This window comes from Rhodococcus sp. IEGM 1351, from assembly GCF_030056875.1.
In the GTDB taxonomy this organism is placed as follows: Bacteria; Actinomycetota; Actinomycetes; order Mycobacteriales; family Mycobacteriaceae; genus Rhodococcus_F; species Rhodococcus_F opacus.
The window spans coordinates 1-56,782 of record NZ_JASHKU010000037.1; the positions used below are offsets into that span (position 1 = coordinate 1).

Genomic DNA, 56,782 nt, shown 5'->3' on the forward strand with positions numbered 1-56,782 from the left:
CGACCAGACACCGAGCCCGCAGACGACCACTCAAAAGCCAGGGATCACCAGGTATGCCGGTCGGACGTTCGGCCCGCCTGCGGACTCCCTCCGAGGCTAAATGTCGGAGGTCGGCGTTACAGTCAGGTCCTGCGAGATAAAGGGCGCCACATGTGCTGGTGGGAGGGTTGATGGATGACGTCAGGGCGGTGCCAGCATCGTTGTCCGGTCGGTTCTCTGCGCTGCGGTCGACACGGAATCACCACCGGCTGTGGGGCGGCGCCGGGACGGTGAGCATGGCGGGCGATCGCGAGTCGTCTCGGACTACAACGGTGCTCGCCGCTCATGAATTGGGCCCGGCATGACCGGGCCGGGATCGACCGTGCCGCGGCAGTTCGCGTTCACCACCCGCGCCCATGTGGCGGTCGACGCCGTGACCGGCGAGCCGATCGGCCTCGACGACGTCGACATCCGGGTGAGGTGGCTGCTCGACCTGATCGCCGCGGCGGCCCGCCTCGGCTGGAACCCAACCTATCCGGACGGGTTTATGTGCCGTCACGGGTCACGCGGGTGGTGACCGCGCAGGTGATGGCCACCTTGCGGACCCTGACGTATCGGGACACCGCGATCACGGCACTCTCTCAGCGATTCGACCCGGCCACCGGCGCTGTGGCACCGGAGACCGGGTCACCGGACTACGTGCCGCCCGGCTTTGCCCGGGGTGTGCGACGTCAGCTCGCCGCCCGCGCCCGCGGTGGTGGGGCACCGGCCGGCCGGCTGCGGATCACCGACCTGCAGGAACCACCGCAGACGAGCGCGATGGCCCGTTTGTCGGCCGCCGACCGGCAGCTCGCGCAGCTTGCCGTAATCGGTGATGAGCTGGTGCTGACGGTGAAGTTGCCGACCTGCCCCACTCCCACGGGGCGGGCGCAGTGGCGGCGGGTGCGGCTCACCGCGGCCATCCCTGAGCACCTGCACGGCCGGGCGATCACCGACTGGCACCTGCCGACCCTCGTCCTCGACCGTCGAGGTCTGTTGTGGCGATGCGCGGCGACCGAACTCGTCCCGGCAGACGACCTGGACTCGGCCGCCGTCGCGGTCGGGGTGGACTGGTCGCCGTCGACTCTGGGTGCCGCCGCCATCACCGCCGCCAACCCGGACGGGCTGGTGTCGGACTACCGGGGCTGGACCTACGACGACCGCGGCCTCGGAATCAAACTTGCCCGCCTGCAAACCGAAGGTCAACTGCTGCACCGCAAAGCCGCCCGGTTGACCCAACTGGCCGCGACCGCACCCCCCGAGGTCCGAGCACAACTCGACGCGAAGATCGCCGTCCTCGACGGGCACCGAACCGCTGTCGGCGTCAAACGGGGAAAGATCAACCGGGAACTGGCGTTCCACTTCGCCCGCCAGGCCACCGACTACGCCGCCGACGCCCAGGCGCAGCTGATTGCAGTGGAAGATCTCACCACCCTCGAGACTCGCGGACACGGACGCGTCAACAACAACCGGGCCGCGCAGTCCGCCCGCCGCCAAGCCGTCGCCGCCCTCGCCCACACCGCCGCAGGTATCGGCATCACCGTGGTCTCCGTGCCGGCCCGGGGATCGTCCGCACAGTGCCCGGGATGCGACGAACCACTTGCACGCCCCGGCGGCTACCACGCCGCATGGTGTTCACGCTGCCGGGTCGGCGGTAACCGCAACCACCTGGCGGGGGTGAACCTGGCCAAACGCGCGCTGCTCGGCAAGAACAAAACCACCCGGCGGCGTGAGCAGTTACCCGCGATCCGGGTCGCCGAACACGCGCCGGTGCGGCAGTGCCGGGACAAGAAAGGTCCCACCCCGAGCAGACCACGGCACCGCCGGGTCCGCCACAGCCTGCCCACCGTGACACCGCGGATGGGGGTGAATCCGAAACAGCATGTTCCTGCACCACAAGCGTCGGTGTGGGACACGGTCAAACCCACACCACCGCACGATGAGGCGGGTAGCCGTGACACACGTCTATCTCCCCGCCCGCCACGCAAGCGGCAAAGGACATGAGATCTACGTAGACGATGTCGTGGATGACCAGGCAGCAGGATGACCGTGACGTTGGTGGCGTGTCCGCTCACGAGGGCGATCCGTCCTCGGTGCCGAGCGGGCTGGCCAATTCGGCTTTGAGTTCGCGGTGTACCGGCTTCTCCTCGGACAGCAGCCGACTGGCCGAGCGGGAAGTGCCGTCGCGGGCGACCGTGTCCTGCACCGCCGACACGACGGCGGGGTGCCCGGACATGCCGAGGTAGTTCTAGCTGGAGAAGTTGTCGACCTCCGCGCCCCAGATGATCGACGTGTCGCGCGTGGCGCCGTCGTTGACGAGGAAGTACGGGTTGCGAGCCCCTCGGCCGTGTTCAGCCGTGCGGCGAGCGCCTGAACCTCCGGGAACCCCGCGATGCGGAACTCGGGTGCGACCGCGGTGCGTAGGGCCTCCGGTTCCTGCGGACCGACGGTTCTGGCCGTGGGGGACACGGGTGCGTGGTGCGAGGTCACGTGCGCGATGACATCGCCGAGAGTGCGGCTGTGGGCAGGTGCGGGGTCGGCGCGGCCGTGGGTGCGTCGTCAGGTATCCAGAAGCGGGCGGTAGTCGCGAACTCGTATCCGCTGAGCCGTCGGCGGACTCGGGCACCCGGCTCGTGGATGTCGCCCGGGGACGGCTAGGTGATGAGGGCACGTCCCGTTCCGCACACCGCGATCGCCCAGAGCACGCTGGTGAACGTGCCGATGATGAATTGTTCCGACGCGTGCGGTTCGCGCAGCTCGGGGTAGCGGGCCAGTCCCTTGACCGCCAGGACGACGGCGATGCCCTCCGGCCAGCCCGCGAGGATCGAGGCCGCGACGGCGGCACGCTCGAGGAGTCCGATGATCCGTCCGCCGCGCAGCGGCCCGGCGTCGGGCCGCTGGTCGGATCCGGCGTCCGGTTGGCGGCGCGCGATGCGGAACGCGGCGAGCACGAGGGGTGCCCCGCCGGTGGTGGCGGCCGCGACGCACAGTACGAGGGTCGCGGCGAGCGCGAAGCCCGTGACCGGGGTGGTGGCGGAGGCGGCGAGCGCGGCGACGGCCAGGGCGAGCGCGACCACGATCGGCGCCGCCCACTGCGACATCCAGCGGGGGCTGCGGGGCGCCGCGAGGGCCAGGGGTGCGACGGCGGCGACGCCGAGCGCGATGAGTGCGAGGGTCGTCACGTGTCCGCCTTGCGTAGGAGTCGTTCGGCCAGTCGTCGTCCGGCGGTCTCGACGTGCCAGCCGGCGGTGGAGAGTCGTTGGGAGACCGCCTGTTTGCTGATGCCCAGCGCGCGGGCCGCCTCGGTCTGGGTGGATCCGTGCCGCATCTGTTCGACGGCCTCGCGGCCCTCCTCGGTGCGGCGCGCGACGAGGACCGCGACGAGGGTGAGGGCGGTGTCGGCGTCGGCGGCGCTCTCGGGGTCGGAGCCTTCGACGGCCACCCGCCCGGGGGCGCTCTTGGCGCGGTCGACGGCGACCCGTGCGGATTCGAACGCGGGGCCGCGACCGGCCCGGGTCTCGGCGGGGAGGGGTTCTTCGACGGGTCCGGCGCCGATGCCGATGCTCCAGTGTTCGCGTCCGACGAGGTCGAGTGCGAGGTCGACGACGGTGGCCGGGTCCGCGACGACGGCCTGGACCTCGTCGCCGGCGGTCCGCTGGAACGGGCGGACGAGGTCACGGTTCGCGAATTCGGTGAGGAGTTGGGCGACGCGGTCGACGTCGCGGCGGCTTCCGCGCTGGTCGACCGTCAACACGAACATGGGTCAAGGTTAGAAACTAGATATTAATATGTCAAGACTCAAAGCTTGACTAGCTGGGTTCAAGGCTGGGCTATTGACTCGTCCTCGGCGGGGCGGTCGACGGCCACGTCCGGCATCGTGTCGCCGGAACCGTCCAGCGGCCGCCGGGAGTCCACCACCAGCCCGGCGATTCCGATGACGATGCACACCGCGGACAGCACGAGAAGTCCCGGCTTCGTCTCCCCGGTGAGGGCGTCGCCGAGAACGACGATGCCGACGGTCCCCGGCAGCACACCGACCACCGTGGCCAGCACGTACGGGACCAGCCGGATCGAGGACACCCCTGCGCAGTAGTTCACCACGGAGAACGGGACGAACGCGATCAGTCGCAGTGAACCGACGGCGAGCCAGCCGCGCCGGGCGATCCGCTCGTCCACCCGGCGGATCGTCGGATTGGAGATGCGCTGCCACACCACGTCCCGGCCGACGGCGCGCACCAGGTAGAGGGCGAGCACCGCACTCACCGTCGATGCCAGCACTGCGATCGCGATGCCCAGCCACGCACCGAACAGCAGACCGGCACTCAGCGTGAACACCGTGCGGGGGAACGGGAACACCGTCACGAGCGCGTGCACGGCGAAGAAGACGAGCGGGAAGGCTGGCCCGACCGACCGCGCCCATTCCCGCACCTGCAGCACGGACGGGTGCGGGGCCAGCAGCGCCACGACGACCAGCGCGACTGCCAGTACGGCGACGCCGATCACCCTGCGGTCTCCGAGGCGTCTCTTCACAGGGCATCAGGCTACCCGGGTGACCGGGGCGGGGCGCCGTGAGCGCCGGTCAGGACAGGCGTCGGCGCCCGGTCACGGTCGCCTCGACGCAGATCCGCCCGCCCGAGGTCCCGGCCACCCGGGCCACCGCCACCGAGCGGCCCGCCCTGACCACGTCCGCGGTGAACGTCGTGTCGCGGTCGAGGGGAATCGGGCGGAAATAGTTGATCCGCACGGACGCCGTGTCCATATCCGCGCCGGCCCGGCTCAGGGCCGCGTTCGCCGCGAGGTCCATCGCGCACCCCTGGACGCCGCCGTGCATGAACCCGAGTTTGTTCGCAACCAGCGGGTTGGCCGGCACCACGACCCGCACGTCGGGTCCGTCCTCGATCCGCCCGCCGATCCAGTCGAGCGGCGCGACCCCCGGTTCCGGGAAGTCGAGGAGGGCCGACCCGTCCGCGCCCGGCGCCGGCAGGTCCACGAAGTTGCCCCACAGGGTGCCGGTGGCGATCAGGGTGCCCGCCGAGTCGTGGACGCGGGCGGTCGAGGTGCCGCCGTCCGCGGTGAGTGCGAGGAGCCGGCTCTCGGCCTGCAGCGTCGGTCCCTGCCACCGCCGGGGTGTCACGACGTCCACCGACAGCTCGGCCGAGACCAGGCCGTCGCGTGTTCCGCGCCGGTCCCAGACGGTGAATCCCAGGAGATCGTCGAGCAGCACGGCGAGGACGCTGCCGTAGGCGGTCCGGGCGGTATTCGGGGCGAGCGCGCCGATGTCCATGCTCATACGATTGAGGGGTTCGCCGCGGTCGTCGACGTCCCGGGTCGGCGCGCCGAGACCGAACAACCGCTGCGTGGCGGTGCGATCGGTGACCACCGGTTCCTGCGCAATGCTCATGACCTGAGGTTATGCATCGTGTGGTGATCCTCACGATAGGGGGCGCCGAACTGCGGCTAGCATCACAGTCACACAATGTATTGATCGATCGCTCATCAGGGAGAGGAAGCCGACACCGTGTCATTAGCTTCAGAAGCCGAGGAAGCTGCGCGGGCGTACGCCGACTGGCAGCACTCCGTGGCCGGAGTCCTCGCGAAGTCGCGTCGGATCGACGCCGCGGAACTCGGTCCGGAACCCCAGAAGCTCCTCGAGACCGTCACCTACGACGGTGTCACCGTCGCGCCGCTGTACAGCCCGCGCGACGAGCGTCCGGAGCAGCCCCTGCCCGGCACCTTCCCCTACGTGCGTGGCGCGGACGCCACCCGGGACGTGAACGCGGGCTGGCTGGTCAGCGCCCGCTTCGGCGAGGGCGCGGAGGCGGCGGACGTCAACCGCTCCGTCCTGGACGCCCTGGAGAACGGTGTCAGCGCGCTGTGGCTCGCCGTCGGAGGCGCCGACCTTCCGGTCCGGTCGCTGGAGACGGCGCTCGACGGGGTGCTCCTCGACCTGGCCCCGCTGACCCTCGACGCCGGAACGGACGCACCGCTCGCGGGGCGGGCACTGTTCGCGCTGCTCGACGCGCGTGCCGCGGCGGGTGACGGGGTCACCGACCGCACCGCAGTCCGCGTCGACCTCGGGACCGCCCCGCTCACGAGCGCGTTCTCCGGTGCCGCCGACGTCGAACTCGGCGATGCGGTGGCCCTCGCGGCCGAGTCCGCGGCGCGTTCGGAGAGCGTGCGGGCAATCACCGTGGACGGCACCGTGTTTCACAACGCCGGCGCGTCCGACGCCGAGGAACTCGGTGCGGCGATCGCGGCGGGCCTCGAATATCTGCGGGCCCTCACCGAGAGCGGCCTGACCATCGGGCAGGCGCTCGGGCAGCTCGGTTTCCGGTTCTCGGCCACCGACGACCAGTTCCAGACCATCGCCAAGTTCCGGGCGGCGCGGCTGGTGTGGGCGCGGATCGCCCAGGTGTGCGGCGCCTCCGACTTCGGCGGCGCCCCCCAGCACGCGGTCACCTCGGCCGCGATGATGGCGCAACGCGATCCATGGGTGAACATGCTCCGCACGACGCTCGCCGCGTTCGGTGCCGGTGTCGGCGGCGCGGACGCCGTCACGGTACTGCCGTTCGACGCCGCACTGCCCGCCGGGGCGCTGGGTGTGTCGAAGACCTTCGCCGCCCGCATCGCCCGCAACACCCAGCTGCTGCTGCTCGAGGAGTCGCATCTCGGCCGGGTGCTCGACCCGGCGTCCGGGTCGTGGTACGTCGAGGACCTCACCCAGCAGGTGGCGGCCAAGGCGTGGGAGTTCTTACAGCAGATCGAGGCGGCGGGCGGCTACGTCGCCGCGCTCGATGCCGGTCTGATCGGCGACCGGATCGCGTCCACCCGCGCCCAACGTGATTCGGACATCGCGCACCGCAAGACCACCGTCACCGGGGTCAACGAGTTCCCGAATCTCGCGGAAGCCCCGCTGCCCGCGGGCGCCGCCGAGACCGGGAGCGTCGCCCGGTACGCCGCGGCGTTCGAGGCGCTGCGGGACCGTTCCGACGCCTACCTGGCGGCGCACGGGGCGCGACCCGCCGTCTTCCTGGCCCCTCTCGGCCCCGTCGCTGAGCACAACGTGCGGACCACGTTCAGCACGAACCTGCTGGCGTCGGGCGGCATCGAGGCCCGCAATCCCGGTCCCCTCGCCATCGGTGACGGCAGCATCGCCGCCGCCGCGAAGGACTCCGGCGCCGGTATCGCGGTGATCTGCGGTACCGACAAGCGGTACGCCGCCGAAGCCACCGCCGCGGTGGAGGAACTGCGCGCGGCCGGTGTCGGCATCGTGCTGCTCGCCGGCCCGGAGAAGGTCGTCGCCGACGCGGACGGCTCCGCCCGGCCCGACGGATTCGTCACCGCCCGTATCGACGCAGTCTCGGTCCTGTCCGGCCTGCTCGACACCATCGAGAGCTCGAGTGACTCCTCGGGCGACACAGGGAGCAAGAAGTGACTACTCGCGAGGTCAAGCACGCGATCGGCAGCTTCGCCGACGTGCCACTGGAGGATCCGCAGTTTCCGCAGCCGTCCGCCCCGACCCCGGAGCAGACGGACGAGCTGATCGCATCCGCCGCGGCCGCCAACCACTACAGCCCCGAACAGGTGGTGTGGTCCACCCCCGAGGGCATCGACGTCAAACCCGTCTTCACCAAGGCCGACCGCGACGCCGCCGAGGCCGAGGGCTACCCGGTGGGCAGTTTCCCGGGCGCCGCACCGTTCGTGCGCGGACCGTACCCCACCATGTACGTGAATCAGCCGTGGACGATCCGCCAGTACGCGGGCTTCTCCACCGCCGCCGAATCCAACGCCTTCTACCGCCGCAACCTCGCGGCCGGGCAGAAGGGTCTGTCGGTGGCGTTCGACCTGGCGACGCACCGCGGCTACGACTCCGACCATCCACGGGTGCAGGGTGACGTCGGCATGGCCGGGGTGGCGATCGACTCGATTCTGGACATGCGTCAGCTGTTCGACCACATCCCGCTCGACAGCGTCAGCGTCTCGATGACCATGAACGGTGCGGTGCTGCCGATCCTCGCGCTGTACGTCGTGGCCGCCGAGGAGCAGGGTGTCGCCCCGGAGCAGTTGGCCGGAACCATTCAGAACGACATTCTGAAGGAGTTCATGGTCCGCAACACCTACATCTATCCGCCGAAGCCGTCGATGCGGATCATCTCCGACATCTTCGCGTACACCAGCGCGAAGATGCCGAAGTTCAACTCGATCTCCATCTCCGGTTACCACATCCAGGAGGCCGGGGCCACCGCCGACCTGGAGCTGGCGTACACCCTCGCGGACGGTGTCGAGTACATCCGTGCCGGCCTCGACGCCGGCATGGAGATCGACAAGTTCGCGCCCCGGTTGTCGTTCTTCTGGGCGATCGGCATGAACTTCTTCATGGAGGTCGCGAAGCTGCGGGCGGGTCGCCTGCTGTGGAGTGAACTGGTCGCGAAGTTCGAACCGAAGTCCGCGAAATCGTTGTCGCTGCGCACCCACTCGCAGACGTCGGGCTGGTCGCTGACCGCGCAGGACGTCTACAACAACGTGGCCCGCACATGTGTCGAGGCGATGGCGGCGACGCAGGGGCACACCCAGTCGCTGCACACCAACGCCCTCGACGAGGCCCTCGCGCTGCCGACGGACTTCTCCGCCCGCATCGCCCGCAACACCCAGCTGCTGCTGCAGCAGGAGTCGGGGACCGTCCGTCCCATCGACCCCTGGGGCGGATCGCACTACGTCGAGTGGCTCACCCACCAGCTGGCGAACCGGGCCCGCGCACACATCGCCGAGGTCGAAGAGGCCGGCGGCATGGCGCAGGCGATCAGCGAGGGCATCCCGAAGCTGCGGATCGAGGAGGCCGCGGCCCGCACGCAGGCCCGCATCGACTCCGGCCGGCAGCCGCTGGTCGGCGTCAACAAGTACGTGCCGGACGAGGCCGACGAGATCGAGGTCCTCAAGGTCGAGAACTCGCGGGTCCGCAAGGAGCAGCTCGAGAAGCTGGACCGGCTGCGCGCCGACCGCGACTCGGACGCCGTCGAGGCGGCGCTCGCCGAACTGAGCCGCGCCGCGGCCACCACGGAGGGCGGCATGGAGAACAACCTGCTGGCCCTGGCGATCGATGCGGCCCGCGCGAACGCGACGGTCGGCGAGATCTCCGAGGCGCTCGAGAAGGTGTACGGGCGTCACCAGGCCGAGATCCGGACCATCAGCGGTGTGTACCGGGACGAGGCCGGAAAGGTCGACAACATCAACAAGGCAACGGAACTCGTCGAGAAGTTCGCGGAGGAGGAGGGCCGGCGTCCCCGTGTCCTCATCGCCAAGATGGGGCAGGACGGCCACGACCGCGGCCAGAAGGTGATCGCCACGGCCTTCGCGGACATCGGATTCGACGTGGACGTGGGACCGCTGTTCCAGACCCCGGAGGAGGTCGCCAACCAGGCGGCCGACAACGACGTCCACGTGGTCGGTGTGTCGTCGTTGGCCGCAGGTCACCTCACGCTGGTGCCTGCGCTCCGGGAAGCCCTCGCCGCAGTGGGACGTCCCGACATCATGATCGTGGTCGGGGGCGTCATCCCGCCCGGCGACTTCGCCGAACTGTACGAGGCGGGTGCCGCCGCGATCTTCCCACCCGGGACGGTCATCGCGGACGCCGCCAGCGGCCTGCTCGAGAAGCTGGCCGCGCAGCTCGGCCACGACCTGACGGGCACCCCGGAATAACATGGGGCGGCCTCCAGTCGACATCGATGCCCTCGCCCAGGCCGTGCGCGCCAATCAGCGCGCCGGCCTGGCGAAGGCCATCACCCTGGTCGAGTCCACCCGCACCGACCACCGGGAGGCGGCGCAGCGGCTGCTGCTCGAGCTGCTGCCGGAATCGGGGAAGGCGCACCGGGTCGGGATCACCGGTGTGCCCGGCGTCGGGAAGTCCACGTTCATCGACGCGCTCGGGATGCACCTGATCGGGCAGGGGCACCGGGTGGCGGTCCTGGCCGTCGACCCGTCGTCGACGCGCACGGGCGGGTCGATCCTCGGCGACAAGACGCGGATGGCGCGTCTGACCGTCGAGAAGGACGCCTACATCCGGCCGTCACCGACGTCGGGCACCCTCGGCGGTGTCGCGAAGGCGACCCGCGAGACGATCGTGCTGCTCGAGGCCGCCGGATTCGACGTGATCCTCGTCGAGACGGTGGGTGTCGGGCAGTCCGAGGTGACGGTCGCGAACATGGTGGACTGCTTCTGCTTCCTCACCCTGGCCCGCACCGGCGACCAGTTGCAGGGCATCAAGAAGGGTGTCCTCGAACTCGCCGACCTCGTCGCCGTGAACAAGGCGGACGGCAAACACGAGCGGGAGGCGAAGGGGGCCGCCCGGGAACTCGCGGGTGCGCTGCGGCTGATCTACCCGCACGACGCCGTCTGGACGCCGCCGGTGATCACGATGAGCGGTCTCGAGGGTGTCGGTCTCGAGGACTTCTGGAACACCGTCTGCCGGCACCGTGAGGTGCTGACCGCGGCCGGGCAGTTCGAGGAGAACCGGCGCCGGCAGCAGGTGGACTGGACGTGGACGATGGTCAACGACCAGCTGCTGCGCCGGCTCGCGTCCAACACCCGGGTCAAGGCGATCCGCGGCGAGATCGAACAGCGGGTGCGGGACGGTTCCCTGACGGCGGCCCTGGCCGCCGCCGAGATCCTCGACGCGTTCGACGGCCCGGACGCGTCAGCCGACTGATTTCGCGAAGCGCCCGACCCGGTCGACGAGATCGTCGAAGAACGCGGCCGGGTCGGTGCTCACCGCGATGTCGACGTTGGGTTCCCGGTTCCAGTGACCCACCCAGTCGGCGACCGTGGCGCCCCGGGTGAGCCGGCCGTGCAGTTCGACGTCGACCGTAGCGGGTCGGGTGCGGGCGATCGCCGGGTTCAACGCCACCGCCGCCGCGAACGGGTCGTGCATGTGCGCCAGGAAACCCTGGTCGTGGGTGCGGTGAAAGTCCATGTAGAACCGGATGGCGTCGGACAGGTGCCGGATCACCGGGTTGGAGGCGGTCGAGCGCACCTGCGGTCCGTCGTCGGGGGAGATGATCTCGGCGGGTGCGCTTCCCGCCGCCTCCGCCAGCCGCCGGACGTGGTCCGGTGTCATCTCGATCGTCTCGGTGACGTCCAGTCCGCACAGGATCGGACGCCGGCCCTCCGGCAGCCCGGAGAACGCGTCGAACACCTCCTTGGCCGCCTCCGGATCTACCGACACGTTCCATTCACCGGTGGGGGTGGTGTTGCCGGGGTGGTTGAACGCCCCACCCATCACGACCAGTCGCCGCAGCAACCGGGGCAGTGCGGGTTCCTCGCGGATCGCGAGGGCCAGGTTCGTCAGCGGCCCGGTCACCAACCCGGTCAGCTCGCCGGGGTGGGTGCGGACCAGATCGACCCACAGGGTGGTGGCGTCCCGCTCCGACAGCGACCGCCCGGACGGGGGGAGGACGGCGTACCCGATGCCCTGGGGTCCGTGCGTGTCCTCGGTGGTGCGCAGCGGGCAGTCCAGCGGCACCCGGGCGCCGAGCGCCACCTCGATGTCGGGTGCGCCGCACAGGGCGAGCCAGTTCAGGTTGTTCGCCGCGACCTGCTCGACGGGCACGTTCCCCGCGGTGCTGGCGATGCCGGCGATCTCCGCCTCGGGACTGGCCAGCAGGTACAGCAGCGCGAGGGAGTCGTCGATGCCGGTGTCGACGTCCACGATCAGCCGCTGCCTGCTCACGCCGTCACCACCGTCGGCCGGTGGTGCACGGGGAACGCGACCGACCGGGCGATGAAGCACCTCGCGTGCGCCCGGGCGTGCAGCGACTCGGCGCGCGCGGCCATCGCCGTATCCGCGACGGTCACCGTGGGATGCAGCACGACCTCGGTGAACTCGCCCGCCCCGTCCGGGTGTTCGACCATCGTGCCCGTCGGGTCGTCCCGGTAGTCGACGACGACCACACCGGCCGCGGCGGCCAGGCCCAGATACCAGAGCATGTGGCACTGCGACAGCGACGCGACGAGCAGTTCCTCCGGATTCCAGCGGGTGGCATCGCCGCGGAACGACGGGTCCGCGCTGCCCGGCAGATCGGGTTTCCCGGCCGCCGCGATCACGTGGTCGCGGTCGTAGGCGTCCGGGCCCGACGTTCCCGCGCCGCGGTTGCCGGTCCAGGTGACCGTCAGCGTGTAGTCGTGTGTGCTCACCCGACCATTCTTCACGGCTGCGCGATGAGTTTCGCCGGCGGGCACGGTCTGCCTACGTAGAGCACGACACGGCGACCGGAGGAGACGGACATGGCACGGGACACGGCACCGGACTGGGTCGCAGGGGAGCGGCGCGACCTGGCGTCGATGCTGGCGCGACTGACGCCGGAGCAATGGGACGCGCCGTCGCTGTGCGCGGGGTGGCGCAGCCGGGAGGTGATCGCGCACATCACCATGCCGTACCGCCTGTCGACGCCGCGGATCCTGCTGAAGATGGTGAAGGCGCGCGGCAACTTCAACCGGATGTCGGACGCGCAGGCCCGCGAGGACGCACGGACCCTGACCGCCGACGCGCTGCTGCACACCCTGGAGGAGAACGTCGCGCACCCGTGGAAGCCGCCGGGCGGCGGCTTCGAGGGGGCACTGTCCCACGACGTGATCCACGGTCTCGACGTGTCGGTGGCGCTCGGCCTGGGCAGGCGGGTCCCGGACGACAGCCTCGACCGGGTCCTCGGCGGCGTCGGCCCGAAGCACGTCAAGTACTTCGGCACCGACCTGGCGGGCGTGCAGCTGACGGCGGACGACCGCGCCTGGACCTACGGTGCGGGCGCGCCGCTGCGCGGTTCCGCCCAGGACCTGCTCCTCGTGCTGTGCGGACGCCGGTTGCCGCCGGGACATCTGACCGGGGAACCGAGCCCGCGGTTCACGGCGACGGTGTGACACCGGACCAGCCGGGGGTGTCGCCACCCCAGGGCCGGGCCGGGAACGGGTAGTCGTCGAATTCGGCCAGGGCGGGACGGGCGGTCACCACGTCGCCGTGCGCGGTGAGGCACCGGGGCCCGGGCACCGCGGCCGGCGGCGGATCCTCGGATCGGCCGTCCGCGGCCAGCAGCCACGCGCCGGTGCGGGCGAGTGACACGTCGACGGAGCGGCCGCACCCGTCGACGTGCCCCGCGGCGAGGGCGTCGACGATGCCGGCGGCGAGCAGATAGCCGGTCGCGTGGTCGAGTGCCTGCGCGGGCAGCGCGCCAGGGGTGTCGTCGCCCTCGATCGTCGCGATCCCCGACGCCGCCTGGACGATGCTGTCGAAGCCGCGGCGGTGCGCCCAGGGGCCGGAGCCGCCCCACGCGCACACCCGTCCCCGCACCAGATGGTCGGGGGCATCGTCGAGTAGACCGTCCAGCGCGCCCGGCCGGTACCCGGTGACGACGACGTCCGCCTCGGCGAGCAGGCTGTCCCACACCAGCCTGCCGTCGGCGGACCGCAGATCGAGCAGCGCGGACCGCTTGCCCTGCCCGGTGTCGAGGTGCTGCACGACGATCTCGGGGATCGCCGGCGGATCGATCCGCAGCACCTCGGCGCCGAGCAGCGCCAGCGTGCGGGTGGCGACCGGACCGGCGATCACCCGGGTCAGGTCGAGGACCTTCACCCCCGCCAACGGCCCCCGGGCGGGTTCCCGGTGGGAGCGTTGCTTTGTCCCGGGACGGGAGCTCGCGGCGTGCACGACGGTGGACACGAGGTCGCCGGACGCCGCGGCCGCACCCTGCGGGCTCGCCGCCCACTCCGCCGCGGTCCGCACGCGCACGGCGATGGCCTGCGCCGCGGCGGCACGGTCCTCGACGTCGGCGGCGGTCAGGTTCCCGACCCGGGCGGCCACCCTGTCGCGGCCGGCGTCCTCGAGGAGGTCGAGTGCCGCCAGCAGTCTCGCGCGGTGATGCGGGTAGTTGGCGTGGGTCCGCACCCAGCCGTCCGCGGCCACGAAGAACCCCGACAGCTCCGCGAAACCGGACACCGGGGCGCCCGACACCCGCAGCAGCCGGTCGCTCGCGAACGAGGCGGCGATCCGCTCGGGATCGAGCCGCCACGGCCGGGGAGCGCGGTCCACCGCGCTGTCGAACCGGTCGACGGCACCGGTGAGCGCGGCTACCGAACCGGCCGCCAACGTGAGGACGGGGAGGCGGGCCGCCAGGTAATCACCGGGGAGTTCGGTCTGCGTGACGATCTCGGCACAGTAGCGGTCGTAGCCCGGGAGAGTCATGGGCTCACGGTAGCGAGCAACCGGCGGCACCGGTCACGCAATGCGGCACGAAGCGGTGCGGCGCGGGCGGCCAGCGCCGACTGCTCCCGGACGTACTCGGCGCGGCCGTGCGGGGTCTCGATCGGGATCGGGGTGTACCCGTAGGCGGTCAGGTCGTACGGGCTGGCCCGCATGTCGAGTTCCCGTGCGGCGAGCGCCAGCTCGAAGCAGTCGACGGTCAGGTCCGAGTCGATCATCGGCGCCAGCTTGTAGCAGTACTTGTACAAATCCATGGACGCGTGCAGGCACCCGGGCTGTTCCCGCCCGAGCTGGTCTTCGCGGGTCAACGGCTCACTGTTCCGCGGTTCGGCGGCGGGGGTGAAGAACCGAAACGCGTCGTAGTGGGTGCAGCGCAGGTGCAGCGACTCCACGACGGAGTCGGTGCCGCCCGGCCCGAGCCGCAGCGGGATGCTGTCGTGCCGAACCTCGTCCGATCGGTAGACCATCGCCCACTCGTGCAGGCCGAAGCAGGACAGGTGGGTGGGACGCGCGGCGGTCGCCTCCATCAGTCGTGTGGTGAAGGAGACCGTGTCCGAGCGGCGCTGCAGGAACTCCGGGTCGACGGTGACCCCGGCGTCGGTGCGGTGATACCCGCGGAGTTCGGCGTACTCGTCCCCGCCGGCGAGGACCGTTCCCCACCCGGGGTGCCAGCGCAGCAGCTGATTCGGCCGGTAGCTGTAATAGGTGAAGAGGAAGTCGATCACCGGGTGGGTCTCGCCGCGTTCCCGGCGCTCCAGGTGCGGTCCGATCAGTGCGGACACCCTCGCCCGGTGCCGGTCGCGGCGAGGGATCCACTCCGACGCATCCAGAACGTCCATCCGATCAGCTCGTTCGCTGTCCCGGATTGACGCCGTTGACGCGGTGGGTGCCGTCGCGGACGGTGCCCACGTATTCCTCGACGAGGTCCTCGAGGGCGACGATGCCGACGATCTGCCCGGACGGGTCCGCTGCCGCCCCCAGATGGGAGCTGGCGCGGCGCAGACTCGCCAGGGCCTCCGCGAGCGGGGTGGTGGTCGACATGCACGGCAGCGGACGGATGTCCGACCGCGGGATCACGGTGTCGGGTCCGGCCTCCTCGTCGAGGATGTCGTCGAGCACGTCCTTGAGGTGCAGGTACCCGACGAGTGAGCCGTCGTCGGCGCGCACCGGGTATCGGGAGTACCCGGTCTCGACGACGGCCTGCTCGATGGCGCCGAGCCGGGTTCCGCCCTCCGACAGGGGGATGGTCCGGGCCTTGTCGAGGGGGATCATCACCTCGCTGACCGTGCGGTCGGTGGTCTCCAGCGCCTGGGTGAGCCGACGGTGTTCTTCCGCGTCGATCAGTCCCTCGGAACGGGATTCGCCGATCATCTCGGACAGTTCCACCGCCGACACGGTGACGTCGAGTTCGTCCTTCGGCTCCACCCGCAGCAACCGCAGCGTCAGGTTGGCGCACAGGTTGTAGAAGGAGATCAGCGGGCGGGCCAGCTTGATGAACAGCAGGTGCACCGGGACCAGCAGCATCGCCGTCCGCTCCGGGCCCGCGAGTGCGATGTTCTTCGGCACCATTTCACCCAGCAGGATGTGCAGCACCACGACCAGCGCCAGCGAGATCGTGAACGCCACCGGGTGCAGCAGCCCGGCGGGCAGGCCGACCGCGTGGAGCGGGACCTCGAGGAGATGCGCGATCGCCGGTTCGGCGACCTTGCCGAGCAGGATCGAGCAGATGGTGATGCCGAGCTGCGCGGCCGCGAGCATCAGCGACAGGTTCTCGCCCGCCGTGATCACGGTGCGGGCACGTTTCTTGCCCTGCGACTCCAGGGCCTCGAGCCGGTCGCGGCGGGCCGAGATCAGCGCGAACTCGGCGCCGACGAAGAAGGCGTTGCCCCCGAGCAGCACGAAGGTGAGCAGCACACCGAAGAGGTCACTCATCGTCGTCCTCCTCGCTGTCGGTGTGGGCGGTCTCGTCGGGCTTCGGGGTGAGCAGCACCCGGTCGATGCGCCGGCCGTCCATGTGGGTGACGGTGGCGACCCACCGGCCGCCGGGGTCGTGCGCGCCCTCGGGCAGTGGGAGTTCGACCTCGTCGCCCTCGTCGGGAATCCGGCCGAGTTCGGTGAGGACGAGTCCGCCGAGGGTTTCGTACTCGCCGTCGGGTGCGGTGTAGCCGGTGGTGTCGGAGACCTCGTCGACGCGGAGCAGCCCGGAGCAGGACCAGCCGTCACCGACCCGCTGGACGTCGATCTCGGATTCGTCGTGCTCGTCGCGGACGTCGCCGACGATCTCCTCGATCAGATCCTCCATCGTGACCATCCCGGCGGTGCCGCCGTATTCGTCGACGACGAACGCGACCTGCATGCCGTCGGACCGGATCCGCTCCATCAGGGCGTCACCGTCCAGGCTGGAGGGCACCACCGGGACCTTCTGGGCGAGCGAGTTGAGGCGGGCGGTGCGGCGGCGATGGGCGGGCACCGCGAACGCGTGTTTGATGTGGACGATGCCGACGGCGTCGTCCAGGTCCCCGTCGACGACGGGGAAGCGGGAGAACCCGGTGCGGGAGGCGGTGTCGATCAGGTCGGCGACGGTGTCCGTGGTGGACAGGGTCTCGATCTTCACGCGCGGGGTCATCAGTTCCTCCGCGGTGCGTTCCCCGAACCGCAACGAGCGGTTCACCAGCAGCGCCGTGCCCTTGTCGATGGCGCCGCGCTGCGCGGACGTCCGCACGAGCGACCCGAGCTCCTGCGGGGACCGCGCCGACCGCAGTTCCTCGGCCGGTTCGATGCCGAGGCGGCGCACCAGCCAGTTCGCGGATCCGTTGAGCCCGTTGATGGCCCACTTGAAGATGAGTGAGAACGCGGCCTGCATGCCAGCCGTCGCACGTGCCGTGGGCAGGGGGTGGGCGATGGCGAGGTTCTTCGGCACGAGTTCGCCGAACACCATCGAGAACGAGGTGGCGAGGACGAGGGCGATCACCAACGACGTTGCCGCGGCAGCGGATTCGCTGAACCCGATCGCGGACAGCACCGGGGTGATGAACCGGGCGAGGACCGGTTCGGACAGGTAACCGGTGATCAGCGTGGTGATGGTGATGCCGAGCTGCGCCCCGGACAACTGGAAGGACAGGGTGCGGTGGGCGTGCTGCACCTGCCGGGCCCGGCGGTCACCGTCGCGGGCGTGCGAGTCGACGGTGCTGCGTTCGAGGGCGGTGAGGGAGAACTCGGCCGCCACGAACAACGCGGTGCCAGCGGTCAGGGCGAGAAAGCCGAGCAGAGCGAGAATGCTGAGCGCGATGTCCATCGGTCATCGCCGCCGAGCTGAGGAACAGGGGTCGCCGGGTTTGTCACCCGGCTCGCTAGAGGAGCCCTCCGAACCGGCGGAATCGGAATCCGATTCCACGGAGCAGGAGGCGACGGCACTCCCGGAGACGGCGGGTGGGGCGCTTGCTTCGTGTGTGGGTGCCGCGGGCACCGGAGTCCTCTCGTTCGGCCTCGACGGCCCGGACGGGTCCGGCGCCGAGAACTGGTGTGGTTGAGCGACCCATGATACCGGTGGATGTCCGGTTCCGTGGAACAGGACACCCACCGGCACATCAGGATGCGGTCGTCACCAGCCGGCCGGCAGCGGGCGACCCTCGGCGAACCCGGCGGCGGACTGCACACCGAGAACGGCCCGCTCGTGCAGTTCCGCCAGCGTCCGCGCGCCCGCGTACGTGCAGGTGCTGCGCACACCCGAGCAGATGTGGTCGATCAGGTCCTCGACGCCGGGGCGGTCCGGGTCCAGCCGCATCCGGGAACTCGAAATACCCTCCTCGAACAGGCCTTTCCTGGCCCGGTCGAACGCGGTATCCGTGGCGGTGCGCGCCGCGACCGCACGCTTGGAGGCCATGCCGAAGCTTTCCTTGTACGCGTTGCCGGACTGGTCCACCCGCAGGTCGCCGGGTGATTCGTAGGTGCCCGCGAACCACGACCCGATCATCACGTTCGACGCGCCCGCGGCGAGGGCGAGAGCGACGTCGCGGGGGTGACGGACACCTCCGTCGGCCCACACGTGCGCACCCATCGCGCGGGCCTGGGTGGCGCATTCCTCGACGGCGGAGAACTGCGGCCTGCCCACCCCGGTCATCATCCGGGTGGTGCACATCGCGCCCGGTCCGACACCGACCTTCACGATGTCGGCGCCCGCGTCGATCAGGTCCCGGGTGCCGGCGGCGGACACGACGTTGCCGGCGACGAGCGGGACACCGAGGTCGGCCTTCTTCAATGCACCGAGCACGTCGATCATCTTCTGCTGGTGGCCGTGCGCGGTGTCGACGACCAGCAGGTCGGCCCCCGCGTCCACCAGGGCGCGCGCCTTCGCGGCGACGTCGCCGTTGACGCCGACGGCCGCGGCGATCCGCAGCTTCCCGTTGCCGTCGACGGCGGGCTGGTAGATGCCGTCCCGGATGGCGCCGGTGCGGGTGAGGACCCCGGCGAGGGTGCCGTCGGGGTGGACGATGACGGCGAGGGAGTCGTGTTTGCCCTCGAGGAGTTCGAACACCTCCCGCGGTGACGCGGAGTCGGGGGCGGTGACGAAGTCGGTGAGCGCCACCGAGCGCAGTCGCGCGAACCGGTCGACGTCCGTGCAGGAGGCCTCGGTGACGACACCGACGGGGCGGTCGTTCTCGACGACGACCACGGCGCCGTGCGCCCGCTTCGGCAGCAGCGCCAGGGCGTCGGACACGGCGGCGTCGGGGCCGAGTGTGACCGGGGTGTCGGCGACCAGATGCCTGCTCTTGACGAACGACACGGTCTCCGCGACGGCAGGCGCCGGAAGGTCCTGGGGGAGAACCACCAGACCGCCGCGGCGGGCGACCGTTTCCGCCATGCGGCGTCCCGAGACCGCCGTCATGTTGGCGACGACGATCGGGATGGTGGTGCCCGACCCGTCCGAGGTGGCCAGGTCGACGTCGAATCGCGAGGTGACCTCGGTGCGGTTCGGCACCAGGAACACGTCGTCGTACGTCAGGTCATAGGGAGGGCGATGCCCGTCGAGGAACTGCACATGTCAGGACGATACCGGGGAAGTTGCGGTGGTGTCGGATGTCCGCTGGGCCTGCGACCTGGACAGTCCGATCGTGGCCACCAGCATCACCGCGACCGCGCAGCCGACCACCACGAGTCCGGGGCCCGACACCCGCAGCCGCTCGTCGAGGACGGTCATGCCGAGGAAGACGGCGGCGAGTGGTTCGGCGATGGTCAGTGCGGGCAGCGACGCGGACAGCGGACCCACCTGGAACCCGCGCTGCTGCAGATACACCCCGACCAGGCCGGCGGCGACGAGCGCCCACGCCTGCCAGCTGCTCAGCACCGCCCACAGCCCGCGGGGCACCAGTTCGACGACGTACTTGGTGAACGCGACCGCCACCCCGTACAGGATGCCGCCCGCCCCACCGAGCAGCAGCGCCCGCCATCCGGGGTCGATCTTCGACATCCCCGCGGCGGCCGCGACCGCCACCACGGCGAGGAGGATGCCGAGCGGCACCACCCATTCGCGGAACGGGGCGTCGATGTTGCCCTCGGTGGGGTCGCCGATCACCAGGAAGACCGCGAGCGCGACAGCCAGTGCGACGGCGAGGGCCCAGGTGGTGCGGCTGAGCCGGTACCCGGAGAACTTCGCCGACAACGGCAACGCGAACAGCAGCGCCGTCACCAGCAGCGGCTGCACCACGAGCACCGACCCGAGCGCCAATGCCACCGCCTGCATCGCGTACCCGCCGCCGTCCCCGACGAAGCCGGCCCACCAGCGGGGACTGCGCAGCAGAGTGGTCATCAACGCGGCGTCCTCGGGGACCGCGGACGCCGCACTCTGCTGGGCGACCGACGCGCACGCGAACAGCAGCGCCGCGATCAGCGCGCACACGATCGACGCGAACGGCAGGGACATGCCTCTCAGTGTGCCCCGCGGTTGCGGTGTCCGTGCGGAGTTGACGCAGGTCCGGGTTTCCGGCCGCGTCGGGCACCCGCCCGCGGTGCTCCGCCGTCCCCGGGCCGGCCGCGGCGGGCCGGGCGACCGCCGGTGTCGTGCGCCTGCCTGCCCTTCTTCGGGGTGTCCTGCGCCGGTGCCCGGGTGTCGGGTGCGGGGACCGCCTTCCCGGTGGGGCGGCGGGCGCCGGTGATCTCGGCCAGCACCGTGTCGCCGGGCCGCACCCGCACGCCGTCCACCTCGATCCCGGCCTTGCGGGTCAGCTTCTCCACCTCGGCGCGTTCGTCCTCGGTGACGAGGGTGACCACCACACCGGACTCGCCGGCGCGGGCGGTGCGGCCCGCGCGGTGCAGGTAGTCCTTGGGGTCGGCCGGGGGGTCGACGTGGACGACGAGTGAGATGTCGTCGACGTGGATGCCCCGCGCCGCCACGTCGGTGGCGACCAGGACGGGGGTGGTGCCGTCGGCGAACGATTCGAGGGTGCGGGTGCGGTTGTTCTGCGCCTTGCCGCCGTGCAGGGCGCCCGCGGAGATGCCGGCTTCGTGGAGTTGCTGCGCGAGCCGGTCCACCCCGTACTTGGTGCGCACGAACATGAGGGTGCGTCCCGCACGTGAACCGATATGTGCCACAACGGATTTCTTGTCGACCCGGTCGACGAACAGCAGGTGGTGGCGCATGGTGCCCACCGACGCGGTGACCGGCGCCGTCGAGTGGGTGACCGGGTCTCGCAGGTACCGGCGGACGAGGGTGTCGACCTCCCCGTCGAGGGTGGCCGAGAACAGCAGCCGCTGACCGCCCGCCGGGGTCTTGTCGAGGATCGTCGTGACCTGCGGCATGAACCCCAGGTCGGCCATGTGGTCGGCCTCGTCGAGGGTCAGCACCGTCACGTCGTCGAGCGACACCGACCCCTGCGCCACGTGGTCGGCGAGGCGTCCCGGCGTCGCGATCAGCAGGTCGACACCGCGCGACAGGATCTCGACCTGACGTTTGATGGGAATCCCGCCGACGACGTTCGCCACCCGCAACCCCACGGACAGCGCCGGCTCGTCCAGCGCGCGCTCGATCTGCAACGCCAGTTCACGGGTGGGCACCAGGACGATGCCGCGCGGGAAGCCCCGCCTGCTGGCGGCGCCCTTGAGCCGCACGAGCATCGGCAGTCCGAACGCGAGGGTCTTCCCGGAGCCGGTCGGGGCGCGGCCCAGAACGTCACGGCCGGCGAGGACGTCGGGAATGGTGGCCGCCTGGATCGGGAACGGCGCCCCGATGCCACCACGGGCGAGGGCATGGGTCATCACCGCGGGGAGACCGAGCGCGAGGAACGTCTCACCCACCGGTGCGGGGGAGGAGAACTCGTCGTCGGGCATATCGAGAAGGCTACCGCCTCCGAGCAGGGGCCTCCGACGCCTCGGCCGTGACGTACACGCGGTACGTCACGGCCGGGGACGGGCAGTCGGCGAGGCTCAGACCTGCACTTCGCTGCGGTCACCGCTCCACAGGGTGTGGAACTTGCCCTCCGCGTCGACCCGCTCGTAGGTGTGGGCGCCGAAGAAGTCGCGCTGCCCCTGCGTCAGGGCTGCGGGCAGCCGCTCCGCGCGCAGGGCGTCGTAGTAGGACAGCGACGACGCGAACGCCGGCACCGGGATCCCGAGCAGCGTGGCGGTGGAGACCACCCGGCGCCAGCTGTCGATGGCCGTCTCGATGGCGTCCCGGAAGTACGGGGCCAGGATGAGGCTCGGCAGCGTCGGGTTCTCGTCGTACGCGTCCTTGATGCGGTTGAGGAACCGGGCGCGGATGATGCAGCCGCCACGCCAGATGGTCGCGAGGTCGGCGGGGTGCAGGTCCCAGTCGTATTCGGCACTACCGGCCGCGATCTGGTCGAATCCCTGCGCGTAGGCCACGACCTTCGACGCGTACAGGGCCTGCCGGATGTCCTCGGTGAACTGGGCGGCATCGGTGGGCTTGTCGGCGAGCACGCCGGACGCCAGCCCGACCGCGGCCTTGCGCTGCTCGCGGGACCCGGACAGGGCGCGGGCGAACACGGCCTCGGCGATCCCGGTGACGGGGACACCGAGGTCGAGCGCGGACTTGACGGTCCAGCGGCCGGTGCCCTTCTGCTCGGCGGCGTCGACGATCACGTCGACGAGCGGCTTGCCGGTCTTGGCGTCCTTCTGCCGCAGCACCTCCGCGGTGATCTCGACGAGGTAGCTTTCGAGGTCGCCGCCGTTCCATTCCGTGAACACGTCGGCGATCTTCCCGGCGTCGTAGCCGAGGGCGGACCCGAGCAGGTTGTACGCCTCACCGATGAGCTGCATGTCGGCGTACTCGATGCCGTTGTGCACCATCTTCACGAAGTGACCGGACCCGTCGGGGCCGATGTGCGTGCAGCAGGGGGTGCCGTCGACCTGCGCGGCGATCGACTCGAGCAGCGGTCCGAGGGCCGCGTAGGACTCCTTCGGTCCGCCCGGCATGATCGACGGGCCGTTGAGCGCGCCCTCCTCGCCGCCGGAGATGCCGGCGCCGACGAAGTGCAGGCCTCGCTCCCGGAGGGAGGCCTCACGGCGGATCGTGTCCGTGTAGAGGGCGTTGCCGCCGTCGATGATGATGTCACCGGGCTCCATCGCCGCGGCGAGTTCCTCGATGACGGCGTCGGTGGGGTCGCCGGCCTTGACCATGATCAGCACGCGGCGCGGCTTCTGCAGCGCGCCCACGAACTCCTCGATCGTCTCGGTGCGGACGAAGTCGCCCTCGCTGCCGTGCTCCTTGATGAGGGCGTCGGTCTTGGCGATGCTGCGGTTGTGCAGCGCGACCGTGTGACCGTGCCGGGCGAAGTTGCGGGCGATGTTCGAGCCCATGACGGCCAGTCCCGTGACGCCGATCTGGGCGCGGGCACCCTCAGTGTTGTCGATAGTCATGGATACAGCATTCCCTCTCGCTCGGCGGTAGTGAAATCGGCGGCTACGAAAACCTCAACCGCCTAAGCCAAACATACGAAGGCCGGCCGTCGCACACGCGACGGCCGGCCTTCTCTCACACTTCGTTATTCGGTTGTCCGATCAGCGATCGATCAGCTGCGTCGCTCACGCCGCGGGCCGTCGAAGCCGTCGTATGAGCGACGATCCGTGCGGCTGCGGAACCCGCCACCGGTCGACGCGGGGCGCCGCTCCGACGCGGCCGCGGGCCGACGGTCGTCGCGACGGAACCCGCCCGCCGCACCGCGGTTGTCGCCGAAGTCGCGGCGCGGTGCGCTGCGGTCGAAGCTGCGCTCGCCGGTACCGCGGTGGCTGTCGCCGCGGTCACCGAAGTCACGGCGCGGGGCGCTGCTGCCGCCGCCGTACTCGCGGCGGGGTGCACTGTCACCGAAGTCGCGGCGCGGGGCCCGATCGGTGAACGTCCGGTTGTCCCGGTCGCCGCGGTAACCGCCGCCACGGTTGTCACCGTCACGCTGCGGGCGGTCGCCCCGGTAGCCGCCGGACCGGTTGTCGGTTTGGTCGCGGCGCGGGCCACGACCCTCGAAGCTGCGACCACCCGACGGACGGTCGCCGAAGCTGCGCTCACCGCGGTCACTGCGATTGCCGCGGTAGCCGCCGCCGTCGCGGCCGGCGTAACCGCCCTCACGGCGGGGTCCGCGGTCGCCGAACTTGCGGTCGCCGCCACGCTCGCCGCGGGAGTAGGTGTCGCGCACCGGTTCTCCGCTGGGCGCCTTGGCGCCGGTGATGCTGGCCAGCTTCTCCGAGCCTGGGGTGACGGGCACGGCGGTGGCGTCGACGCCGGCCATCCCGGTCAGGCGGCGGAACGTGCGCTTCTGGTTGGGGAGCACGATCGCGACGACGGTGCCCTTCTCGCCGGCACGGGCGGTCCGGCCTGCGCGGTGCAGGTAGTCCTTGTGATCGGCGGGCGGATCGACGTGCACGACCAGGTCGATGCCGTCGACGTGGATGCCGCGGGCGGCGACGTCCGTCGCGACGAGCACCGGGGTGCGGCCGTTCTTGAACCGTTCGAGGACACGGGTGCGCTGATTCTGCGCCTTGCCGCCGTGCAGCGCCTCGGCGGCGATGCCCACCGCACGGAGGCGGTCGGTGATGCCCTCGCAGCCGAGCTTGGTGCGGGCGAACATGATCGTGCGGCCGTCGCGGGCACCGATCTCCGCGAGGACGTTGTCCTTCTGGCCGCGGTCGACGAGCAGCACGTAGTGCTCCATCGTGTCGACGCTGGCGCGACCGTCCTCGGTGGAGTGCTGCACGTGGTCGGGCAGGAACTGGCGGACCAGCGACTGCACCTCACGGTCCAGGGTGGCCGAGAACAGGAGACGCTGGCCGTCGGCCCGGGTCTCACCGAGGATCGCCCGGACCTCGGGCAGGAAGCCCATGTCGGCCATCTGATCGGCCTCGTCGAGCGCGGTGATCTCGATCGAGTCGAGGATGCAGGTGCCCTGACGCAGGTGGTCGTTCAGCCGGCCGGGGGTGGCGACGAGGATGTCGACGCCGCGCCGCAGCTGGTCGACCTGCTTGGAGAACGGGGTGCCGCCGACGGCGGGGCGGACGGTCAGGCCCATGGCCCCGGCGTACGAGTTGAGGGAGTCGACCACCTGGAATGCGAGTTCCCGGGTGGGCACGAGCACCAGTGCGCGGGGACGCTTGGGTGCGGGCCGGTCCTCGTGGCGGGACAGGCGGGTGAGCATCGGCAGGCCGAATGCGAGGGTCTTGCCCGATCCGGTCTGTGCGCGGCCGAGGACGTTGGTGCCGGCCAGCGCATCGGGCACGGCCAGCGCCTGGATCGGCGATGGGACGGTGATGGAGTTGCGGGCGAGGGCCTGGACCAGGGGAGCGGGCAGGCCGATCTCGGCGAACGTCACGGTGGCGTTCTGATCAGGGGTTTCGGTCTCGGTCTGCTCTAGTGGGGCAGACGTCGTCTGGACAGCGTTGGTCACGCAAATACCTCTCCGGGCATAGGGCGCGTCGCGGAGCGGGGGCTGTCATGCAGCACGCACAAAGGGACGAGCCAGGGCACATGTCACCTGGTCAATCCATTCGCGGAAGTGCGGGGAATTGGGCTGTGTGCCGTTTCAGTGTTGATGGGCCGCAGTGGCGACCGTCGACCAGTGTACGCGACGGGGCACCCGGTTATCGAATGCGGCGGGTTGTGAGCTGGGTGACTATACGGCGCTGAACAACCGGCTCAGTTCGGTGAGCCAGGGGACGGCGACGGCGATGGTCGGCACCACGAGGATGGCCACCGACGCGGCGTAGGCGGCGAGTGCCACTGGGGTGCCCGCTTCCGAGGAGGACAGGCGCTGCACCCGCAGCAGGGTGCTGGGACCACCCGCGGCCATGGCACCCTTCGGGGCGATCGACCCCGAGCAGGCGACGAGTGCGCGGGCCAGTGCGGTCGGCCCGGTGGCGCGGACGGCGGAGTCGTCGGCCAGCATCTCGACCAGCAACTGCACCGACCCCAGCGCGGACTTGCTGCGCACGACGGTGGGGAAGGCGGCGTTGACGGCGGTGAACGCCTCGAGGACGAGGTCGTGCCGGGCCCGCAGATGGGACCGCTCGTGGGTGAGGATCGCGGTGATCTCGGCGTCGTCGAGGTTGGTGAACGTGCCCTGGCTCAGCACGACCCGCTGGCGGAGACCGGGCAGGCAGTAGGCGATGGGCTCGGTGACGTCGAGGACCCGCAGGTCGGGGGTGCGGGCGAGGGGCGACGACGAGTCGCAGCGGTCGAGGAGGTCGACGAGCATCCGGTGCCGGGCGCGTCTGCGCCGGGTGCGGACCCCGACTTGCACGATCGAGAAGATCAGTTTGGCGCCGACGAGGAGGGTGAGCGCGAAGACCACCACGTACAGCAGCCACAGGGGCAGGCCCAGTGCGTCGATCTCGGCGACCGGTGCCGTGGTGGGGCGCCCGTCCGGTCCGGGGACCAGCAGCTGGCTGGCGATCGCGAGACCCGAACTGAACGCGGACAGAACTGCGGCGAGGGCGATTGCCTGCCACAGCACGAGGGCTGCTCGGGGGGCGCGATGCGGCCATCGGGCACGACTCAGCAGCGCAGGGACAGGCCCTGCGAGAAGAAGTGCGAGTACTCCGAATACCAGCGCGGTGGTGGCGTCCATGTCCTACTCATCATGCATGACGAACGTCAGCCGGCGCGAACGGTTCCCGACTGATTGTCTCCGGTGGACCGCTCCTTGGCCTCGAGCGCGGCGAGGGCCTCGCGGAGCGCGTCGGCCTCGTCGGCGCCGACCTGCCCCACGAAGTGGACGAGTGCGGCGGCGCGACTTCCGGACTTGTCGGCCTGCTGCAGGGCGTCCACCATGAGGCTCGCGACGAGTTCCTCGCGCTGGTGCACCGGCAGGTACCGGTGGGCGCGGTCGTCGCGCTGCTGAATGACGAGGTGCTTCTTCGCCAGTCGCTGGAGCACTGTCATGACAGTCGTGTACGCGAGTTCACGGCGTGCCGCCAGTGCCTCGTGTACCTGCCGTACCGTCTGCGGTTCCGAAGTGGACCACAGGTGATCCATCACTGCGCGTTCGAGTTCGCCGAGTCCAGCCATAAATTGATTCTACGGATACGACGACGCAGATACGTACTACTGGTAGTAGTAAAACTGCGTCACGGCGTGTGGTATTGGCCATACTCCAAACGGGTGGATTACGGTCGGGTTGGCAGCGGCCGACCCGCCGGGCAAGCGTTCGTTCTCGACATCGCGGAGAGTGGGGACCTGGCGGATGAAGACCGACGACAGCGCGGCGACCGGACACGGTGCGGCCGCCAGGGTCAAGGGTCAGACCGGGCGGGCAGCGGAACGGGTCTGGGGCGGCGTGCGGGGTGCACCGGTCAGCATCGCGCTGCTGGTCGTGATCTGGATCCTCGCGATCGCCACGTCCAGTGTGATCAGCGGTCCCTCCCACGACCTGTCTCAGCACGTTGCGATCGGGATCCGGGCGTTCCAGAACGGCTGGGTGTGGACCCTGTTCACCGCCGGGCTGTGGGGCGACGACGTCCTGGCGTACCTGTCGACGACCGTCCTCGTCCTCGTGGCGGCCGCACCGCTGGAACGTCGCATGGGGTCGGCGCGGTTCGTGCTGGCCGCGGTCGCCACCCAGGTGCTCGGCGGGCTGCTCGCACTGTCGGTGGCCGCCGTCGCGAAGGTCGTCGACGCGAACTGGGGTTTCCGGCTGCACGTGGGCATGGCCGTCGGTCCGAGCACGTGGATCGTCGGTGCCGCGATGGTGGCCAGTTCGAACATGGGCACGCTGTGGCGTCGGCGGATCCGCGTCGGCGTCCTCGTGTTCACCATCACCCTGGCACTGTTCAGTGGTTCGCTGCAGGACGTGGTCCGGCTCGCCGCGGCCGTCGTCGGCCTGGTGATCGGCCGCTGGATCGTCGGCCGCTCCGCCCGCGGCGAACGGATCGCGGGCACCCAGCGTGAGGGCCGGGTACTCGTCGCGATCATCGTGGCGGCCAGCGCGATCGGCCCCATGATCGCGGCACTGTCCGCGGAGGCGGTCGGTCCCCTCGCCGTGCTCCGCGACCTGTTCCGCGGCATCCCCTACACGGCCGGCGAAGTGCGCGACCTGTGCGAGGTGTCGGCGTCGGACCCCGAATGCCGGCGCGGGCTGCTCGAACTGCGCCTGTCCGGGGTCGGACCGACCCTGCTGAGTCTGATGCCGTCCCTGTTCCTCCTCACCCTCTGCGACGGCCTCCGACGGGGCCGTCGCTTCGCGTGGGTCGCGTCCGTGATCGCCCAGGTGATCCTGCTGGTGCTGTCGCTGCTGAACTTCGCGATCCGGTTCGTCGACTCCCTCGACGAGGACTCCCTGTTCTACGGTCTCGCCGACCCGAACCTGTACCGGACGCTGGTGCCGTTCCTGACACCGCTGGCGATCCTGATCGTGCTGCTCGCCACCCGCCGGTTCTTCGACGTCGCCGCCCCGGCCGGAACCTACCGCCGGCTGGCGATCGTCCTGGTGTCGCTGCTGGCCGGTCTCGCCGTTCTCTACGTGTTGGGCGGATTGTGGGCGCGGCACGGTTTCGATCCCCGGCCGGGGTTCACGACGCTGCTCGCCGACTTCCCGGAGCGGCTGATCCCGCCCGTGTACCTGCAATGGCTCGACCCCCGGCTGCTGCCGGAGAGCATTCCCGCGACCCTGCTATACGAGTGGACCGGGGTGGTGTTCTGGGTGGCGGCGTGCGCGCTGGTCGCCGCGACGTTCCTCAGTCCCGCCATCGGATCGGACTCGGCGGCCGCCGAACGCGCACGCGCCCTGTTGAAGTCGGGGAGCGGAAGCCCGCTGTCCTGGATGACGACGTGGCGCGGCAACCACTACTGGTTCTCCGCCGACGGCACGAGCTACGTCGCGTACCGGGTCCTCGCCGGGGTCGCCCTCACCACCGGTGACCCGGTCGGCCCGCCCGATCGGCTGCGGGACAACGTCGAACACTTCGCCGAATTCGCCGCCGCCAACGGGTGGATCCCGTGCTTCTACTCGGTGACCGGCGAGGTCCGCGCCGTCACGGACGCCCTCGGCTGGAGCGGTATCCAGGTCGCGGAGGAGACGGTGCTGGATCTGGGGCAGATCGCGTTCACCGGCAAGCGGTTCCAGGACGTCCGGACCGCCCTGAACAAGGCCAAGAAGTCGGGGATCACCGCGGAATGGGTCAGCTTCCCCAGCGCCCCGCGGTCGATCACCGACCAGATCACGGCGATCTCCGAGGAGTGGGTGGCCGACAAGGGGATGCCCGAAATGGGGTTCACGCTCGGCGGACTCGACGAGGTCGACGACCCGGAGGTGCGCTGCCTGATCGCCGTCGACGAGGATCGCACCGTCCACGGCGTCACGTCCTGGTTGCCCGTGTACCAGGATGGGCGGGTGGTCGGCTGGACCCTCGACTTCATGCGCCGGCGCTCGGAAGGGTTCCGGCCGGCGATGGAGTTCCTCATCGCGTCCGCGGCGCTGAAACTGGAGGAGGAGGGTGCGCAGTTCCTGAGCCTGTCCGGCGCCCCGCTCGCCAAGGTCGAGCAACCGGACAGCGACGCCGACGATCGGGAACGGTCGGAGTCGTCGAGCCTGTCGGCGGTGATGGACAGCGTGCTGGATCTGCTCGGCCGGACCCTGGAACCGGTGTACGGGTTCCGTTCGCTGCTGGCGTTCAAGTCGAAGTTCCAGCCCCGGTACGTGGCCATGCACATGACGTTCGCCGATCCGGCCGCCCTGCCGAGCATCGGCAACGCCGTCGGCAGGGCGTATTTGCCGACGGTGTCGCTGGGGCAGAGCTACCGGCTGGTGCGGACGATGATCGGCGGCCGGCGCTGACGGCCGCTACTTCGGCTCCGGTCCGCCCACCGCCCCGTACACGTGGCGGGTGCCGATCGGCACCACCAGCGGGCGATCGGACACCGGGTCGGCGATGACCGCGGCCTCGAGACCGAACACCTCGAGCAGGAGTTCGGCGGAGATGATGTCCTTCGGCGCGCCGGCCGCGACGATGGTGCCGTCCCGCATCACGATCAGCTGATCGCTGTAGCGGATCGCGAGGTTCAGGTCGTGGAGCACCATCACCACGGTGCGGCCCAACTCCTCGTGCATCCGGTCCACCAGGTCGAGCACCTCGATCGAGTGCGCCAGGTCCAGGTAGGTGGTGGGTTCGTCGAGCAGGAGGATGTCGGTTCCCTGCGCGAGGGCCATCGAGATCCAGGCCCGCTGACGCTGACCGCCCGACAGTTGGTCGACGGGGCGGTCCGCGAGGTCGGACACCCCGGTCAGCGCGAGCGCCTCCGCGACCTCGCCCTCGTCGTCGGACGACCACTGCCGCAGCCACGACTGGTGGGGGTGCCTGCCGCGGGCCACCAGGTCGGCCACCGTCAGCCCCTCGGGGGCCAGCGGCGCCTGGGGGAGCATGCCCAGCGTGCGGGCGACGTCCTTGGTGCGCATCGATCCGATGGCCTTGCCGTCGAGCAGAACCGAACCGTTGCGCGGCTTCAGCAGCCGCCCCAGCGCACGCAGCAGGGTGGACTTGCCGCAACCGTTCGGCCCGATCACGGTGGTGATCACCCCGGTCCTCACCTCGAGGTCGAGGTTGTCGACGATGACCCGGTCGCCGTACCCGAGGCTCAGGTTTTCGGCGATCAGTCGAGGATCAGTCTGCACGGTCATGCCGAGACCTTCCGATTGTTGCGAACCAGCAGATACAGCAGGAATGGGCCACCGAGCGCCGAGGTGACGATACCCACCGGCAGCTCGACCGGCAGGATCGTGCGGGCGACGACATCGCTGCCCACCACGAGCACGGCGCCGGTCAGCGCCGACGCGATGAGCGGCGGGCCCGCGGACCGCACCAGCCGCAGCGCCACCTGCGGCGCGGCGAGCGCGACGAAGCCGACCGGACCCGCGGCCGCGGTCGCGATGCCGGCGAGGGCGACGGCCATGAGCAGGAGCCGGGCCTGCGACCACTGCAGGCGCACACCCAGCGACACCGCGTTGTCGTCGCCGAGGCGGAGGGCGCCCATCGTGAACGACGAGATCACGGCGTAGCCACCGACGAGGACGACGGCGATCGTGACGGGCCACACCTGACTCCAGGCGGCGCCGTTGAGGGAGCCGTTGAGCCACACCTGGGCCCGCGACGCGTCGTTGATGTCCGCGGAGATCAGCAGCCAGCCGGTGACCGCGATCAGCATGGCGTTGATGCCGATGCCGATCAGGATCAGCCGGTAGCCCTCCACTCCGCCGCGCCACGCGAGCACGTAGATGACCAGCGCGGTGAGAAGCCCGCCGAACAGGGCGGCCAGCGGTATGCCCAGGGTGGCAAGGAGGCCGACGAAGCTGCCGCCGCCGCCGAGGACGATCAGCGCGACCGCGGCGGCGCTGGCACCGGACGTGATGCCGAGGATGTCCGGGCTGGCGAGGGCGTTGCGGGCGATCGACTGGGTGATGGCGCCGGCCAGGCCGAGGGCCATGCCGATGAACACACCGGTCAGCGACCGCGGCAGGCGCAGATCCATGACGATGAAGTTCTGGGCCTTCGTGCCGCCGCCGAACAGCACCCTGGTGACCTCGGGGATCGACAGCGGGTAGTCGCCGCGGCCGATGTTGAGGCACAGCACCAGGAACAGCGCCACCAGCAGGGCCACGTTGACGGCGATACCGAGGGGGCGCAGGACCAGGGAGATCGGTCCGAGCCGGAACGCGGGGCGCGCCGGGACGCGGGACGCCGGGGCGGCCCCGAGGTCGGGGCGCACTTCGTCGCGAGTGCTCACAGGCTTGCCAACTTTCTACGCCGAACCAACGCGATGAAGAACGGTGCGCCGAACACGGCGAGCACGATTCCCACCTGCAACTCACCCGGCCGGACCACGACGCGTCCGATGACGTCGGCGGTCACGAGCATGACGCCGCCGAGGAGGCCGGCGTAGGGGACCAGCCACCGGTAGTCGGGGCCGGTGATCGCCCGCGCGACGTGGGGGACCACGAGACCGATGAATGCAATCGGGCCGCACGCCGCGGTGGCCGCACCGGTGAGGAGGGTGATGGCGACGATGCCGAGTGCGCGGCTGGCCGCGATGTTGGTGCCCAGCGACCGTGCCACGTCCTCGCCGAGGCTGAGCACGTTCAGCCCGGGTGTGCTGACGAGGGCGAGGATCAAACCGATGATGAGGAACGGCAGCACCTGCCAGAGCACGTCGAAGCCGCGGCCGGCCACCGACCCGACCACCCAGAATCGGTAGGAGTCGAGGCTGGACTGGTCGACGATGATGATCGCGTTGGTCATCGCCTGCAGGAAGAACGCGACGGCGGCGCCGGCCAGGGCCAGGCTCAGCGGGCTCGCCGCCCCGTTGCCGATCGACGACAGCCCGAACACGACCACGCTGGCGGCGAACGACCCGGCGAACGCGAACCACAGGTATTCGCTGGGCGCGCTGAACCCGAACAGGTACATCGACAGCACGACGAGGAACGCGGCGCCCGCGTTGAGGCCGAGGAGTCCCGCGTCGGCGAGCGGGTTGCGGGTGTGTCCCTGGATGAGGGCGCCCGCGACGCCGAGCGCCATCCCGACGACGAGTCCCAGCGCGGTCCGCGGGCCGCGGAGTGTGCGGACGATGATGTCGGTCTGCGAACCGTCCGCATCGAACAGTGCGTGGAAGATCTCCGCGAACGACAGTGGCCGCGCCCCGACCGCGACGCTGGCGAGCAGGACCAGCCCGATCAGGATCACGAGGACACCCAGCCCGACGAGCCGACGACGCCGGATCGCCGCGACGGACACGTCCTTCTCGCGGACGGTGAAGCCTTCGTCGGACGCGGTGCTTTCCCGGACGACCTCGGTTCCGGAGCGCCGGAACACCCGCTGCAGAGACCGTTTCGGACCGATCGCGTCGTGGGTGTGGGTGTCGCGGGTGACGAGGCCGACCCAGCCCTTGCCCGAACTCTGCCCGGTGTTGCCTTCGCGGAATCCGCGGTTCCACAGCGCGAGCCCGAGGGCGATCGCGACGGCGGCGCCGCCGAAGACGACCCGGTCCGCCTGCCCGCCGCCGTTGTCGTCGCGGAGGGAGTCGACGATGTACCACCCGAGGACGAGGGGGATGGCCACTGTCCCGATGTCGAGCAGTCCCGCGAGTGCCCGGAGGTACAGCGGGGCGGGACCGCGCGGGACGTCGCGCTTCCCGTAGGGCTCGTCGGTCGGCAGGTGCGGGATGTCGCTGCCGAACTGTCTCGTCGTCGTCACTGGCGGGGGAAGCTCCTGACGTGTGTGCCTGTGCACCGGATCTGCACCGAATTCAACTACTTAGGTTACGGAACCCTATCCCTGATGCCACATCCGGCGGCACGTCCCGGGCGTTGCGGTCGGCGGGGTGCCTCACATCACATGATGTCAACCCTTGATATTTGGTTAGGCTCACCTATGTTTGGTGGTGTTCCATCCCGACCGATTGGAGTGCACGGTGACTTCGACCCTGTCCGCCCCCGCGACCGCACTGGACGTGTCCTGCTCACGACTTCGCGCGCTGAACGCCGAATATCCGCGCATGTACGCGGTCGCGACGATGGCAGACGAGGGTAAACGCCGGTGGTGGTCGCTGGCGGTCGACCTCGACGGCGACCGGGTGTCCCGGATGTGGGCCCGGTCGCTCGAGGACGTTCCCGACCCGGACGTCGCCGCGATGCAGGTGGCCACCGCGCTCATTCACGCAGTGGTCGGGCGTGTCACCGCGCTCGTCGTCCTGGAGGGGCGCGCGTGGGACCCGGGGCTCGAGAACCTGTGGATCCACATGGACAGCGACGAGGGAATCGACTGGGCGGGTGTCGCCGACGACACCCTGCGCGTGCTGCCGAACGACCCGTATGCCGGCGCACCGCGGACGGTCACCGTGCCCTGCGAGCGGGCGCTGCTGCTGTGGACGGTGCACCGCAGTCTCACGTCGCTGCATGCGGTGTTCGACGCGATCGCCCGGTTGACGCCGATCGACGCGTCCCGATTCTGGGGGCTCGTGGGGGAGGCCGTGCTCGGGGCCGCGACGTACGTGCCAATTCTCGCCGGTGGCGGCGAGGCTGCCGCGCAGCGCCGCGGGCAGGGGATCCTGGACGCGTTCGTGGCGGCCGGGGTGCCGGTCCGCTCGAAGAGCCGGATCACGCGCCCGCACTGTGGCCGACTCGGGCAGGCGAGGAAGCGCTTGCTTAATTAGGGAAGCCTTGCCTATACTCGTTCCAGACGTCGAGCAGAAACACCGACGCCGAGAACCGAACTACCGGACCGCGCCGGAGTCCTGAGGGCTGCAGAGACTCCCAGGTCCATCCCACGGCGGGCCTCATGCTGACACAGTGTGAGGCCCGCCGATCCGTTTGCCCCACCTGCTTTTCCCACCGCCCGCCCCGTCGTGTAGGCAAGAGATCGGGTGCGCCGCGAGAGCGCACAGCGATCCGATGGAGAGTGTGATGGTGGATTCCGGGGAACAGCAGGCATCGAACGGTGACGGGCGGATCGACACCGCCGCACTGGCCGATCAATTGGGCAACGGCTTCGACGCCCTCATCGGACTCGAATACACCGAACTCTCACCCGACCGCGTGCGCGCGCAGTGGACCGTCACCCCCGACCTGCAGCAGCCGGCCGGAATCCAGCACGGCGGCGTCTACTGCTCCGTCATCGAATCGGTGGCCAGCGCTGCGGGCACGGTGTGGCTCGGCGGCCGCGGACACGTCGTCGGCGTCAACAACAACACCGACTTCCTCCGCGCGACGCGGGAGGGCACGCTGACCGCCGAAGCCAGTCCCGTTCACCGCGGACGCACTCAGCAGCTGTGGGAGGTTCGGATCACCGACGAACAGGATCGACTCGTCTCCAAGGGGCAGGTCCGGCTCGCGAACATCACCGACACCGGACGTCTCGGCAACTGAGACACCCCGCACACGGCGGAGGGGACGGACCCGACAGGTCCGTCCCCTCCGCTCTGTTCACGTCAGGTGTGAAGCGGTGTCACCCCGCGGCTTTGCGCTGCGCGCCGCCGGACGACTTCTCGGCGGCCTCCTTCTCCCGCTCGTGCCGCTCCAGCTGCTCCATCGCATTGCGGGCGAACACCCACTGCTCGGTGGATGCCATCTGCGCGCGCCCGCGGCCGAGGAACGTCACCGTCCACGACAGCAGAGTGGACAGCCGGCTGCGGAACCCGACCAGGTACATCAGGTGGATCGCCAGCCAGGCCACCCAGCCGATGAAACCGCTGATCTCGAGCTTCCCGACCTTCGCCACCGCACTGAATCGCGAGATGGTGGCCATGCTGCCCTTGTCGAAGTACTTGAACGGCGGCCGGTCCTCCGGCTTCTGACCGCTCAGGCCGGCCTTGATCTGCTTGGCCGCGTACTTGCCGCCCTGCATCGCGACCTGCGCCAGACCCGGCAACTTGTCGAGCGCCATCATGTCGCCGATCACGAACACCTCGGGGTGGCCGGGCACCGACAGGTCCGGGTTGACCAGGACGCGACCGGCCCGGTCGATCTCGGCGTCCGACTGCTCCGCGATCTGCTTGCCCAGCGGGCTCGCCTGCACACCGGCCGACCACACCTTGCACTGCGACTCGATCCGGCGCTGCGTGCCGTCCTTGTCCTTGACGACGAGGCCGTCCACGTCGACGTCGACGACCATCGCCCCCAGCTGGATCTCGATGCCGAGCTTCTCCAGCTGCTGGCGGGCCTTACGGCTCAGCTTGCCGCCGTAGACGGGCAGCACGTCGTCCGCGCCGTCCAGCAGGATCACCCGGGCCTCACGGGGATCGATGTTGCGGAACGCCCCCGACAGGGTCCGCCGCGACAGTTCCGCGATCTGGCCGGCGAGCTCGACACCGGTCGGACCGGCGCCGACGACGACGAACGTCAGGAGCCGGGCGCGTTCGGCGGGATCGCTCGACAATTCGGCCTGCTCGAACGCGCCCAGGATGCGGCCGCGCAGTTCGAGGGCGTCGTCGATCGTCTTCATGCCCGGCGCGAACTCGGAGAAATGATCGTTGCCGAAGTAGGACTGGCCTGCGCCCGCCGCGACGATCAGGCTGTCGTACGGGGTGACCGTGGTCCGGTCCAGGAACCGAGAGGTGATCGTCTTCGCCTCGAGATCGATCTTGTCGACATCGCCGAGCAGAACCTTGGTGTTCTTCTGCTTCCGCAGCACCAACCGGGTGGCGGGAGCGATGTCGCCGACGGAGAGAATGCCGGTCGCCACCTGATACAGCAACGGCTGGAACAGATGGTGAGTGGTGCGCGCGATCATGGTGATGTCGACATCGGCATTCTTCAGCGCCTGTGTGCCGAACAACCCACCGAAGCCGGATCCAATGACCACGACGCGATGGCGGCGTGACTCTACCGACTTGATACTCATTCCGTGCTCCTCGAAAAATAGACGACTCCTGTCACGGTAGTCGCCTTGTCCCCGAGCGTCTCAGTAAGCGTTGCTTCGCCCCGCCGGCACAGCGGAATCGATCCAGAAACCGGCGGCCCGTCCATACGTGAAGGCGGGCAGCCCCTCCGTGAGGAACTGCCCGCCTTCCGGTGCGTACGCGGCTATTCCGCCCTGCCGATCCGCTTCCGCCCCGTGGGAGTCCCCGGGGATTCCGGCGGAATGAAATCCGATTTGATCGAGAACACGAACAGTGCCGACACCCCGACCACGACGACAAGAATGGTGAGGACTACGACCACGTAGCCGAAACCGACACCAATTGCTGTCAAGTCCATCAGACCTACCTCCTCAGTCGCTGCTCACGCTACTGCGGAGGGTAGCCGCTGTCACCGCGTCGGCGGGGAAGAACGATTCGATGGCCAGCTCCGCGACCGTCACGTCGAGGGGAGTGCCGAACATCGTGGTCGTGCTGAGGAACGCCAGCTCCGAGTCGTGGTGCCGGACGCGCAACGGCACGACGAGCGACCCGGGCAGGTCCGCGCTGTCGACGGTGCCGCCGGGGTAGCCGTCCAATTCGCCGAGCAGGGCACGGAGTCCGTCGTCGCCGGTGACCGCGATCTGATGACGCAACCGGTGCAGCACATGCCCGCGCCACAGCGCCAGATCGGGGATCCGCGGGGCCATCCCGTTCGGGTGCAGACTCAGCCGCAGCACGTTTACCGGCGGTTCGAGCAGCTCCGCCGCGCACCCCTCGGTCAGGATCGCCACCGCGTCGTTGGCGTCCACCATGTTCCAGTGCCGGTCGATCACCACCGCCGGGTACGGGGAATGCGCGGTGAGGATCTTCCCGATGGCGTCGGCGACCGACGCCATCGGCACCTCCGACAGCCGGTGCTCCGGGAAGGCGGGCGCGAAACCGCCCGCGAGGAGCAGCGAATTGCGTTCACCGGATTAAACAGAGGAAGCCTGGCCCTTCAGGGCCGGGAGGAAGCTGATTCTGTCTGCGCGAGCGCCGTAGCGGGGTCGCTTTCTTTCGTGGGTTCTGGTCGTTTTTGGTTGGTGATGTACTCGGCGATGATGGCGAGTGGGCGTCCACCTGCGGAGGCGGCGAAGTGGGACGGTGACCAGAAGTGATTGCGCCACAGGTATTTCCGGATGTGGTCGGGGAACTCTTGGAGCAGGTATCGAGCGGAGACGCCCTCGAGGCTATTGACCAGAGTGGAGAGTCGCACGGTAGGTGGGAAGTGGATCAATAGGTGGACGTGGTCGGTTTCTCCGTTGAACTCGGTCAACGTTGCGCCGAACTTGTCACACACCTCTGCCATGATCTGCCGGTGACATAGACCAATGGGTCTCAGCAGGGAAAGGCGCAGGGTGTGAAGCGGATCGTTGTCGTGAAGCTGGCTCCCACCCCGGGGCAGTATGTGGCGCTGAAATCGACGCTGGAGTTGTGCAATGCGGGGGCGAACATGGTTTCGCAGTTCGCGCACACCGCCACTGATCGACGCCCGTTCGCGCTGCAGAAACAGGTCTATGCCCAGCTCAAAGCGCGCGGGTTGTCGGCGCAACCGGCGATCCGGGTCATCAAGAAGGTCGCGGATGCGTACGCGACCCGGAAGGCGAACCTGCTTAACGGGAATTACGGCACGCCGGAATCGAAACGGTATGCGAAGGTGGCAGGTAAGGCGATCGTGTTCCGCGAGGACGCGGGCCAACCGTTCGACGATCGGTGTTTGTCGTGGCAGATCGATCGATCGACGGTGTCGATCTGGACGACCGAGGGCCGGATGCGCAACGTCGGATTCGTGTGCGCGCCGTGGCAGCTGAAAATGCTCGCCGACCGCAAAGGCGAGTCGGATCTGATTTTCCGCGACGGATCTTTCTATCTGCACGCCACCGTCGACACCGACGCACCGGATCAGCTGGTCCCCGCGGACGACCCCACCGGGTGGCTGGGCGTGGACTTGGGGATCGTGAACCTGGCGGTGACCACCGCAGACGACCCGGCCGAACTCGACGTCCGGTGGTCCGGTGGTGCGGTCACCGCCCGCCGGAAAAAGAACGAATCCATGCGGTCCGCGCTGCAAAAGGTGGGGACCAAGTCCGCGAAACGGAAACTGAAGAAGCGGTGTAGGAAGGAGACTCGGTACGCCACCGACATCAATCACCAACTCTCGAAAACGATTGTTGCCCAAGCACAACGCACCGGTCAAGGAATCGCGGTAGAAGACCTGTCGGGAATCCGGGACCGGGTACGGCTCGCACGCAATCAACGGCAACAACTGCACTCCTGGGCATACGCGCAACTGCGTGACCAGATCACCTACAAGGCGCAAGCCGCAGGACTGCCGGTACAGGTGATCAACCCGCGCAACACCAGTAAAACATGCCACCAGTGCGGGCACTGCGACACCGCGAACAGGCACAGTCAAGCACTATTCCGGTGCCGCGGCTGCGGATGGACCGGCCACGCCGACCATAACGCCGCCGCCAACATTGCCGCACTCGGACACACCAACTACCGGGCCGCCCAATCAACCGTGCCTAAAGCAGCCACCCCTCTAACAGCCAGTTAGAACGTGAGCAGCAAACCCGCGTCCTTCAGGACCGGGTAGTTGATGCAGGGGAATGTCGAGATGCTCGCTGAGCCGCAGCAGCATCGCCCGGGTGGGATTCGACCGCCCGGTCTCCAGGAAGCTGACGTGGCGGCCGAGATGTCCGCCCGGTTCGCCAGTTCCAGCTGACTGAGCCGGCGGCGTTCCCGCCGCGTCCGCAGATGGGTGCCGACATGCGACGTTCGCCGATCGTCGAGGGTGGTCATGCGGGCAGTCTAGGGCGGGCGGATCGTCGTGATCATTACCTCGGACGTCATGTCAGCGGTCAGGTGAGGTGATCGAACTCCCCGGTCACCCACGCGCAGTGACGGGTGGCCGAGTATTCGAGTGCCTCCCGGCCGGCGTTGTCGATCACGTTGTCGAAGTTGCCGATGATGCGGTCGAATTCGAGGTGCGACAACTGGTCCGCGATGCGCCGCACCACCGCCGCGGACAGCGGCAGCCGGTTGGGGTACGACCGGAGGAACGACACCGTGCGGCGGTCCGGGTTGGGGAACACGCCGTCCCCGGTGAGGAGGACCCCGCGGCCGTCGGCGCCGTCCCGCCAGTGCGCGACGGCGCTGCCCGGGAAGTGCCCACCGATCTGGTGCAGGGTCAGACCCGGCGTCACTTCGTGGGTGCCGGACCAGAACACGATCGGGCCGTCGGACCGTGCCAGCCATCCGCGGTCCGCGTCGGCCACCAGGATGGGCACGTCGCCGAGCGCCTTGGACCACTGCGTCTGGACGCCGAACATGTGCGGGTGGCTGCCCGCGACGGCGAGGACCGGGCCGTGCGCGGCGACGGCGGCGACGGCGGCGTCGTCGACGAACCCGATCGGATCCCACAGCAGCGACCCGGCGGGGGTGCGGATCACGAGGGACTGCTGGCCGATCGCGGTCTTCGGGTCGACGTACAGGCCGTGCAGCCCCGGCTCGACCTCGTGCTCGACCGCGCGGTACCCCGCACCGGCCAGCTTCTCCACGGTGGTCCACTCCTGACCGCCCAGCGGAATGTACTGGCGTTCGTCCGCGCAGATCGCGCACTCGTCGGGGAGCGGGGTGTTCGGGTCCTGTTCGACGCCGCACGTGGCGCAGAGATGAAATAACACCCCTCGATCATGCATCCTCACGGCACCCCGAGGAGCCGCAATCCGGCAGCGGTGGCGGCCGCGGACAGGACGACGACGACGAAAGGCGCCTTCCGCCAGGCGAGTATGCCCGCGACGACGACGCCGGTGGGACGCGCCACCCCGGCGAGGTCGTGACCTTCGGTGAGCGCCGTCGTGCCGACCAGTGCGGTGAGCAGAACCACGGCGGCCGTCGCCATGGTCCGCTCCACCCAGGGCCGGGTGGCGATCCGTGGCCGCAGCGCCGGGCCCGTGAATCGGAACGCGAAGGTGCCTGCGGCGAGAACCCCGACCGACCCGATCAGCACGAGGTGCCCGGTCACCGCAGCACCTTCCGCCGCACACCCGCGAGCAACCCGACCAGCGCCGCCAGCACCGGAAGCCCGGCGGGCAGGAAGGGAGTGGTGGCCAGGGCGATCACCCCGCCGGCCAGTACCGGCACCCGCACAGTCCGATCGCGCAACGCCGGCAGCACCAGCGCCAGCAGCACCGCCGGGAACATGGCGTCCAGTCCCAGCACGGCGGGGTCGCCGATCGCCGTGCCCGCCACCGCGCCGAGCACGGCCCCGAGCGGCCAGCACACCGCGATCCCCACACCGCACGCCCAGTACGCGGCGCGCCTGCGGCCGGGGTCCGTCTCACCGAGGGCGAACACCACCGACTCGTCGTTCATCAGATGAGCGCCGAGGACGCGGCGCAGCCCGCGCCCCAGCACGTCCCCGACCGCCAGACCGAACGGCACATGCCGCGCGTTCACCAGCAGCCCGGCGATCGTCGCCGCGACCGGGCTGCCGCCTGCCGCGACGATGCCGACGAACAGGAACTCCGCAGAACCGGCGAGGACCAGCACCGACAACGCGACGGGCAACCAGGCGTCCAGGCCCGAACCCACCGCGATGGCGCCATACGACATGCCGACCAGTCCATCGGCCAGGCACACCAGCGCGATGTTCCGGAGGACCCGCACATCGAGTGTTCGCTTCATCGAACGCATGACTTCTATACTGAACACACGGTGCGGTGTTCGTCAAGACGAACGCAGCGCCCAAAATAATGAACACAATGTCGGAAGTCGGGAAGGGGAACCATGGCAGGGCAGTCCCCGCTGGGCTACATCGGACCCTCGCTGCGTCGTGAACGGGAACGGTCGGGCATGTCCCTGACCGAGGTCGCCCGCCGCGCCGGGGTCGCGAAATCCACTCTGTCCCAACTCGAATCGGGGGGCGGCAACCCGAGCGTCGAAACCCTGTGGGCCCTCTGCGTCGCCCTGGACGTGCAGATGTCGCAACTCCTGGACCCGCCGCGGCCCCGCGTCCAGGTCATCCGGGCCGACGAGGGGCCGGAACTGACGTCCGACCGGTCCGACTACCGCGCGACTCTCGTCGCGTCCTGCCCGCCGTCCGCGCGCCGGGATCTGTACCGCCTCGCCGTCGAACCCGGCCCGGCCCGGGAATCCGAACCGCACATGCCCGGTGTGGTCGAACACGTCATCCTCAGCGCCGGGCGCGCACTGGTCGGCGTGGCGGGCGATCCGGTCGAACTCGGACCCGGCGACTACATCGCCTACCCCGGCGACGTCGCACATGTGTTCGAAGCGCTGGAGGCGGGCACCCGCGCCGTCCTGGTGTCCGAGCACAACTGAGGTCATTCGGCGAAATTCCTCCGTGCAGAGTGTCGATTCGGAAGGGTGACGTTCGTATAGGAGGTGAGGGCCGGCCACATCCGAAGGCGCCGGCCGGCCGATCCGAGGAGGAACCCGAGATGACCCAGTACCTGTTGAGCGTGTACCAACCCGACGGCCCCGCCCCCGAACCCGACGTCCTCGCGAAGATCGGCGACGATCTCGACGCCCTGAACCAGGAGATGGTGTCCGCGGGCGCGTGGGTGTTCAGTGGGGGACTGTGCGCCCCCACCACCGCGACCGTGCTGCGGGCCAGGGGCGGTGACGTGCTCGTCACCGACGGCCCGTACACCGAGGGCAAGGAGCATCTCGGCGGATTCACCATCGTCGAGGCGCCCGACCTGGACGCCGCCCTCGAATGGGGTCGCAAGCTCACCCGGGCGACGACCCTCCCGATCGAGGTCCGGCCGTTCGCTCACCACGACGGAGCCGGCGACTGACGTGGTCGGGTCCGCCGACATCGAACACGTGTTCCGTGAAGAACACGGTCGCGCGGTGTCCGTCCTGGTCGGGGTGTTCGGCGACATCGACATCGCCGAGGACGCCGTCCAGGATGCGTTCACCGAGGCGGTGCGGCGCTGGCCGTCGTCCGGGCTGCCGCCGAGCCCGGCCGGATGGATCATCACCACCGCCCGGCGCCGCGCGATCGATCGGCTCCGGCGCGAGGCCTCCCGGCACGACCGCCACGCGCAGGCCGCCCTGCTGCTCGCCCGCGACGAACCGGTGGAGGAGGGCGTCGTGCACGACGACCGGCTACGCCTGATCTTCACGTGCTGCCACCCGGCGCTGGCCCCCGCCGCCCAGGTCGCGCTGACCCTCCGCCTCCTGGGCGGGCTCGGCACCGCGGAGATCGCGCGCGCATTCCTGGTCGCCGAGCCGACCATCGCGCAGCGCCTGGTCAGGGCCAAGGGGAAGATCCGGGACGCCCGGATCCCGTACCGGGTGCCGAACGAGGCCGATCTGCCGGACCGCCTCCGCGCCGTCCTGGCCGTCGTCTATCTGATCTTCAACGAGGGATACACGGCCAGTTCGGGGGACCGGCTGACGCGAGCGGACCTGTGCGCCGAGGCCATCCGCCTCGGCCGGGTCCTGGCCGCGCTGATGCCCGACGAACCGGAGGTGACCGGGCTGCTCGCGTTGATGGTGCTGATCGAGTCGAGGCGAGACGCCCGCACCGACGGCGACGGCCGGCTCGTGCTCCTGCCCGATCAGGACCGCAGTCGGTGGGATCGTGACCTCGTCGCCGAGGGGCAGTCGCTGGTGCGGGGGTGCCTGCGACGGAACACGCCCGGGCAGTATCAGATTCAGGCCGCGATCAACGCCGTCCACAGCGACGCGGCGACGGCCGCCGACACCGACTGGTGGCAGATCCTGCAGTTGTACGACCAGTTGATGCCGCTGGCGCCGAGTCCGGTGGTGGCGTTGAACCGGGCGGTCGCCGTGGCCGAGGTCAGGGGACCGGAGCAGGGGCTGGCGCTCATCGACCAACTCGACCTCGGCAACTACCACCTGTACCACGCTGTGCGGGCCGATCTGCTCCGCCGCCTCGGCCGTTCCGGTGAGGCGGCGCGCGCCTACGATGCGGCGCGCGACCGCACCGAGAACGTGGTCGAGCGGGAATTCCTTCGGGTACAGCGCGATTCGCTCCGGTGATACGGGCTGCCGGTCAGAGACCCAGCCCCGGTGGCAGGCACACCGACCCGAAACATGTTTCCGTGCGCACGGTGACGGGGAGAGGGTCCGCCGTCGCCGGCTTCGCGTACGCGGTCTCCGGGAGCGGCGCCGAACCCCACACCTCGTCACCGGGGCCCGCGTTCTCACTGCAGATCCAGTGGATCAGGTAGTCGCCGTCGGGCACCGCGTCGAACACGAAGTCCCGCGGTCCCGGCCCGATCACCACATTCGATGCGTGGAACACCGCCACGGACTCGGGGTTCACGATGTCGTCCGCCGCATGCAGTCCGCCGAAGCCGCACACTACGTCGGCACCGGTGTCGTTCGTGATCGTCGTCGCGACGGTGCTCCCGGCCACGGCGGCGGTGAGGGTCACATCGGGCGGGTCCGCGGCGGCGGGAGCGGCCAGGAACAGGGCGAGGGGGCCTGCGGCGATCAGCGTGACCGCGGCCCGGGGCACGAGTGTCATCAGCGGAACCTTCGTTCTCGGCGGTCTCACTCCGGACGTCACGGTATTGATACCCGCCGTGTGGGCGGATAAACGGCGGCGGGCGACACGTCACGTTCCGCCGGTGGATCATTCGACAGCAACTGGGCGAGTATCCCGGCGTCGACCAGGCGGTCGATCGCGATCTGCGCGTTGGCGCCCGTCACCCCGAGAGTGGATGTGACGAGCTTGTTGTCGACGACCGGTTGTCGAAGGAGCAAGTCCACCAGCCGGTGTGCCGTCGCGCCGCGCCGCGCCGTCACACGGGTGCGCCAGTCGGCTCGAACCGCTTCCAGGTCTTCAACGAGGGTGCGGCCGTTGGCGACCGCACCGAACGATGGCTCTGCGATCGACCGGACGACCGGCTCGACGTTCCCGGACCGGTACTCGCCGAGCGCGTCGCAATACTCTGCGGTGTCGTGTAGGAGGCCCGCGGACACCGGAACGGCAACGCTGCGGGTGAGCTGTCCGCCGCGCAGCATCGCCTGGATCAGGGCGCGTCCGACACGCCCGTTGCCGTCCAGGCCGGGGGATGGTTTCGAACTGCGCGTGCGCGACCGCTATCTGCGCGATCACGGGCACATCGACGCGGTTGGCGAAGACGATCAAGTCGTCGATCAGTTCGGGAACCCGGTCATGGTGCGGGGGGACGAATTGCGCGGTGTGCGGTCCGAGGCTTCCGCCGCCGATCCAGACCTGCTGCTGCCGCCATCGACTACGACTTCGGTTCCGGCGCCCAATCGCGTTCCGCGTGAATCTCGGTATTCCTGTGTTCGTCACGTGGTGTCCGGCGTCGCCGGGACGCGGTGATCCGGCGACCGATGATTCCGTGCTGGGGTGCGAACAGATAGACCAGCGCGAATGCCGCGCCCTGGGACAGCACCACCATGCCGCCGCTGGCCGTGTCGAGGTGATAGCTCAGGTACAGGCCGATGACGGCGCAGGCCGCCGAGATCGCCGGGGCGATGACCAGCATCCGGTGGAAGCTGTCGGTCAGCAGGTACGCGGTGGCCCCGGGAATGATCAGCATCGCGACGACCAGGATGACGCCGACGGCCTGCAGGGCCACCACCGCCGTCAGGGCCAGCAGCCCCAGGAGCGCCGCCCCCAGCAGGCGCGGGTTCAGGCCGATCGCGTGGGCATGGGTGGGGTCGAAGGCGTACAGGGTGAAGTCGCGGCGCTTGACGATCAGTGCGATGAAGACGAAGGCCCCGAGTACGGCGATCTGGACGAGGTCGGAGCGGCTCACACCCAGCAGGTTGCCGAAGATGATGTGGTTGAGATCGGTTTGGCTCGGGGTGACCGAGACCAGCACCAGCCCGAGCGCGAACAGGGTGGAGAAGACGATGCCGATCGCGGCGTCCTCCTTGACGCGGCTGGTGTCGCGGACCACCCCGATCAGTGCCACGGCCAGGAATCCGAAGATCACCGCGCCGATCGCGAACGGGGCGCCGACGATGTAGGCCAGGACGACGCCGGGCAGGACGGCGTGTGAGACCGCATCACCCATCAGTGACCAGCCGATCAGAACCAGCCAGCACGACAGCACCGCGCAGACCACGGCGGCGATCAGGGTGGTGATCAGTGCGCGGACCATGAAGTCGTAGCGCAGCGGGTCGACGAAGAAGTCGATGACGTCCATTGATTCTCAGGTCCTTGTCATCACGTCGAGGCCGAAGGCGGCCGCCAGGTTCTCCGGTTGCAGCACGACCGTCGGGTCGCCGTGCATGAGGACGGTGCGCATCAGCAGGATCGCCTCGTCGGCCAGGGTGGGCAGTGCGTGCAGGTCGTGGGTGGAGACCAGGATCGCCGCGCCCGCGGCGGCGAGTTCACGCAGCAGTGCGGTGATGGTGGCTTCGGAGCGTTTGTCGACCCCGGCGAACGGTTCGTCGAGGAGAAGGATGGTGGCGCCCTGTGCGATTCCGCGGGCGACGAAGGTGCGTTTCTTCTGGCCGCCGGAGAGTTGCCCGATCTGCCGGTCCGCCAGTTCGGTGAGTTCGACGCGTTCGAGGGCGTGGTCGACGGCCTCGCGGTCAGCTCTGCCGGGCCGCCGGGTCAGCCCCATGTGCCCGTAGCGGCCGGTCATCACCACGTCACGCACCGAGAGCGGGAACGTCCAGTCCACGTCCTCGCTCTGCGGGACGTAGCCCAGCACACCGGTCTTGCGTGCCGCGGCGGGCGCGGTGCCGTTGATCCGGACCGTGCCGGAGTCGGGTTTGACGGTGCCCATGATCGTCTTGAACAGGGTGGACTTTCCGGAACCGTTCATGCCGACGAGGCCGCAGACGCGTCCGGGCTGCAGGGCAAGTGAGACCTGGTCGAGCGCAAGGACATCGCCGTAGTGGACGGTGACGTCCTGTACCTCGACGGCCGGCTGGGTGGTCATGATTGCTGCCCGTTCAGTGCGGCGGTGAGGGTGTCGGCGTCGTGCCGGATCAGATCCAGGTACGTCGGCACGGGCCCGTCCGCCTCGGACAGCGAGTCGACGTAGAGGGTGCCACCGAACGCGGCGCCCGTGGCTTCGACGACGCGTTGCATCGGCGCATCCGACACCGTGGATTCGCAGAACACCGCCGGAACCCGATTGTCCTTGACGAACTCGATCGTCGACGCGATCTGCTGGGGCGTGGCCTGCTGTTCGGCGTTGACCGGCCAGATGTACTTCTCGGTCAACCCCGCGTCCCGGGCCAGGTACGAGAACGCTCCCTCGCACGTGACCAGCGCCCGTTCGTTGACCGGCAATGCTCCCAGCTCGGCGACCAACTCGTCCTGCACCTTCTGCAACTGCGCCTTGTACGCGTCGCCGTTGATGCGATAGTCGGCCGCATGCGCGGAATCGAGTTCGCTGAACGCGGCGACCATGTTGTCGACGTAGATCTGCACGTTCAACGGTGACATCCAGGCGTGCGGATTCGGTTTGCCCGCGTAGGCGTCCTCGCCGATGGCGATCGGCTCGACGCCGTCGCTGACGACCACGTGCCCGACGTCCACACCGTCGACGAACTGGGCGAACCACGCCTCCAGGTTCATCCCGTTGTCGAGAATCAGGTCGGCCTGGGCTGCCTTCTTGATATCGCCCGGGGTGGGCTCGTATCCATGGATTTCGGCGCCCGCCTTGGTGATCGACTCGACCGTCACGTGCTCACCGCCGACGTTCGCGGCGATATCGGCGAGAACGGTGAACGTCGTCAACACCACCGGTTTGTCGCTTTCCGGTCCGTCGCTCGTCCCGCACCCGGACAGCATCAGCGCCGCGGCCAGCGCTGTCAGCGCCGCGGCACCGGCTACTGGCCGTCGTCGCACACCCACCTTGAAGCCCGTTGTTTTCACTGTCGAATCATAATGTTCGGCTCGCCGAAACCGCAAGGGTGACGCCCACGCAACGCCGTGAGATGCGGCAGTCCGGTGGTGAGGGCCCTGCCAGCGGCGGGGGAGATGACCACTGGCAGGGCCTCCGCAAACCAGTCCGCAGGTGCTCGTGATCCGGGTAGTTCTACGGCGAAATCGGGGTTCGCCGGCCGAGCTGAATCCGCCGCCGCCACGGGCGGCACCTGAGCACAGGGGGCAAGTGCCCCAAGCGATCAACCCGGGCACACCACGACGGGGAAGAAGTCCATGAAGCTACCGCAGAGGTTCTCACCGAGACTCCACGCCGCGCAGGGCATTCGGCGCACAGCTCGAATCCCCGGACTAATTCCGAGTCCCCGCAGCCAGCCGCGTTCACCGATCAGCGGCCAGCACTGCCGCGAGGCCTTCTTGTAGATCCTTGACGAAATACTCGGGAACCTCCAGCGACGGGAAATGTCCCCCGGATTCGGGCGACCTCCATCGGACGATGTGCCGGTACCGCTCCTGCGCCCAGGGGCGCGGACACTTCTCGATGTCGCGGGGATACATGGTGATTGCCGAGGGGACGTCGACCCGAAGTTCGGGGTCGAGCGAGTTGTGGCTTTCGTAGTAGATGCGGGCCGACGATGCGCCGGTCCGCGTCAGCCAATACAGGGTGACGTTGTCAAGAACGCGGTCTCTCGAAATCGCCTCGAACGGGCTGTCTTCGGTATCTGTCCACTCGGCGAATTTGTCGAGGATCCAGGCAAGAAGCCCGACCGGTGAGTCGACGAGCGAGTAGCCGATGGTCTGCGGGCGGGTCGCCTGCTGCTTCGCGTACGCCGCGCGGTGGCGCCAGAATTCGCGGGTTTCCTCGGTCCATGTGCGCTCGACCGCCGTCAGCCCGTCCGTTGTCAACCCGGGCGGTGCCTCCGCGAACGTGGTGTGGATGCCGAGAACGTGCGCCGGGAACCTGCCGCCGAGGACGGTGGTGATATTGCCTCCCCAGTCGCCGCCTTGGGCTGCGAACCTGCTGTAGCCGAGCCTTCCCATCAGTTCCACCCATGCGGCCGCGATCTTTTCGGTTCCCCATCCGGTGGTGGCCGGCTTGTCGCTGTAACCAAAGCCTGGTAACGACGGCACCACCACGTGGAACGCCGGCGCGTCTGCATCTTTCGGATCTGCCAGCTCGTCTACTACATCGATGAACTCGGCAGTGCTGCCTGGCCAGCCGTGCGTCACGATCAGAGGAGTGGCATCTGCGCGCGCGGATCGGCGGTGCAGGAAGTGGATTCCCAGATCATCAATTGTCGTGCGGAACTGGCCGATACGGTTGAGGCGCTCTTCGAACGACCGCCAGTCGTACCCGGTGCGCCAGTAATTCACGACATCGACGAGGTCGGCGAGAGGAACGCCCTGTTCCCATCGGCGAGGGTCGGGCGCGGCGCGATAGACCGTCTCGGCCTCCGGTAGCCGCGCCGCGGCTAATCGCGCGCGCAGATCATCGAGGTCGGCGTCAGTTGCGTGGGCTTCAAATGCTTGCACGTCGCTGGTTGGACGGGGCATGAGACCTCCTGGCCATCGCGGAACCGGCAACGACCAATCGTGAACCGGCTAAGACGGTTCTAGCATGCCCGAGAGCCGGCGTGCAACCTGCTAAGGTGGTTCCATGCGCGCTCGATTCCCTGACTTTCGTCTCGGAAACGTGCTGGCAACCAGCTTCACGGCGACTCTGACGGAGCGTCGTGGCGACGCCGTGGAGCGCATTCCGACGCCGCAGCGACTCGTCGACTGGCTGGCAGTGAACGGCCTGGCCGTGGAGTCCTGCACCACCGCCCAGCTCGAACTCGCTCGGGAACTGAGGGAATCGATTCACGCCGCCGCGACAGCGACCGCGACCCAGGACGCTCTCCCTGCGTCTGCCATCCACACCATCAATGACTGCAGCATTCGGGGTCGGGCCGCGGCGATCCTGACGCCCGAGGGCAATCGTCAATGGCGACTGAGCTCGGCTACCTGCGTAGAAGACGCCCTGAGCGTGATCGCCGCCGACGCGATCAGCATCATCGCAGGCGAACGAGACGGGAAAATGGCCTTGTGCGCATCGGCAACCTGCCAGGCCGCCTTCTTCGATACCAGTCAAAGTCGCACCCGCAAGTGGTGTGACATGAACACGTGCGGGAATCGTCAGAAGAAGGCGCGGTTCAATGCCAACCAGCGCAAGAACGGGACTGCCGCACGAACGGGTGTCATCTGATCCGATTGGGCCGTCGCACTGAACTGGTCACTTCGGCGTCCAACCTCGGGCCCGCCCGATCGTGGGCGCGAGCCGCCACAATCCTGCGGCGGCGAGAACATGCCACAGCGCGTGCCCCTGCCGGACACTGCTCGGCCGGCAGATCGACGTCCGGTCGCCGATGGTACCGAGTAGAGCGCCGGACGCGAGAAGCAGCACCGCGACGATGGTCGCGCGCCGCAGTTGCGGACGGATGCGGGCGCGTTCCAGACCGAATCCCACGGCGACCGCGGCGAGCATTGCCTGCACGATCGTGGATACCGTCGGGCCGGCCGCAACGGCGGGAATCATCACGACCGGGACGACGAACCACCACACCGGCGACAGTCGACGGCCGAGCCGGTCGGAAGCGGCGTCGACGGCGATGTAGGCGAGCAGTGTCGCGATCGGGATGTCGTGTGCGTAAGCCTGCCACGGCGGGTTGGGTCCGTGCGCAACGAGCGACCCGGCGCCCACTGCGACGACGAGCAGACCGTAGGTCACGGTCGGTGCGCCGTGCGGACGACGTGCGACGACCGCGAGGCCGGCAACTACGAAGGCCAGGCTGGTGACAGCGGCGGCCGGTTGGCCGATGAAGCCTGCGTCTCGATACAGCTCGCAGGCGTTCGCCAACATCATGGATGCTGGTCCGTCAACGCCCATTCTTCGAGGTTTCCAAAGTGGTCCTCCGGTCGCAATCGCGCTCGGCGTGATCGCGCCACGATGCACACATCTGTCGGACAACACGGCCGCGCCCGGCCGGGGGTTGGGCGGACAGCGCCTGGATCCGCGTGGTTGAGGGGATTCGGGAAGGCAAGGCCTCAGTCAGTGGTGCGTCAGCTCGCTCGCGCGACGTCGGCTTCCGTGTCCTCGATGCGGCGTTCGAGGTAATGCAGCTGCGCGATCGCGTTGCGGGCGGTGATCTGCTGGTGGGTGTTGGTCAGTTGACCGCGCCAGGTGCCGAGGAAGGTCCAGGCCCACGAGAGCAAGGTGGCGAGGCGGCTGCGGAAGCCGACGACATAGACGACGTGCACGGCCAGCCACATGATCCACGCGAGGAAACCGGTCACCTCGAGGCCGCCGATCTCGGCGACCGCGTTGAATCGGCAAATCGTTGCCATCGAGCCTTTGTCGCGGTACCGGAAAGGGGTCCGTTCCGGTACCGGGCGCCCCTTCGCTGCCGCGGTGACCTCCGCGGCGATCTGCTTCGCGGCGTAGCGGCCCCCTTGGATCGCGACCTGGGCGACGCCGGGGAGACGATCGCGCGACATCATGTCGCCGACAACGAACACGTTCGGATTGCCCGGCAGGGTGAGGTCTTCGTCGACGGCGACGCGACCGGCACGGTCGATGTCGGCACCGGACTGTTCGGCGAGCCGGCGACCGAGGGGACTCGCTGCCACTCCCGCGGACCAGACCTTGCAGACGGACTCGATGCGGTGCTCGGTGCCGTCGGCATCGCGAACGGTCAGTCCGCCGGCGTCGACGTCGGTCACCGACGCACCCAGCCGTACCTCCACACCCAGCTTTTCGAGGGTTTCCGCCGCCTCGGAACCGAGGTTGTCTCCGAACGGCGGCAGTACCGCCGAGGCTGCGTCGAGCAGGACGATCCGTGCATCCCGCGGATCGAAGTTGGAGTACGCCCCGACGAGCGTGCGGTGTGCGAGCTCGGCGATCTGGCCGGCCATCTCGACGCCGGTGGGACCGGCGCCGACCACGACGAAGGTGAGCAGGCGTGCCCGCTCCTGCGGGTCGGTGATGACCTCTGCCTGCTCGAACGCGCCGAGGATCCGGCCGCGGAGTTCGAGGGCGTCGTCGATCGTTTTCATGCCGGGTGCGTGTTCGGCGAAGTGGTCGTTGCCGAAATAGGACTGCTGAGCGCCGGCGGAGACGATGAGGCTGTCGTACCCGGTCACCATGGTCTGTCCGAGATGTTCGGACGTCACCGTACGTTCGGTCAGGTCGATGGTGGTGACGTCTCCGAGTCGGACGGCGGCGTTGGCCTGGTCCTTGAGGATCATCCGCGTCGACGGGGCGATCTCGCCTTCGGAGAGGATGCCGGTGGCAACCTGATACAGGAGCGGTTGGAACAGGTGGTGGGTGGTGCGGTCGATCACCGTGATGTCCACGTCCGCCCGGCGGAGGGCTTTGGTCGCGAACAACCCGCCGAAGCCAGATCCGATGACGACGACGCGGTGACGCGCGGGCGGTGACTGGTGGTTGCTCATGGTGAGCCTTTCCGATCACGCCCAGGGGCGACGATCTCGGTGTCGGGGAGACGGGGGGGTGTGTTCGCTTGCGACCAGAAATTCGACCAATAGGCGTCAATAGTGAACAAACGGCGCAGCGAATCCAAGGCAAGGGAACAAAATTCTTTAGACTGAGCCGATGAAGAAGAATGTTCCGAGCAAGCCGTATTCGGAAGGCTCTGTATCGAACGATATTCGAGCGGGGGCGCCGATCGATGACATCGACCGGATACTCCTCGATCAACTCTCGCGGGACGCACGTACCCCGAACAACGCCCTCGCCGCCCTCGCGGGCATCGCCCCCTCGACCTGCCTGGGCCGCGTGCGGTCCCTGATCGACCGCGGAGTGATCCGCGGCTTCCATGCCGACATCGATCCCGCCACCCTCGGCAGGGACCTGCAGGCAATGATCGCAGTTCGAGTGCAAGCCAACGCAAGACAGCATCTCGGGCAGCTCGCCGAGCAACTCGCCACCGTCGACGAGGTGCTGAACGTGTACTTCATCGCCGGTGCCGACGACTACCTCATCCACGTCGCCACCGCGAGCAGTGAGGAGTTGAGGCGCTTCGTCCTCGACCACCTCAGCGCGCATCCCGCGGTCGCCTCGACCGAGACCATCCTGATCTTCGAGCACGTGCGCCCGCGACATCGAGCGCCGGGGACCGAGCACTCCTCGGGCCGCTGAGGACCTCCACGTGGGCGCTGCCGTCGTTTCAGGGCGCCGAGGCCCGCACCTGTCAGGCTGCGGCGAGCGCTTTGATGCGGTCGGGCCGGAAACCTGCCCAGTGGTCGTCACCGGCTACGACGACGGGGGCCTGCCGGTAGCCGAGACCCCTCACGTAGTCGTGGGCGTCGGGGTCTCGCGTGATGTCGACGATTGTGTAATCGAGCCCCTCGTTGTCCAAGGCACGGTAGGTGGCGGTGCATTGCATGCAGGCTGGTCTGCTGTAGATCGTGATGGTCACGGTGCGCTCCGCTCCGTGTGTGGTGTGACGGCGGGGGACCGGAAGCATATGCGCTCCGGCCCGGGTTCGCGCGGTGCGACGGAGCTAGCGACAGTCCTTCACACTGACACACTGATCGAACATAAGTGGCGCTCCTCACCTTTGTGTGGGTAGTTTGGGGTCGATTCCTCCGAGGTTCAGGTAGATCATCGAGGTCAGCGATTCGGCGGAGTGGTGCCCGTAGCCGCGAGCGTTGATCAGTCGGATTTTTGAGTTGATACCTTCGATGAGTCCGTTGGAGATGCCGAGTTCTACTGCGGCGATGATTCCGTCGTAGTGCTTGTCGATCTGTTGGGCGAGCATTGTGAATGCGGGGATTCCGCTGTGTGCGGCGTCGTCGATCCATGTGCGTAGATGCCGTTTGGCGCGTGAGGGTTTGACGACGCGGAACAAGTCCCGCATTTGCTCTTTCAGTCGCCATGCGTGCCCGACCTGCTGATCCTGATCTGTGAGGGTGTCGAGAAGGGCGCGGCGCTGGTCGGTGAGTCGTTCGGCGCCGGTTCGCAACGCGATGCGGACCTTGCGCCAACTGCCGCTCGAGAGCTCGATTCTGCGGCGGTTGGCCGAGGAGGCGTCGGCGAACACTCGGTCCAACGCCCGGTTCACCCACTGCATGACATGGAATGGGTCGAAGCAGATACGGGCGTTCGGCACGTGTTCCTCGGTGGCGACGCGATAGGCCTTCGATCCGTCCATCGATACCGCCTCGATCGAGTCGAGATCTGACTCGTGTTGCTGCTCATAAAAGGCCGCGAGGGATTCGGTGCTTCGGCCGGGTTCGATATGCACCACGGTCTTGGTGTCGTGGTCGCCGATCACGGTCAAATACTTGTGCGGGTGTCGGTAGCAGATTTCGTCGACGCCGATGCGGTAGAGCCGCTCGAGTCGTCGGGTGTCGAGTAATTCGTCGACGGTGCGGTTGATGATTGCGGTGACCGTTTCCCACGCGCAGCGCATCAGCGTGGAGACCGAGGTGCGGTCGGTGCGGGCGGCGAGCCAGAGGACGGTGTCTTCGAAGTCTCGGGTGTGCCGGGCGGTGGGCCGCGCCCACGGCACGTGTTCGGTGCGCACCCCGCAGTGTGGGCAGTGGATGCGGCGGATCTCGTAGACCAACCACAGGCGGTGGGTGCCGAGGTCAAGGTGCCGCCACCGGCGTGTGGACCGGTCATATGTTGCCGGCGACGTGTGCCCGCAGGGGCACTCGAGTCGGCGGGCACGCAGGCGTAGCTCGACCTCGACATCGGTGTCTGTGATCGACACCCCGGACACCGATGCGCCGGGGATCTTCAGGAGACGGTTAAATGCAGTACTGACGCGCACGTGTAGCGGGCCTCCGGGTTGAGGTAGGTGTGGTAACCCCGAAACCTAGAGGTGCTGCGCGTGCGCGTCCCTCATATCATCGGTGAAACGCCGAACAGTGCGGCCAACAACACAACCCACCCTGAGCAGCAGAAATGGCGCCCACATAAACCCGAGGAGCGCCACATAAGTTCGACTATCTGTTATGGTGACCGTTCGGTGCCAGTGGCGGTGTAGGGAAGGCTCCGTCGCTGGCACCGTCAACGAGGCCTGAAACTGCGAGTAGCGTTGCTGCTCAAGGGTTATCGGCTCGTAGTGACGGGCTGGTTCAGTCACCAGTTCGCGTGCGGATCGGTTTGCAGACTTCTCGGGTTTTCGGAGTGTCTCGGATCGCCGGGGCACGGTCTGGTCGTTGAGCCGTGCTGCCCGGGCATTCTCGTGGGCGGCTATTGCTTCCTGCCAGTCATGATCGGTCACGGCGGCGTGCTCGCGGGCGGCTGGGGGAGTGGTACGCCGGGGTGTGCTGGTGTGTTGCGGGGCTTCCTTGACCCCGCCGGGGGGGTTCGGTTCCGGCGGGGTACCGGGCCACCGCGTGATGGGCGCGGCAACACCATCAACGGTAGCGGTGTGGTCGGCGGCGTGCTTGTTGCGCAGCGAGATCCGCACCATCTCCACGTCGGCCAGCGACAGCGTGATCTCGTCGGTGATGACGACCCCGCCACCGAGCACCCGGTCGAGCAGGTCGACCAAGGCGATGCGGCGAGTGTCGTCCGCGGGGACCGCGGGAACCATGTCGCTCACGGGTTCGCCTGATCGATCCCCGCGAAGGCGTACGGGGGCCACGGTCCGGTCATCTCCAGCGTCCCACTCTGATGGTCGGTGTCGAGTGCCGCGACGCCCGAAGCGAATTCGTCGGCATGTTCCTCGGCCACGAGGTAGGTGCCGTTGAAGGTCATCCACTCGCGTTTACCGGTGATGGCCGGATCGGTCACCTGCTGCCGTTCGTCGAGCAGAGCCCGAATCCGGTCGTCGTCGAGGTACAGGGTGGCCAGGCGAGCGGGCCTTCCCCGAACTCGCTCAGGCTCACCGATCCCACCACCGCCGCCAGGCCCGCCGAGCTCACGGTTCGGACCGGTTCGCCAGCCACTCCGGTCACCCCGGCCAGTTGTGCATCGTCGATGCTCTCGGAGGTGATGCCATACAGCCACACCACGTCACTCGCGGTCATCGTTGTCGCCTCGCCGCCTGCCCTCCACCTCGGCGTACCCGCCTCCACCTGGGGACGCACCGACCGGTCGGACTCGAGTGCGGCAATGCGCTCCTCGAGTTTTCGATTCTCGAGCTCGAGGTCGCTGCTCTTGCCGGTCAGCCATGGATCGTTCTCCCACCAGTTGATCCCCACCTCCCTCGCCGTCTCCAGCGAGGCGATGACCAGCCGCACCTTGATCGTCAGCAGTTCGATGTCGAGGAGGTTGACCTGGATGTCCCCAGCGATCACCAGACCCTTGTCGAGTACCCGCGCGAGGATTTCCCCGAGATTCGTCGACTGGTGTCCGCCGCCGCCCAGCCCCCCAGCGGGACTCTGCGGGAGGCGTCCGGAGTTGCCGCCGGAGAGGGTCATGACTGCCCGCCCACGCTGTAGCCGGCGCCGCGGCTGTAGCGGCGAGTTCTGCGATAGGACAACAACTGTCCGTCCAGATCCAACACCACCTCATACAGAGCGAGCATGTCCGTCGTGGACGGGATGCGCCGATCCTCGACAACTTCCACTTCCACGGTCCACCCGTCGTCGGTCGGCATCACCGACGTCGCACCCAACGGTTTCTTGCCCGTCAGCTCGGTGATGACCCGCAGCGCGAGCGCGGCGATGTCCTGCGCCGGCAGGGGCGGTGGCAGCTCCCGCGCCATGACCTTTTCACTCCCTCTCCGGAGTGGTGGGCTGAGCCGTTCCGGTCATTCGGTCCAGGATCGCCTGCTGCGCCTGCTCTTCCTCCTCGGCGGAAATCTCACCCCGCTCGCGGGCGTCGTCCAACTCCTCGCGAGCGCGCGGCGGGCGCTGGCGGGATTGTGGAGTTCCTCCTCGACCTGTCGCTGAATCAACTCGGCCAGCGAGATCACCCCGCGCACCGGTGCGAGCGGCAGCGTGACGATGAACGACAACAGTCCCATCGCCTCAGCCCTCCGGTGTCGGGGACACCACGAAGTCGTAGGCGGCGAGCGGGCCGAGCAGCCGCATCTCGACCCGGCCATCCCACCGCTGCGCCAACGCGCCCACCACTTGCTCGAGCTCGTCCTGCCGGGCGACCTCGACCAGGACCGCCACCTGCGCGGCATCCTCCTCGTGGGTGGGTTCGCGGACGTTGACCGCGTCGGCCAGCGAGTCGAGTGCCTCGACCACCGTGGCCGTATCTTCCTCTCTCTTCGCGACGATGGCGTTGGCCACGATCTCGCCGAGGGCCATCCGGGCGTCGCGGGTGGTGGCCTCCGGCTGGTCGCGGATCGTGTCGCGCAGTGCGCTGGCCCGCTCGTTCTCGCCGATCACTTCCCACAGGATGGCGTGTTCGACGTAGCGGCCCTTCACCACGTATTGGGCCTTACCCTCGAGTTGCTCCATCGCGGCGGCGAACTCGTCGGCGTGCGCGGTGAGCAGTTCGTCCTTCACCGCGTCGGTGTCGGTCAGCACGGCCCCGAACCGCAGGGGGAGTACCGGTGCCACCCGCGCGGCGCCGTCCAGCAGGTGTGCGTGGGCCTGGAGGTCCGCGGGTTTACCGAGCGGCCGGTCCACCGATATTTCACTCACCAGCGCCGCGATGTCACCGTGTCTGACGGTGCTCACCTGGGAGTCGTCGACGCCGACGGCGTCGTCTTCGGTCCGCACGTCCGCGGGCACGATGCCGTAGACGTAGATGCCGGTGGTGCGCGGCTGTTCGGGCGCATCGGTGGCCTGGTTGGACGTGGAC

51 protein-coding genes and 8 pseudogenes (1 of these 59 cut by a window edge) are annotated in these 56,782 nt (G+C 69.0%); 14 read left to right on the plus strand and 45 right to left on the minus strand.

Features of this window, described 5'->3' with window-relative positions; translation table 11 throughout:
• Window positions 1-340 precede the first annotated feature (340 nt).
• Window positions 341-2,033: pseudogene (locus QM806_RS36960) on the plus strand (transposase family protein).
• Between the two features lie 56 nt (window positions 2,034-2,089).
• Here the strand turns inward: QM806_RS36960 and QM806_RS36965 are convergent.
• From QM806_RS36965 to QM806_RS36985, 5 genes are all read right to left on the minus strand, one after another.
• Window positions 2,090-2,254 carry a hypothetical protein gene (locus tag QM806_RS36965; protein ID WP_064080646.1) on the minus strand — a complete coding sequence of 55 codons (165 nt, stop codon included), beginning with the start codon at window positions 2,252-2,254 and terminating at the stop codon, window positions 2,090-2,092.
• A gap of 418 nt (window positions 2,255-2,672) precedes the next feature.
• A complete protein-coding gene (locus QM806_RS36970) occupies window positions 2,673-3,200 on the minus strand; it encodes a hypothetical protein (protein ID WP_064080644.1) in 528 nt (175 codons plus the stop codon).
• A complete protein-coding gene (locus QM806_RS36975; protein ID WP_005255056.1) occupies window positions 3,197-3,778 on the minus strand; it encodes a hypothetical protein in 582 nt (193 codons plus the stop codon). The genes QM806_RS36970 and QM806_RS36975 overlap by 4 nt, the downstream gene beginning before the upstream one ends.
• A gap of 59 nt (window positions 3,779-3,837) precedes the next feature.
• Complete coding sequence (locus QM806_RS36980) at window positions 3,838-4,548, minus strand: TVP38/TMEM64 family protein (RefSeq protein WP_246859973.1); 711 nt, start codon at window positions 4,546-4,548, stop codon at window positions 3,838-3,840.
• Window positions 4,549-4,597: 49 nt separating this feature from the next.
• Entirely contained in the window at window positions 4,598-5,419 is an 822-nt protein-coding gene (locus tag QM806_RS36985) for a PaaI family thioesterase (protein ID WP_283294685.1), read from the minus strand.
• Between the two features lie 117 nt (window positions 5,420-5,536).
• Here QM806_RS36985 and QM806_RS36990 point away from each other — a divergent pair, with 117 nt between their 5' ends.
• Genes QM806_RS36990 through meaB form a run of 3 tightly spaced genes read left to right on the plus strand, consistent with a single transcriptional unit; the run spans window position 5,537 to window position 10,720 of the window.
• Window positions 5,537-7,453, plus strand: coding sequence for a methylmalonyl-CoA mutase family protein (locus tag QM806_RS36990; RefSeq protein ID WP_169694799.1), 1,917 nt, complete (start codon window positions 5,537-5,539; stop codon window positions 7,451-7,453).
• Window positions 7,450-9,714: a methylmalonyl-CoA mutase gene (gene scpA / locus QM806_RS36995; protein WP_054248772.1), complete on the plus strand. Its 2,265-nt coding sequence runs from the start codon at window positions 7,450-7,452 to the stop codon at window positions 9,712-9,714. The genes QM806_RS36990 and scpA overlap by 4 nt, the downstream gene beginning before the upstream one ends.
• 1 nt (window position 9,715) lies before the next feature.
• Entirely contained in the window at window positions 9,716-10,720 is a 1,005-nt protein-coding gene (gene meaB / locus QM806_RS37000) for a methylmalonyl Co-A mutase-associated GTPase MeaB (RefSeq protein WP_005255064.1), read from the plus strand.
• Here meaB and QM806_RS37005 read toward each other — a convergent pair.
• Both QM806_RS37005 and QM806_RS37010 read right to left on the minus strand, forming a co-directional pair.
• Window positions 10,709-11,740 carry a nucleoside hydrolase gene (locus tag QM806_RS37005; protein WP_005571017.1) on the minus strand — a complete coding sequence of 344 codons (1,032 nt, stop codon included), beginning with the start codon at window positions 11,738-11,740 and terminating at the stop codon, window positions 10,709-10,711. The two genes, meaB and QM806_RS37005, sit on opposite strands and share 12 nt — an antisense overlap.
• Window positions 11,737-12,204, minus strand: a complete 468-nt coding sequence (locus QM806_RS37010) for an OsmC family protein (RefSeq protein ID WP_007300684.1) — start codon at window positions 12,202-12,204, stop codon at window positions 11,737-11,739. The genes QM806_RS37005 and QM806_RS37010 overlap by 4 nt, the downstream gene beginning before the upstream one ends.
• Before the next feature lie 90 nt (window positions 12,205-12,294).
• Here QM806_RS37010 and QM806_RS37015 point away from each other — a divergent pair, with 90 nt between their 5' ends.
• On the plus strand, window positions 12,295-12,924 hold the full coding sequence (locus tag QM806_RS37015) for a maleylpyruvate isomerase family mycothiol-dependent enzyme (RefSeq protein ID WP_169694800.1): 630 nt from the start codon (window positions 12,295-12,297) through the stop codon (window positions 12,922-12,924).
• Here the strand turns inward: QM806_RS37015 and QM806_RS37020 are convergent.
• The 11 genes from QM806_RS37020 to QM806_RS37070 all read right to left on the minus strand — a co-directional run bounded on the left by QM806_RS37020 (window position 12,908) and on the right by QM806_RS37070 (window position 26,765).
• A complete protein-coding gene (locus tag QM806_RS37020; protein WP_120659094.1) occupies window positions 12,908-14,242 on the minus strand; it encodes a CoA transferase in 1,335 nt (444 codons plus the stop codon). The two genes, QM806_RS37015 and QM806_RS37020, sit on opposite strands and share 17 nt — an antisense overlap.
• Window positions 14,239-15,099: a 3-methyladenine DNA glycosylase gene (locus tag QM806_RS37025; RefSeq protein WP_169694802.1), complete on the minus strand. Its 861-nt coding sequence runs from the start codon at window positions 15,097-15,099 to the stop codon at window positions 14,239-14,241. Before QM806_RS37025 ends, QM806_RS37020 begins: the two co-directional genes overlap by 4 nt.
• 4 nt (window positions 15,100-15,103) lie before the next feature.
• A complete protein-coding gene (locus tag QM806_RS37030) occupies window positions 15,104-16,192 on the minus strand; it encodes a hemolysin family protein (RefSeq protein WP_169694804.1) in 1,089 nt (362 codons plus the stop codon).
• A complete protein-coding gene (locus tag QM806_RS37035) occupies window positions 16,185-17,555 on the minus strand; it encodes a hemolysin family protein (protein WP_054248878.1) in 1,371 nt (456 codons plus the stop codon). Before QM806_RS37035 ends, QM806_RS37030 begins: the two co-directional genes overlap by 8 nt.
• A gap of 306 nt (window positions 17,556-17,861) precedes the next feature.
• Window positions 17,862-19,298 carry a GuaB1 family IMP dehydrogenase-related protein gene (locus QM806_RS37040; RefSeq protein WP_054248879.1) on the minus strand — a complete coding sequence of 479 codons (1,437 nt, stop codon included), beginning with the start codon at window positions 19,296-19,298 and terminating at the stop codon, window positions 17,862-17,864.
• 3 nt (window positions 19,299-19,301) lie between these two features.
• Window positions 19,302-20,180, minus strand: a complete 879-nt coding sequence (locus tag QM806_RS37045) for a DMT family transporter (protein WP_005255080.1) — start codon at window positions 20,178-20,180, stop codon at window positions 19,302-19,304.
• A 5-nt stretch (window positions 20,181-20,185) separates the two neighbouring features.
• Window positions 20,186-21,583, minus strand: a complete 1,398-nt coding sequence (locus tag QM806_RS37050) for a DEAD/DEAH box helicase (protein ID WP_005255082.1) — start codon at window positions 21,581-21,583, stop codon at window positions 20,186-20,188.
• A gap of 96 nt (window positions 21,584-21,679) precedes the next feature.
• Window positions 21,680-23,131, minus strand: a complete 1,452-nt coding sequence (gene gnd / locus QM806_RS37055) for an NADP-dependent phosphogluconate dehydrogenase (protein WP_005255084.1) — start codon at window positions 23,129-23,131, stop codon at window positions 21,680-21,682.
• Window positions 23,132-23,283: 152 nt separating this feature from the next.
• The gene (locus tag QM806_RS37060) at window positions 23,284-25,146 is read right to left on the minus strand and encodes a DEAD/DEAH box helicase (protein WP_169694806.1); all 1,863 of its coding nucleotides are present in this window, start codon (window positions 25,144-25,146) and stop codon (window positions 23,284-23,286) included.
• Between the two features lie 225 nt (window positions 25,147-25,371).
• Window positions 25,372-26,325 (minus strand): M56 family metallopeptidase, encoded by a 954-nt coding sequence (locus QM806_RS37065; protein ID WP_054248857.1) that lies wholly within the window; start codon window positions 26,323-26,325, stop codon window positions 25,372-25,374.
• 26 nt (window positions 26,326-26,351) lie between these two features.
• Entirely contained in the window at window positions 26,352-26,765 is a 414-nt protein-coding gene (locus QM806_RS37070) for a BlaI/MecI/CopY family transcriptional regulator (protein WP_005246077.1), read from the minus strand.
• A gap of 175 nt (window positions 26,766-26,940) precedes the next feature.
• On the opposite strand from QM806_RS37070, the gene QM806_RS37075 reads away from it, so the two are divergent.
• Window positions 26,941-29,529 carry a phosphatidylglycerol lysyltransferase domain-containing protein gene (locus QM806_RS37075; RefSeq protein ID WP_169694808.1) on the plus strand — a complete coding sequence of 863 codons (2,589 nt, stop codon included), beginning with the start codon at window positions 26,941-26,943 and terminating at the stop codon, window positions 29,527-29,529.
• Window positions 29,530-29,535: 6 nt separating this feature from the next.
• On the opposite strand, the gene QM806_RS37080 is transcribed toward QM806_RS37075, so the two are convergent.
• From QM806_RS37080 to QM806_RS37090, 3 genes are read right to left on the minus strand one after another with little or no spacing between them, the layout of a single operon-like run.
• Complete coding sequence (locus QM806_RS37080) at window positions 29,536-30,369, minus strand: ABC transporter ATP-binding protein (RefSeq protein ID WP_005573383.1); 834 nt, start codon at window positions 30,367-30,369, stop codon at window positions 29,536-29,538.
• Window positions 30,366-31,472 (minus strand): FecCD family ABC transporter permease, encoded by a 1,107-nt coding sequence (locus QM806_RS37085; protein ID WP_064080638.1) that lies wholly within the window; start codon window positions 31,470-31,472, stop codon window positions 30,366-30,368. Before QM806_RS37085 ends, QM806_RS37080 begins: the two co-directional genes overlap by 4 nt.
• A complete protein-coding gene (locus QM806_RS37090; protein WP_133986683.1) occupies window positions 31,469-32,938 on the minus strand; it encodes a FecCD family ABC transporter permease in 1,470 nt (489 codons plus the stop codon). Before QM806_RS37090 ends, QM806_RS37085 begins: the two co-directional genes overlap by 4 nt.
• Before the next feature lie 184 nt (window positions 32,939-33,122).
• Between QM806_RS37090 and QM806_RS37095 the strand changes: the two genes are divergently transcribed.
• Window positions 33,123-33,896, plus strand: a complete 774-nt coding sequence (locus tag QM806_RS37095) for a hypothetical protein (protein WP_169694810.1) — start codon at window positions 33,123-33,125, stop codon at window positions 33,894-33,896.
• A gap of 250 nt (window positions 33,897-34,146) precedes the next feature.
• Window positions 34,147-34,608: a PaaI family thioesterase gene (locus QM806_RS37100; RefSeq protein ID WP_169694812.1), complete on the plus strand. Its 462-nt coding sequence runs from the start codon at window positions 34,147-34,149 to the stop codon at window positions 34,606-34,608.
• A 79-nt stretch (window positions 34,609-34,687) separates the two neighbouring features.
• Here QM806_RS37100 and QM806_RS37105 read toward each other — a convergent pair whose 3' ends face one another.
• From QM806_RS37105 to tnpA, 4 genes and pseudogenes are all read right to left on the minus strand, one after another.
• The gene (locus QM806_RS37105; protein ID WP_005255101.1) at window positions 34,688-36,082 is read right to left on the minus strand and encodes an NAD(P)/FAD-dependent oxidoreductase; all 1,395 of its coding nucleotides are present in this window, start codon (window positions 36,080-36,082) and stop codon (window positions 34,688-34,690) included.
• Between the two features lie 182 nt (window positions 36,083-36,264).
• Complete coding sequence (locus QM806_RS37110) at window positions 36,265-36,438, minus strand: hypothetical protein (protein ID WP_009480519.1); 174 nt, start codon at window positions 36,436-36,438, stop codon at window positions 36,265-36,267.
• A gap of 13 nt (window positions 36,439-36,451) precedes the next feature.
• Window positions 36,452-37,048, minus strand: a pseudogene (locus tag QM806_RS37115) (MmyB family transcriptional regulator); the annotation flags it as partial.
• A 29-nt stretch (window positions 37,049-37,077) separates the two neighbouring features.
• Window positions 37,078-37,434: pseudogene (gene tnpA, locus QM806_RS37120) on the minus strand (IS200/IS605 family transposase); the annotation flags it as partial.
• A gap of 45 nt (window positions 37,435-37,479) precedes the next feature.
• Between tnpA and QM806_RS37125 the strand changes: the two are divergent.
• Window positions 37,480-38,679: an RNA-guided endonuclease InsQ/TnpB family protein gene (locus tag QM806_RS37125; protein ID WP_283294690.1), complete on the plus strand. Its 1,200-nt coding sequence runs from the start codon at window positions 37,480-37,482 to the stop codon at window positions 38,677-38,679.
• Window positions 38,680-38,718: 39 nt separating this feature from the next.
• On the opposite strand, the pseudogene QM806_RS37130 reads toward QM806_RS37125, so the two are convergent.
• The 4 genes and pseudogenes from QM806_RS37130 to QM806_RS37145 all read right to left on the minus strand — a co-directional run.
• A pseudogene (locus QM806_RS37130) lies at window positions 38,719-38,924 on the minus strand (helix-turn-helix domain-containing protein); the annotation flags it as partial.
• Between the two features lie 59 nt (window positions 38,925-38,983).
• Entirely contained in the window at window positions 38,984-39,808 is an 825-nt protein-coding gene (locus QM806_RS37135) for an MBL fold metallo-hydrolase (protein ID WP_016880360.1), read from the minus strand.
• Between the two features lie 17 nt (window positions 39,809-39,825).
• A complete protein-coding gene (locus QM806_RS37140) occupies window positions 39,826-40,149 on the minus strand; it encodes an AzlD domain-containing protein (protein ID WP_283294693.1) in 324 nt (107 codons plus the stop codon).
• Window positions 40,146-40,820: an AzlC family ABC transporter permease gene (locus QM806_RS37145; RefSeq protein WP_265147499.1), complete on the minus strand. Its 675-nt coding sequence runs from the start codon at window positions 40,818-40,820 to the stop codon at window positions 40,146-40,148. The genes QM806_RS37140 and QM806_RS37145 overlap by 4 nt, the downstream gene beginning before the upstream one ends.
• 93 nt (window positions 40,821-40,913) lie before the next feature.
• On the opposite strand from QM806_RS37145, the gene QM806_RS37150 reads away from it, so the two are divergent.
• From QM806_RS37150 to QM806_RS37160, 3 genes are all read left to right on the plus strand, one after another.
• On the plus strand, window positions 40,914-41,468 hold the full coding sequence (locus tag QM806_RS37150; RefSeq protein WP_005255107.1) for a helix-turn-helix domain-containing protein: 555 nt from the start codon (window positions 40,914-40,916) through the stop codon (window positions 41,466-41,468).
• A gap of 119 nt (window positions 41,469-41,587) precedes the next feature.
• A complete protein-coding gene (locus QM806_RS37155; RefSeq protein WP_005255108.1) occupies window positions 41,588-41,947 on the plus strand; it encodes a YciI family protein in 360 nt (119 codons plus the stop codon).
• A gap of 1 nt (window position 41,948) precedes the next feature.
• On the plus strand, window positions 41,949-43,160 hold the full coding sequence (locus QM806_RS37160) for an RNA polymerase sigma factor (protein WP_283294697.1): 1,212 nt from the start codon (window positions 41,949-41,951) through the stop codon (window positions 43,158-43,160).
• 13 nt (window positions 43,161-43,173) lie between these two features.
• On the opposite strand, the gene QM806_RS37165 is transcribed toward QM806_RS37160, so the two are convergent.
• The 6 genes from QM806_RS37165 to QM806_RS37190 all read right to left on the minus strand — a co-directional run bounded on the left by QM806_RS37165 (window position 43,174) and on the right by QM806_RS37190 (window position 48,561).
• A complete protein-coding gene (locus QM806_RS37165) occupies window positions 43,174-43,650 on the minus strand; it encodes a hypothetical protein (protein ID WP_283294699.1) in 477 nt (158 codons plus the stop codon).
• Between the two features lie 38 nt (window positions 43,651-43,688).
• Window positions 43,689-44,150, minus strand: coding sequence for a Fic family protein (locus QM806_RS37170; RefSeq protein ID WP_249344121.1), 462 nt, complete (start codon window positions 44,148-44,150; stop codon window positions 43,689-43,691).
• A 233-nt stretch (window positions 44,151-44,383) separates the two neighbouring features.
• Window positions 44,384-45,310, minus strand: a complete 927-nt coding sequence (locus QM806_RS37175) for a metal ABC transporter permease (protein WP_005562342.1) — start codon at window positions 45,308-45,310, stop codon at window positions 44,384-44,386.
• 6 nt (window positions 45,311-45,316) lie between these two features.
• Entirely contained in the window at window positions 45,317-46,054 is a 738-nt protein-coding gene (locus tag QM806_RS37180; protein ID WP_169695536.1) for a metal ABC transporter ATP-binding protein, read from the minus strand.
• Window positions 46,051-46,977, minus strand: coding sequence for a metal ABC transporter substrate-binding protein (locus tag QM806_RS37185; RefSeq protein ID WP_169695541.1), 927 nt, complete (start codon window positions 46,975-46,977; stop codon window positions 46,051-46,053). Before QM806_RS37185 ends, QM806_RS37180 begins: the two co-directional genes overlap by 4 nt.
• Before the next feature lie 411 nt (window positions 46,978-47,388).
• Window positions 47,389-48,561, minus strand: a complete 1,173-nt coding sequence (locus QM806_RS37190; RefSeq protein ID WP_283294702.1) for an epoxide hydrolase family protein — start codon at window positions 48,559-48,561, stop codon at window positions 47,389-47,391.
• 103 nt (window positions 48,562-48,664) lie between these two features.
• On the opposite strand from QM806_RS37190, the gene QM806_RS37195 reads away from it, so the two are divergent.
• Window positions 48,665-49,252: a CGNR zinc finger domain-containing protein gene (locus QM806_RS37195; RefSeq protein WP_054248386.1), complete on the plus strand. Its 588-nt coding sequence runs from the start codon at window positions 48,665-48,667 to the stop codon at window positions 49,250-49,252.
• Window positions 49,253-49,279: 27 nt separating this feature from the next.
• Here the strand turns inward: QM806_RS37195 and QM806_RS37200 are convergent, their stop codons facing one another.
• Window positions 49,280-49,909: a hypothetical protein gene (locus QM806_RS37200; protein ID WP_169695534.1), complete on the minus strand. Its 630-nt coding sequence runs from the start codon at window positions 49,907-49,909 to the stop codon at window positions 49,280-49,282.
• 197 nt (window positions 49,910-50,106) lie between these two features.
• Window positions 50,107-51,498: an NAD(P)/FAD-dependent oxidoreductase gene (locus QM806_RS37205; protein ID WP_169695533.1), complete on the minus strand. Its 1,392-nt coding sequence runs from the start codon at window positions 51,496-51,498 to the stop codon at window positions 50,107-50,109.
• 160 nt (window positions 51,499-51,658) lie between these two features.
• On the opposite strand from QM806_RS37205, the gene QM806_RS37210 reads away from it, so the two are divergent.
• Entirely contained in the window at window positions 51,659-52,204 is a 546-nt protein-coding gene (locus tag QM806_RS37210) for an Lrp/AsnC family transcriptional regulator (protein WP_005255122.1), read from the plus strand.
• A 52-nt stretch (window positions 52,205-52,256) separates the two neighbouring features.
• Here QM806_RS37210 and QM806_RS37215 read toward each other — a convergent pair whose 3' ends face one another.
• The 8 genes and pseudogenes from QM806_RS37215 to QM806_RS37250 all read right to left on the minus strand — a co-directional run.
• Window positions 52,257-52,484, minus strand: coding sequence for a redoxin NrdH (locus tag QM806_RS37215; protein ID WP_169695532.1), 228 nt, complete (start codon window positions 52,482-52,484; stop codon window positions 52,257-52,259).
• A gap of 135 nt (window positions 52,485-52,619) precedes the next feature.
• The gene (locus QM806_RS37220; RefSeq protein WP_169695531.1) at window positions 52,620-53,843 is read right to left on the minus strand and encodes an ISL3 family transposase; all 1,224 of its coding nucleotides are present in this window, start codon (window positions 53,841-53,843) and stop codon (window positions 52,620-52,622) included.
• Between the two features lie 623 nt (window positions 53,844-54,466).
• Window positions 54,467-54,614 (minus strand): annotated as a pseudogene (gvpJ, locus tag QM806_RS37225) (gas vesicle protein GvpJ); the annotation flags it as partial.
• A 5-nt stretch (window positions 54,615-54,619) separates the two neighbouring features.
• Window positions 54,620-55,050: pseudogene (locus QM806_RS37230) on the minus strand (GvpL/GvpF family gas vesicle protein).
• Window positions 55,037-55,443: pseudogene (locus tag QM806_RS37235) on the minus strand (gas vesicle protein). Before QM806_RS37235 ends, QM806_RS37230 begins: the two co-directional pseudogenes overlap by 14 nt.
• Entirely contained in the window at window positions 55,440-55,730 is a 291-nt protein-coding gene (gene gvpO, locus QM806_RS37240) for a gas vesicle protein GvpO (RefSeq protein ID WP_120659077.1), read from the minus strand. The pseudogene QM806_RS37235 and the gene gvpO overlap by 4 nt, the downstream one beginning before the upstream one ends.
• A gap of 7 nt (window positions 55,731-55,737) precedes the next feature.
• Window positions 55,738-55,991 (minus strand): annotated as a pseudogene (locus tag QM806_RS37245) (gas vesicle protein GvpG).
• A 4-nt stretch (window positions 55,992-55,995) separates the two neighbouring features.
• Window positions 55,996-56,782, minus strand: partial view of a GvpL/GvpF family gas vesicle protein gene (locus QM806_RS37250; RefSeq protein WP_005255132.1) — the 3' portion only. Its footprint extends 2 nt past the window's final position; only the last 787 of its 789 coding nucleotides appear in the window; its start codon straddles the right edge of the window (only 1 of its three bases is visible, at window position 56,782); its stop codon occupies window positions 55,996-55,998.

Coding starts and splice junctions, on each gene's coding strand:
- QM806_RS36965 (WP_064080646.1), bottom strand. CDS start 2,254: ATGTCCGGGCACCCCGCCGTCGTGTCGGCGGTGCAGGACACGGTCGCC.
- QM806_RS36975 (WP_005255056.1), bottom strand. CDS start 3,778: ATGTTCGTGTTGACGGTCGACCAGCGCGGAAGCCGCCGCGACGTCGAC.
- QM806_RS36985 (WP_283294685.1), bottom strand. CDS start 5,419: ATGAGCATTGCGCAGGAACCGGTGGTCACCGATCGCACCGCCACGCAG.
- meaB (WP_005255064.1), top strand. CDS start 9,716: ATGGGGCGGCCTCCAGTCGACATCGATGCCCTCGCCCAGGCCGTGCGC.
- QM806_RS37015 (WP_169694800.1), top strand. CDS start 12,295: ATGGCACGGGACACGGCACCGGACTGGGTCGCAGGGGAGCGGCGCGAC.
- QM806_RS37020 (WP_120659094.1), bottom strand. CDS start 14,242: ATGACTCTCCCGGGCTACGACCGCTACTGTGCCGAGATCGTCACGCAG.
- QM806_RS37025 (WP_169694802.1), bottom strand. CDS start 15,099: ATGGACGTTCTGGATGCGTCGGAGTGGATCCCTCGCCGCGACCGGCAC.
- QM806_RS37030 (WP_169694804.1), bottom strand. CDS start 16,192: ATGAGTGACCTCTTCGGTGTGCTGCTCACCTTCGTGCTGCTCGGGGGC.
- QM806_RS37035 (WP_054248878.1), bottom strand. CDS start 17,555: ATGGACATCGCGCTCAGCATTCTCGCTCTGCTCGGCTTTCTCGCCCTG.
- QM806_RS37045 (WP_005255080.1), bottom strand. CDS start 20,180: ATGTCCCTGCCGTTCGCGTCGATCGTGTGCGCGCTGATCGCGGCGCTG.
- QM806_RS37050 (WP_005255082.1), bottom strand. CDS start 21,583: ATGCCCGACGACGAGTTCTCCTCCCCCGCACCGGTGGGTGAGACGTTC.
- gnd (WP_005255084.1), bottom strand. CDS start 23,131: ATGACTATCGACAACACTGAGGGTGCCCGCGCCCAGATCGGCGTCACG.
- QM806_RS37065 (WP_054248857.1), bottom strand. CDS start 26,325: ATGGACGCCACCACCGCGCTGGTATTCGGAGTACTCGCACTTCTTCTC.
- QM806_RS37070 (WP_005246077.1), bottom strand. CDS start 26,765: ATGGCTGGACTCGGCGAACTCGAACGCGCAGTGATGGATCACCTGTGG.
- QM806_RS37075 (WP_169694808.1), top strand. CDS start 26,941: ATGAAGACCGACGACAGCGCGGCGACCGGACACGGTGCGGCCGCCAGG.
- QM806_RS37080 (WP_005573383.1), bottom strand. CDS start 30,369: ATGACCGTGCAGACTGATCCTCGACTGATCGCCGAAAACCTGAGCCTC.
- QM806_RS37100 (WP_169694812.1), top strand. CDS start 34,147: ATGGTGGATTCCGGGGAACAGCAGGCATCGAACGGTGACGGGCGGATC.
- QM806_RS37105 (WP_005255101.1), bottom strand. CDS start 36,082: ATGAGTATCAAGTCGGTAGAGTCACGCCGCCATCGCGTCGTGGTCATT.
- QM806_RS37110 (WP_009480519.1), bottom strand. CDS start 36,438: ATGGACTTGACAGCAATTGGTGTCGGTTTCGGCTACGTGGTCGTAGTC.
- QM806_RS37145 (WP_265147499.1), bottom strand. CDS start 40,820: ATGCGTTCGATGAAGCGAACACTCGATGTGCGGGTCCTCCGGAACATC.
- QM806_RS37150 (WP_005255107.1), top strand. CDS start 40,914: ATGGCAGGGCAGTCCCCGCTGGGCTACATCGGACCCTCGCTGCGTCGT.
- QM806_RS37155 (WP_005255108.1), top strand. CDS start 41,588: ATGACCCAGTACCTGTTGAGCGTGTACCAACCCGACGGCCCCGCCCCC.
- QM806_RS37165 (WP_283294699.1), bottom strand. CDS start 43,650: ATGACACTCGTGCCCCGGGCCGCGGTCACGCTGATCGCCGCAGGCCCC.
- QM806_RS37170 (WP_249344121.1), bottom strand. CDS start 44,150: ATGCTGCGCGGCGGACAGCTCACCCGCAGCGTTGCCGTTCCGGTGTCC.
- QM806_RS37175 (WP_005562342.1), bottom strand. CDS start 45,310: ATGGACGTCATCGACTTCTTCGTCGACCCGCTGCGCTACGACTTCATG.
- QM806_RS37180 (WP_169695536.1), bottom strand. CDS start 46,054: ATGACCACCCAGCCGGCCGTCGAGGTACAGGACGTCACCGTCCACTAC.
- QM806_RS37190 (WP_283294702.1), bottom strand. CDS start 48,561: ATGCCCCGTCCAACCAGCGACGTGCAAGCATTTGAAGCCCACGCAACT.
- QM806_RS37195 (WP_054248386.1), top strand. CDS start 48,665: ATGCGCGCTCGATTCCCTGACTTTCGTCTCGGAAACGTGCTGGCAACC.
- QM806_RS37200 (WP_169695534.1), bottom strand. CDS start 49,909: ATGATGTTGGCGAACGCCTGCGAGCTGTATCGAGACGCAGGCTTCATC.
- QM806_RS37205 (WP_169695533.1), bottom strand. CDS start 51,498: ATGAGCAACCACCAGTCACCGCCCGCGCGTCACCGCGTCGTCGTCATC.
- QM806_RS37210 (WP_005255122.1), top strand. CDS start 51,659: ATGAAGAAGAATGTTCCGAGCAAGCCGTATTCGGAAGGCTCTGTATCG.
- gvpO (WP_120659077.1), bottom strand. CDS start 55,730: ATGGCGCGGGAGCTGCCACCGCCCCTGCCGGCGCAGGACATCGCCGCG.